This window comes from Mitsuaria sp. CC2 (assembly GCF_048957715.1).
GTDB lineage: Bacteria > Pseudomonadota > Gammaproteobacteria > Burkholderiales > Burkholderiaceae_C > Roseateles.
Window position 1 is genome coordinate 1 of record NZ_JARVXN010000025.1, and the last position, 43,781, is coordinate 43,781.

The window sequence follows — 43,781 nt, forward strand, 5'->3', positions numbered from 1 at the left end:
GAGCTTCGACGCGGACGGGGAGGGCTTCAAGCTCGCCGCCGAGGCCATCCGCATCAACTTGGCCCACCTGTTCGACCCGATGATGGCGGTGCACACCTCCAACGTCGAGCCGCTGCCGCACCAGATCACCGCTGTCTACGAATCGATGCTGCCCAGGCAGCCGCTGCGCTTCGTGCTGGCGGACGACCCTGGCGCGGGCAAGACGATCATGGCGGGCCTGCTGATCCGCGAGCTGCTCATGCGAGCCGACGCGGCGCGGATCCTGATCGTTTCACCCGGCAGCCTGGTGGAGCAGTGGCAGGACGAGCTCTACGAGAAATTCGGCCTCTCCTTCACGCTGTTCACCCGCGAGCTGGTGGACCAGAGCCGCACGGGCAACCCCTTCGAGGATCATGACCTGCTGGTGGCCCGGCTCGACCAGCTCTCGCGCAGCGAGGAGCTCCAAGAGAAGATCAAGCTCAGCCGCTTCGACCTGGTGGTGGTCGACGAAGCCCACAAGCTCTCGGCAACCTGGTTTGGCTCCAAGGTCAACGAGACCAAACGCTTCAAGCTGGGTCAGATTCTGGGTTCGGTCGCCCGCCACTTCCTGCTGATGACGGCCACGCCGCACAACGGCAAGGAAGAAGACTTCCAGCTTTTCCTCTCGCTGCTGGACTCGGACCGCTTCTACGGAAAGTTCCGTGGCGGCGCGAACAAGGTTGACGTGTCCGACCTAATGCGCCGGATGGTCAAGGAAGAGCTTTTGAAGTTCGACGGCACGCGGCTCTTTCCCGAGCGCCTGGCTTACACGGCCAACTACAAACTCTCGGATGCCGAGCGCGCCCTTTATGACGCCGTCACTTCCTACGTGAAGGAGGAGATGAACCGGGCCGATGCCCTGGAAGGCAAGCGCAAGGGCACGGTCGGCTTCGCCTTGACTGCCTTGCAGCGTCGGCTCGCGTCGAGCCCCGAGGCGATTTACCGTTCATTGAAACGCCGCCGCGAGAAGTTGCAACGCCGCATCGAGGAGGAAAAGCTTCGTCAGCGAGGCGAGCACATCGCAGCCTCCGAAATCTTCGCCGATGCGTCCGAGGACATCTGGGATTCAGAGGACGATCTGACTCCGGAAGCCTACGAAGTGTTCGAAGAGGAGGTGGTGGACCAAGCAACCGCCGCTCAAACGATCGAACAACTCGAAGCCGAAGTCTTCACGCTGGAGCAGTTGGAGAAGCGGGCCAAGTCGCTGCGCGATGGAGGCCAAGACCGCAAGTGGGAAGAGCTGCGCGAGATCCTTCAAAACACGCCCGAGATGAAGGGGCCGGATGGGCTGCAGCGCAAGCTCATCATCTTCACTGAGCATCGCGACACGCTGAACTACCTGGCCGACCGCATCCGCGGGCTGCTGGGCAAGCGCGAGGCCGTGACCATGATCCACGGCGGCGTCCACCGCGAGGAGCGCCGCAAGGTGCAGGAGCTCTTCCGCAACGACCGGGACACTCGCGTTTTGCTCGCGACCGATGCGGCCGGCGAAGGCGTGAACCTGCAAAACGCCAACCTGATGGTCAATTACGACCTGCCGTGGAACCCGAACCGCTTGGAGCAGCGCTTCGGCCGCATCCACCGCATCGGCCAGACTCAGGTTTGCCATCTTTGGAACATGGTCACAGCGGAGACCCGAGAAGGCGATGTTTTCAAGAAGCTCTTCGACAAGCTCGAAATCGAGCGCGTTGCCTTGGGCGGTCGGGTGTTCGACATCCTTGGCGAGGTCTTCGATGGCGTGAGCCTGCGTGAACTGCTGATCGAGGCCATCCGCTATGGCGAAGACCCTGCGCGCAGGCGTCATCTTCAAGAAGTCGTCGAAGGGGCGCTCGACACCGAGAAGCTCCGCGAGATCATCAACCGCAACGCTCTGGCTAACGAGGTCATGAGCGCGGGGCGGCTCTTCGCCCTCAAAGAGGAGATGGAGAAGGCCGAAGCCCGAAAGCTCCAGCCTTACTTCATCCGCTCGTTCTTCGCGCAGGCCTTCGCCCAGCTCGGCGGCGACTTGAAGCCGCGTGGATCCGGCCGCTTCGAGATCACTCATGTTCCGGCTCTCATCCGCGAGCGCGATCGACAGCTCCAAGGCCGTGAACGCCGCAGCATGACGCCCGTGGTCTCCAAATATGAGCGCGTGTGCTTCGAGAAGGGAAACATCCGCGTCGAGGACAAACCCACCGAGCCGCAAGCCAGCCTGATCCACCCCGCCCACCCGCTCATGCAGTCGGTGGTCGATATCGCGATCGAGCAGCACCGCGCCAAACTCAAACAAGGCGCCGTGCTGCTGGCCCCAAACGACGAAGGCGTCGAGCCCAAGCTCCTGCTGATGCTCGACCACTCCGTCAAGGAAGGTGGCGAGTCCGGCGCTGTGGTCTCCCGCCGCCTGCAATTCGTGACCATCGACAAGGCGGGCGTTGTCGAGAACGCCGGCTGGGCGCCTCACCTGGATCTGACCGCGCTCGACGAAACCCAGTTGAAGATGGTTGCCGACCAGGTGCAAGCCGATTGGATCAAGAAGGACTTGGAGCAGGCGGCTATGGCGCATGCCTCGGAGAAGCTCGTCCCTGAGCACTTCGAAGAGGTCCGCTTCCGCCGCGAAAGCCAGGTCGACAAGAACTTGGCTGCCATCCGCGAGCGCCTGGTGAAGGAGATCGACTACTGGTCGGACCGGCACGACAAGTTCAAGACCGACTTGGCGGCAGGCAAGGACGTGCGCCTGACCTTGGAGAACGTCCGCCGGACCATCGACGAGCTCTCGGCCCGCTTGGAGACGCGCACCAAGGAGTTGGAAGCCATGCGCAACGTCGTCTCGGCCATCCCCGTGGTGGTCGGCGGCGCATTGATCATTCCGGTGGGCCTGCTGGCCCAGCGCAACGGCGAGCCTCAGGGCCTGACTTGGACCGCGGACGCCGACGCCCGCGCGCGCGTTGAGCGCGTGGCCATGGAGGCTGTTCGCAAGGCCGAGGAGGCCATGGGGCACGAGGTCATCGATGTCTCGGCCGAAAAGTGCGGTTGGGATCTCACGGCTGTGGTGCCGGCCAAGGACGGCAGGCTGCCGCAAGCCCGCCACATCGAGGTCAAGGGCCGAGCTAAGGGGCAGTCCACCATCACCGTGACGAAGAACGAAATCTTGACCGCCTTCAATCAGGGCGACAAGTTCATCCTCTCCGTGGTTGTCGTTGATGGCGAAGCAAACGAGGAACCTCGATATGTTCGCGGCGCGTTCACCCAAGAGCCTGATTGGGCTGTCACCAGCATCAATCTTGATTTGGATTCGCTCTTCAGCCGCGCGACCACTGCCAAGGAATCGTTGTGAGCACGAAGCCTAGGGTCGCGGCCCGGCCACAAACGCTTTCGCACTGCAATCGTTGTGGCGGCGAGACGCAGCATTCCATCATCGGGACGGCAGACCGCCGACGCTCGTCGGAGAGCGATCGATATTCAGTCGACTGGGGAACCACTTGGCAGCTTCTTCAATGCTGTGGCTGCGAAGAGGCGTCGATGACACGGGTCAATTGGTGCTCGGAGGACGATCCCTGGGGGCAAAGCGACACCGATTACTTCCCTCCTCGTGTGTCACGTCAAAAGCCAGCCTGGTTGACCCAACATCCTGAGCTCAACGACTACATCCAGTTGTTCGAAGAGATCTACACCGCGCTGCACGCCGACAGCCGCAGGCTGGCCATGATGGGCGCACGCGCGGTGATCGACCTGGCAGTGGCGCGCATGCTCGGAAATGATCCTGGCAACTTCGCCGCCGGCATGAATGGGCTTGTCACGGCAAAGCGGTTGACCCAGGAGGAGCGTGAGCTGATCGACGCAGCCTTTGATGCCGGATCAGCCGCCATGCACCGGGGGCATCAGCCCGCCGTGGATGATGTGAACACTGCGATCGACATCGTGGAGCGTGTTATTCACGCCGAAGTTTTGAAGAAGAAAGCCAAGGCGCTGGCCGCTGCCACGCCCAAGCGTCCGCCTCGCGAGACAAAAACCAAAGAAAAGAAGGACGCTAAATGAACGTCATCAGGACGCCAAAGAAGCTCATCGAGGTGGCCCTGCCGCTCGATGACATCAACGCGGCATCGTCGAAAGAGAAGTCGATCCGGCACGGCCATCCCTCCACGCTCCATATGTGGTTTGCGCGGCGCCCTTTGGCGGCGGCTCGGGCGATTCTCTTTGCGCAGATGGTCAACGACCCTGGCTACGAGCGCCACTTGGGTCGCGGCGTGAACAAGGATCGGGCGAAGATCGAGCGCGAACGCCTGTTCAACATCATTCGAGACTTGGTGAAGTGGGAGAACACAGACAACCAAGAGGTGTTAAACCGAGCTCGCGAAGAGATCAAGAAGTCCTGGCGGGAGACTTGCGAGCTCAATGCCGGCTTGCCGGGGTTCGATCCGGAACGGCTGCCCGTGTTCCACGACCCGTTCGCGGGCGGCGGATCGTTGCCATTGGAAGCACAGCGCCTGGGCTTCGAGAGCTACGCCACCGACCTCAATCCGGTGCCGGTCGTCCTGAACAAAGCGATGCTCGAAATTCCGCCTCGCTTCAAAGACTGCCCTCCCGTTGGCCCGAAATCGCTGTCAGCCTTGCAAGAGCGCATTGACGAGCACTGGGAGGGCGCTCGAGGCCTGGCCGAGGATCTGCGGCGCTACGGCACTTGGGTCGGCCAGCGCGCGGCAGAGCGGTTGTCTGAGCAGTATGCGCAGATCACGCTGCCCAAGCGATTGGGCGGGGGTAAGGGCACGGTGCTGACCTGGCTCTGGTGCCGCACCGTCGCCAGTCCGAACCCTGCCGCGGGCGGCGCGCATATTCCGCTTTCGAAGTCTTTCCAGCTTTCCTCGAAGGAGGGCCGCAGGCTCCACGTCGTTCCGAAGGTCTCCGATGACAGGCGCAGCTACGAATTCGTGTTGGAAGAGGGCGGAGAGCCGAAGCTTGCCAGCACCGTCGGAGGTCGTGGCGGCTTCTGCATCTTCACCGAATCCGTGGTCCCGCTTCCATACATCCAGGCCGAGGGTCAGGCCGGACGGCTTGGCCACCGCCTCATGGCCGCGGTGGTCGAGACGCCGCAGGGCAAGGCCTATGTGGCAGCCAGCGAGATCGATGCGCCCGACTTTTCCGCGTTGTCTCCCAGCGCGCCGGACGCCGAGATCCTCCACTGGAAGAGCTGCACCAATGTCGTTGTGTATGGCATGACGACATTCGAGAGCCTCTTCAATCTGCGGCAACAGCACGCGCTTTCCACTTTCGCTGCGCTGGTCGTCGAGTCTCGTGAGGTCATCAGAGCCGACGCGGCTAAGGCGGGCATGCCGAACGATGGCCTGACCCTCGATCAAGGCGGCTCAGGCGCCACGGCCTATGCCGAGGCGGTGTCGGTGTATCTGACCTGCGCAATCGGCCGGGCGGCGGATTACTGGAACACATTGACCGCCTGGGAGTCGGGCGGCGAGTTTGTCGCGCACGCCTTCACCAAGCACGCGATGCCCATCGTTTGGGATTACACGGAGATCAACCCTCTGACCGATGGCGGCGGGACTTGGACCAGCGCGTTGGGCTGGATCGCCCGGGTCATCGACTTGCTTCCCGCCTATGCGCCTGGGCATGCCATGCAGCTTGACGCGGCGAAGGCCACCATACCGACCGATGCGTTGACGGTGGTCTCGACGGACCCGCCGTATTACGACAACGTGCCGTATTCGAACCTGTCGGACTTCTTCTATATCTGGATGCGGCTGTGCCTGCGCCAAGTGTTCCCGGATGTGTTCGCGACGCGGCAGACGCCCAAAAAGGATGAGCTGGTGGCCTCGCACAGCCTCTACGCGGACATCAACGACGCGATGCGCCACTTCACCGATGGCATGACGCTCGCGCTGCGGCAGATCCATGGCAAGTCCAACGAATCGGTGCCGATCACGATCTACTACGCGTTCAAGCAGAGCAAGACTGGCGCGACAGGCACGGCCTCCTCAGGCTGGGAAAGCTTCTTGGAATCGGTCATCCAGTCCGAGTTCGTGATCACGGGAACTTGGCCTGTCCGAACCGAGCGCAGCAGCCGCGGCATCGCCATCGGCGCGAACGCGCTGGCCTCGTCGATCGTGCTCGTCTGCCGCAAGCGGGACGAGAGCGCCGCCACCGTGTCCCGTCGCGAGTTCCTGCGCGAGCTCAAAGAGCAGATGTCGGAGGCGTTGGATGTGATGATAGGCGGCGGCGAAGGCGTCTCGCCCGTTGCTCCGGTCGACTTGGCGCAGGCCGTCATTGGCCCTGGCATGGCGATCTTCTCCAAATATGCCGCGGTGCTTGAGGCTGACGGCCGGCCCATGTCGGTCCACACGGCGCTGACCCTCATCAACAAGATGTTGACCGAGGGCGCCGACGGCCTCGATGCCGACACGCAGTTCTGTCTTGCTTGGTTCGACGAAAAGGGTTGGGCCCAAGGCGACTTCGGCCAGGCGGATGTCTTGGCGCGCGCGAAGGGCACAAGCGTGGATGGCGTGGCGCGCGCTGGCGTGATCGAGTCCGGCTCGGGGATCGTGCGTCTCTTGAAGCCAAGCGAATACCCAGCCGATTGGTCGCCGGAGAACGACAACAACACGCCTGTGTGGGAAGCGCTCCACCAAATGATCCGCGCGTTGCAAGCCGAAGGAGAGTCGGCTGCGGGCGCTCTGTTGGCGGGGATGCCTGCGTTGGCCGAACACATCCGGCCCTTGGCCTACCGCCTTTACACGCTGTGCGAGCGCAATGGATGGACCGATGAGGCCCGCGCATACAACGAACTGGGGACTTCTTGGACGGGCATCGAATCCGCTTCCCATGAGGTCGGCCACTTCGGCACGCAACGAGACATCGAAAGCATCAAGGGAGAGAACGTATGAAGCTGAAGCCGTGGCGCGAGCTCGCCATTCCGCATGAGGATGTCCTCAAAGGCACCTTCCAGCAGGCGGAGTTCGCCGCGGACATCTCCAAGGTCCACCAAGGGACGGCCACGCCTGAATATCAGGATGCGGAGCTGTTCTTCCAGCGGACCTACATCACCGAAGGCATGCGCCTGCTGCTCGACTCAGTGGTCAAGCGGCTGGCCGGCCTTGGCGGTGATCCCGTGGTGCAACTTCAAACGGCATTCGGTGGCGGCAAGACCCACACCCTGCTTGCGGTCTACCACTTGGCCCAGGGCAAGAAGGCGACATCGAAGCTCCAAGGCGTGAGCAAGATCCTGACCGATGCCGGCATCGTCGAAATGCCCAAGGCAAAGGTCGCCGTGCTCGATGGCGTGGAGCTGTTAGACCTGGCGAGCAAGCCACGCGTGTACGGCTCGACGACGGTCAAGACCATCTGGGGCGAATTGGCCTGGCAGCTGGGGGGCGCGGAGGCATTCGCCAAGCTCAAAGAAGCCGACGCCGACGGGACGGCGCCTGGCAAAGGCATTCTGGCCGACATCCTGTCGAGCGCAGCGCCTTGCATTGTGCTCATGGACGAGTTGGTCCGCCATGTCTCGCAATTCGAGGAAGGGAAGGTGCTCTCGGGCGGCACCTATGACACCCAGATTTCTTTCATCCAGTCGCTGACCGAGGCGATGAAGGCCGTGCCCAACGCGATCCTGTTGGCCTCTTTGCCGTTCTCAGATCGCGAGGCGGGAAGCCAACAGGGCGTGAAGGCCCTGAAGGCGTTGGAGCACTACTTCGGCCGCGTCCAAGCACTATGGAAGCCTGTCGCCACCGAAGAGGCTTTCGAGATCGTGCGCAGACGGCTCTTCGCGGATGTGAACGATCGGCTCGCTGCAGACGATATCTGCCGAGCCTATGCTGATTTCTACGCCGCCAACTCGGGCGATTTTCCCGCCGAGACGTTGGAAGCCGCCTATCTTGAGCGGCTGCGGCACGCCTATCCAATCCATCCCGAGGTGTTCGACCGCCTCTACGACGACTGGTCATCCCTCGACAACTTCCAGCGCACGCGCGGCGTCTTGAAGTTCATGGCAAAAGTGATCCATCGGCTCTGGACCTCGGGCAATAACGACCTGATGATCCAGCCGGGCTCGCTGCCGCTGTTCGATTCCGATACTCGAAACGAGGCCATCAACTACCTCCAACAGGGGTGGGATCCGGTCCTTGAGCGCGACATCGATGGCGAGCGAGCGGCGACAACCGAGCTCGACAACGCCAAACCACTGTTCGGCTCGATCCACGCATGCCGCCGCATCGCGCGCTCGATCTTCCTCGGGTCGGCGCCGGACGCGGGCATCGTGGGTGGCTCCAAGCACCATCGAGGTTTGGAGCTGGGCCGCCTTCTGCTGGGCTGCGCGCAGCCTGGCCAAGTGTTAGGCCACTACAAGGACGGCGTGCGGGCCCTAGTGGACCGTCTGCAATACATCAACAGCGCGAACAATCGCTATTGGTTCGACACCCGGCCAAACCTGCGTCGCGAGATGGAGGAGCGCAAGCGCCGCTACGACCTGCGCGAGGACGTCTACCCATTCATCAAGGACAAGCTGCGCTTCGCTCCGGGTGACTTCGGCGGCGTCCACATCTTCACGCCATCAGCCGATGTGCCGGACGACCATCAACTGCGTTTGGTTGTCCTGCCGCCGGAGGCATCATTCAGCCGCTCGGGGCAGTCGACCGCGATCGAGGCGGCCCAAGCGATCGTGAAGCATCGGGGCGAGCAGCTTCGACAGCGGCAGAACCGCTTGATTTTCTTGGCGTCGGACGCCGACTCGATTTCTCGTTTGAAAGACCAGATCACTTCGGTCCTGGCCTGGAAGTCCATCGTGGACGATGTGAAGGAGGGCCGTCTCAATCTCGACGTGCACCAAAGCAAGCTCGCTTCAAACAGCCACGACGTTGCTGCGGAAGCGATCGGCCGCATGATTCGCGAGACCTACAAGTGGCTGCTCGCGCCGTCCCAAGAAGTGTCTCCCGGGACAGGCATCGGCGAAATTCAGTGGGACCACCACCTGCTCAGCCCCGCAGCGGTGAACCGCACCGAAGAGATCCAGAAGGTCTTGAAGGAGCATGAGCTGCTGATCACCGAGTGGGCGCCTGTCCACTTGGAGAAAATGCTGCGCGCATGGTTCTGGAAAGACGACGCGCAGGCTATCTCGGCTCTCGATGTCTGGCAAAAGACGTGCTGCTATCTCTATCTGCCACGACTCAAGGAAGAGCACACGATGCGGGCGGCGATCAATGTCGGCGTTAACGCTCGGGACTTTTTCGGCATTGCGTATGGCCAGGAGGAAGGCCGCTACAAGGGATTCCATTTCGATGAGGCCACCACCACCATCTTCGATGAAGCCCTGCTGTTGATTGAACCCAAGGCGGCGGCCGACTTCTCAGCGAAGCTCGCGCAGGAAAAGGCGGAACGCGACGCCAAGGCAAAAGGGGAAATCAAGGACAAGCAGACATCAGAAGGCTCCGGCGGTGGTGGTGCTGGCGGCTCGTCCGAAGATGGCGGTGAATCGCAAGGCAGCGATGGCGGTGGAACCCCTCCGCCACCAAAGCCGCCGGCTTCCAAGAAGAAGACGTTCTTCGGCTCTGTCGAGCTCGACCCCGTCAAGGCCAAGCTTCATTTTTCAGATGTCGCTGAGGATGTGCTGATGCTCTTCACGTCCAAGCCCGGGGTGAAGGTCACTGTCACTATCGAAATCCAGGCTGAGTCTTCTGGCGGCTTTGAAGAGTCCACCCAGAGGGCTGTCCTTGAAAACACCCTGGCCCTGAAGTTCAAGAACCGGGCCTTTGACGACTGAGGCGCAGGACATGGCCAAGATCATCGTTCCAGCGCTGGCGACAGCGAGCCAAATGCTGAGCCACCTCCAATCGTTGGTGGATGACGAGGGGTTTGTTCGAGGCGTGCGAACCGAGGACGGGTGGGCGTTTGAAGAGTTCGTGCCGCCGCCCAAGCGCAGCACGGTGGACGAGTTCTAGCCGGAGAGCCAATGCCCAATATTCGATCCCTCGATCTTAAGCTTGTCGACGACTTGTTCGACATGGGCGGCGGCTACGTGCTCGACTTCTCGGATCGGACGATGTCTTCGTTCTTCGCCGACGAGCTCAACGTCGACATCGACGATCCCGCCTATCGGGAGCAAGGCACCTCGAAGGCCAAACGGCTGCGCTGCTACCTGAACAAGGTGGACTTGGCCACCTCGATCAAGCCGCTCAAAGCCCTCTGGGACTACCGCGAGTCCACGCGCAAGGACAGCCGTCGCGAGGAGTGGGTCGACAACGCCGAGGGACGCTTCCTCTCGCTGCTCAATCGTATGCAGTGCAAGCCCAACCAGGCGGCCCCGCAGGGCGAGCCGCCCAAGCTCGCGTTTGATCGGCCGAAGATCATCCTCTTAAAGCAGAAGCTCATCGAGCTCTCGGTTTTGGAGCCGCAGCCGCGGGGCTATGCGTTCGAGGCCTGGCTCACCAATGCCTTCAACACGTTCGGCCTGCAAGCCCGGGAGCCGTTCCGCCTGCGCGGCGAGCAGATCGACGGGAGCTTCCAGTTGCAGGGCGAGACCTACTTGGTCGAGGCCAAGTGGCACTCGGCGCAGACTCCGGCGGCTGACCTGCACGCCTTCCAAGGCAAGGTCGAGCAGAAGGCGGCATGGGCGCGAGGCTTGTTCATCAGCAACAGCGGTTTCACACTCAATGGCCTGGTCGCATTCGGCAAGGCCAAGCGCGTCATCTGCATGGACGGCCTCGACTTGTTCGAGACTCTCGATCGGGAGCTGCCGCTCGACCACGTGATCACCCGAAAGGCGCGCCGGGCCGCGGAGACTGGCCTGCCCTTCGAACGTGTGCGAGACATCTTCGGGCACTGAGGCCGAAGTCCAAACGAGAAAAGGGGAGACGATGGCTAGGCCAAAGACAAAACCAAAGGCGGATGATTCGACCGGATCGCTGTTCGAGGAGAACTACCTCGTCCGCACACTCGGGCGCATCGCCCAAGATCCCGAGGTCGCGCTCACTGAGCTCGTGGCCAACGCTTGGGACGCCGGCGCATCCCTTGTGGATTTGACGATCCCTCCGACCAATGAGCTGGCGCTGACGGTTGAGGACGATGGGCACGGCATGAATGCCGGCCAGTTCAAAGCCCGTTGGATGAAACTGGGCTACAACCGCCTCAAGCACCAAAGCGCCTTGGTCGAGTTCCCGCCGGAGCGCCAAGGCTGGCGGCGCAAGGCCTATGGGCGCAACGGCGTCGGCCGCCACGGGCTGCTGTGCTTCGCCGACCAGTATTCGGTGGAGACTTGGCGCGAAGACAAGGGCGCGAGCTTCGACATCGGCACCCAGAGCGAGGAGAACCCCTTCAAGATCGAGAAGGAGGGCTCCTCCATACGCAAGGGACACGGGACCAAGCTCTCCGTCATCGTCCAGCGGCACTTGCCCGACGCCGACGCCATCCGCGAGATCTTGGCGGGGCGCTTCGTCCACGATCCCCAGTTTGTCGTCCGGGTCAATGGGGTGTCGGTTGCGCTGGCCGACCAAACTGGGCTCATCGAGAAGCAGGACTTGCAGATCCCCGGCTGCCCGCCGGCCGAGGCCTTCGTCGTCGACACGACGCGGACGGCCAAATACACCCTCTACCAAGGCATCGCCTTCTGGGTGAATGGGCGCTTGGTCGGCGTGCCGAGCTGGGTGGTCGGCTCGGAGGCTGTGATCGATGGCCGCGCGCGCTTCGCCAAGCGCTTCTCGATCGTCATCAAGGCCGACGACGGTTGGCTGCCTGAGGTCGAGCAGGACTGGGTCCGTTTCAAGAGCGGCAAGAAGGTCGATGCCCTTTTTGAGGCCGCCCGCGACTATGCCAAGAAGGTCTTCGCGCAGCTCTCTGCGACGCTGGTGGAGGAGAGCTCCGAAGAGGCCCTGGTCAAGAATCGCGAGGACTTCAAGGAGCTCTCGCCCCTGGGACGAGCCGAGGTCGCCAGCTTCGCACGCGATCTGGTGAAGGCCACGCCGACCGTCTCGCAGGACGTGCTGTCGGCCGCGGTGCAGGCGCTGATAACCATCGAGAAGGCCCGCGGCGGCGCCGCGTTGCTCGACAAGCTCACGAAGCTCGACGAGTCGGACATCGAGGGGCTTGACCGGCTACTGAGCGAATGGACAGTGAAGGACGCGCTATCGGTGCTCGACGAGATCGATCAGCGCCTGACGGTGATCGCGGCAATCGAAAAACTCTCTGGCGATGAATCGGCCGACGAATTGCACACGCTGCATCCGCTAGTGACTCAGGCGCGATGGCTTTTCGGCCCGGAGTTCGACAGCAGCGAATACGCCTCCAACGTCAGCCTGAAGACTGCGGCAGCGAAGGTGTTCGGCAAGAAGCTTTCAGCAGAGGCGTTCGCCAACGCGAAGAAGCGCCCGGACATCCTCGTGCTTAAGGACTCGACCTGCTCTATCGTGGGGACCGAAGGATTTGACCAGACGGACTCAACGCTCACTCGCATACAAAGCGTGCTGATCATCGAGTTGAAGAAGGGGCGCTCGGCGATCGGCCGCGATGAGATGACGCAGGCCGACGGCTACATCCAGGACTTTCTTGAAAGCGGTGCCCTTGAGGGGACGCCGATGTTCCGGGCCTTCGTCGTAGGGCACGAAATTGCAGCCAAGACGGCGGCGGAGAAGGTGATCAAGGAGGATGACGTGGTGCGCGGGCGTGTCCAGGCCACCACCTACCACCAGCTCACTCGCACAGCCAACAAGCGGCTGTTCCGATTGAAAGAGCGCATCCCAGCCCGTTATGAGGACGTGACAGGAGCGGATTTGTCCGCCAAGGTGATGCAGACCGCATCGCAGGCCAATCTCGGGCTCCAAGCTCCTGGAAAGGACTAAGGAGAGGGTAGCGTTTTGACGAAGATCGCCAAAACCCAGGCAATCAAAGTCGCCGCGACGGCAGTCGTCATATGAGAATTTTGGTAGGCCGTACAGGACTTGAACCTGTGACCAAAGGATTATGAGTCCTCTGCTCTAACCAACTGAGCTAACGGCCCCCGGGGGTAATCGCATATACGAACCCTGGCGGGTTCGTTGGTTCCGGCGTTGCACCGGAGGGGCGGATTGTAAGCATGCTTGCGGCCTCCGCCGCCCGGCTCACTTCTGCGACAACGCGTTGCTCACCATCCTCGACGTGATGTCGACGATCTCGATCATGCGGTCGTAGGCCATCCGGGTCGGTCCGATGACGCCCAGCGTCCCGACCACCTCCCCGTCCACCTCGTACGGCGCGGACACGATGGAGAGCTCCTCCACCGGCACGACCTGGCTCTCCCCGCCGATGTAGATCCGCACACCCTCCGCCCGGCTCGACACATCCAGCAGCCGCATCAGCTGCGTCTTCTGCTCGAACATGTCGAACATCCGCCGCAGGCTCCCCATGTCGTGGCTGAAGTCCTGCACCGTCAGCAGGTTCCTCTCCCCCGAGAGGATCATCGGCTCGTGCTCCGTCACCCCCTGCTGCCCGACGTCCACCGCCGCGCTCATGAGCTTGGCGATCTCCCCGCGCAGCTGATCCACCTCCGACCTCAAGCGGTCCCGCACCACATCCAGGCTCAGCCCCGAGTAGTGCGCGTTCAGCCGGTTGCTGGCCTCCGTCAGGTCCGACTGGGTCAGGTCTTGCGCGGTGAACACCAGCCGGTTCTGCACATCCCCCGCCGGCGACACCATGATCACCAGCACCCGCCGGTCCCCCAGCTTCAGGAACTCGATGTGGTGGAACACCGCCGTCTTGCGCGGCGACGTGACCACCCCCACGAAACTCGACAGGCTGCTCAGCAGCTGCGCCGCGTTGGCAATCACCTTCTGCGGCTGGTCAGGCAACAACTGGCTCTCGAAGCTGCCCGCCCCCTCCCGCACCCCGCCCGGCTTGGCCGTCAGCAAGGTGTCCACGAACAGCCGGTAGCCCCGCGCCGTCGGAATCCGCCCCGCGCTGGTGTGCGGGCTGGCGATCAGACCCAGCTCCTCCAGGTCCGCCATCACGTTGCGGATGGTCGCCGGACTCAGCTCCAGCCCCGACGCCTTGGACAGCGTGCGCGACCCCACCGGCGAACCGTCGGCGATGTACCGCTCCACCAGAGCCTTCAGCAGTGTCTTCGCGCGATCGTCGAGCATGTTTTTCATTCTAAAGAACCCGGCGCCGGCACCCCCTCCGCACCCCCGGTCCCAGCACATCGCTGTGGTGTAATTCCCGCCATGTCCAAGCGCTTCCGCCACGTGGCCATCGTCGGGAAACCCCAGTCCAGGGGCATCCGGCCCATCCTGGAAGAGATTGCCGATTTTGTCGCCTCCCAGGGATTGGATGTTTCCCTCGAACAGGAAACCGCCGACAGCACCGGCATCACCGCCCTCCCCGGCCTCTCCCACGCCGAACTCGGCGCCCAGTGCGACCTCGCCATCGTCGTCGGCGGCGACGGCACCATGCTCGGCTTCGCCCGCCAGGTGGCCCGGTACAACCTCCCCCTCGTGGGCATCAACCAGGGACGCCTCGGCTTCATCACCGACATCTCCGCCGACCAGTTCAAGGACGCCCTCGCCCCCATCCTCGCCGGCGACTTCGAGATCGAACACCGCTCCCTCCTCGAAGGCGCCGTGATCCGCGACGGGGAACAGATCTTCTCCGGCGTCGCCCTGAACGACGTCGTCGTCTCCCGCGGCGCCACCGCCGCCATGGTCGAGCTGCGCGTCGACGTCGGCGACGAGTTCGTCGCCAACATGCGCGCCGACGGCGTCATCGTCGGCACCCCCACCGGCTCCACCGCCTACGCCCTTTCCGCCGGCGGCCCCATCCTCCACCCCGGCATCGGCGGATGGGTCCTCCTGCCCATCGCCTCCCACGCCCTCTCCAACCGCCCCATCGTGCTGCCCGACAACGGCGAGGTCCGCCTCACCATCGTCGCCGGCCGCGACGCGTCGGTGAACTTCGACATGCAATCCCTCGCCTCCCTCCTCCACGGCGACTGCATCACCGTGCGCCGCTCCCAGCACCGCGCCCCCTTCCTCCACCCCAGCGGCTGGTCCTACTACGCCACCCTGCGCCGCAAGCTCCGCTGGAACGAGGGCAACACCTGATGCTGCGCCGCCTCGAACTCAAGGACTTCGTCATCGTCCCGGCGCTCGAACTCGACTTCGCCGCCGGGTTCTCCGCCCTCACCGGTGAAACCGGCGCCGGCAAGTCCATCCTCATCGACGCCCTCCAGCTCGCCCTCGGCTCCCGCGGCGACGCCGCCGTCGTCCGCGAAGGCGCCTCCCGCGCCGAAATCTCCGCCGAGTTCGACCGCCCCCCCGCCCTCGCCTCCTGGCTCGAAGAAGCCGGCTTCGAATCGGGCGAGGAATCCCTCCTGCTCCGCCGCGTCATCGACGCCCAAGGCAAGAGCCGCGCTTGGATCAACGGCGGCACCGCCACCGTCGCCCAGCTGCGCGAGCTGGCCGAGCACCTGCTCGACATCCACGGCCAGCACGCCTGGCAAGGCCTGACCCGCCCCGTCAGCGTGCGCGCACTGCTCGACGACTTCGCCCAGATCGACGGCAAGCCAATGGCCGCCGCCTTCTCCGACTGGCGTCAGGCCACCGAAGCACTCGCCGCCGCGCAGTCGAAACAGGCCGACCTCGCCCGCGAGCATGAACGCCTGAGCTGGCAGATCGGCGAGCTCGGCCGCCTCGCGCCCGGCGCCGATGAGTGGGACGAGTTGAACGCCGAGCACCAGCGCCTGTCGCACGCGCAGTCGCTGATGGACGCTGCCCGCGGCGCGCTCGAACGCATCGCCGAAGCCGAGATCAACGCAGAGTCGCTGACCGACGAGGCGCTGTCCGCGCTCCAGGACGTGCTGGGCTACGACGCCGGCCTGCAGGACACCGTCACCGCGCTGCTCGGCGCGCAGGCGCAGCTGCAGGACGCGGCGCACAGCCTCAGCTCTTACCTGAACGCCGCCGACCTCGACCCCGACCGGCTCCAGCAGCTCGACGAACGCGTGTCCGCCTGGGTCACGCTCGCGCGCCGCTACCGCCGTCAGCCGGCCGAGATGGCCGCGCTGCTGGTCGAATGGAAGGCGGAGCTCGCGCAGCTGGACGCCGCCACCGACCTCGACGCGTTGCAGGCCAAGGTAGCCGCCGCGCTGAAGCGTTATCAGAAGGAAGCGAAGTCCGTCAGCACCGCGCGCGCCAAGGCGGCGCCCACGCTGTCCGACGCCGTCTCGCAGGCGATGCAGCAGCTGGGCATGTCCGGCGGCCGCTTCGAGGTCGCGCTGCTGCCGCAGGACGAGCCGCAGAGCTTCGGGCTGGAATCCGCCGAGTTCCTCGTCGCTGGCCACGCCGGTTCCACCCCGCGCCCGCTGGCCAAGGTCGCCTCCGGCGGCGAGCTGTCCCGCATCGCGCTGGCCATCGCCGTCACGACCAGCCAGCAGAACAGCGGCGCCGGCACCCTGATCTTCGACGAGATCGACGCCGGTGTCGGCGGCGCCGTCGCGGAGACTGTGGGGCGGCTGATGAAGCAGCTCGGCCAGCGCGCGCAGGTCCTCGCCGTCACCCACCTGCCGCAGGTCGCCGCCTGCGCGGACCACCACTTCCTCGTCGCCAAGGCGCTCAAGGACGGCAAGACCAACTCCGACGTCCGCCCCATCGCCGGCGAGGCCCGCACCGCCGAGATCGCCCGCATGCTCGGCGGCGAACGGCTGTCGTCGACCTCCCTCGCCCACGCGCAGGAAATGCTGGAACTCTCCGCCAAGGGCGCGCCGGTCGAGCCGTCGTCCAAGGCCTCGTCAAGCGCCTCCTCCAACACAACGTCCAACAGAAAGGTGAAGCCGTGAGCGCTCCCCACACCGCTCCGGTTCCCCCGCCCCAGGCCACGCCCACCGTCTCCTCCCCGCGCGGCGAGGTCGTCCTCGTCACCGGCATGTCCGGCGGCGGCAAATCGATCGCGATGCACGCGCTCGAGGACGCCGGCTTCTTCTGCGTCGACAACCTGCCCCCCGAGCTGCTGCCGCAGTTCCTGGACCTCGAACGCGAGCGCGGCTGGCGCCGGGTCGCGATCGCGGTGGACGTGCGCAGCGCGGGCTCGCTGCCGCAGCTGCTGCTGCACATCAAGGAAATGCGCCAGGAAGGTGTCACGCTGCGCGCCATTTTCCTGGACGCCGATGACGACACGCTGCTGCGCCGCTTCTCCGAAACCCGCCGCCCGCACCCGCTGCGGGTCGGCAACAGCGACGCGGACACCCACCGCGCGCTGCAGGAAGCCATCGCGCTGGAGCGCGAGCTGCTGACGCCGCTGCGCATGGAGTCCACCGTCATCGACAGCAGCCAGCTGCGCCCGGCGCAGCTGCGCGCCTGGCTGCGCGACCTGGTGCATGTCAGCGGATCCTCGCTGACCCTGGTGTTCGAATCCTTCGCCTTCAAGCACGGCGTGCCCAGCGACGCGGATTTCGTCTTCGACGTGCGCGTGCTGCCCAACCCGTATTACGACCGCGAACTGCGTCCGCTCACCGGCCGCGACGAGCCGGTCGCGTCCTATCTCGAAGGCCAGCCCGAGGTCCGGCTGATGCTCAGCCAGATCGGCGCCTTCATCGCGCAGTGGCTGCCGAACTTCGCCCAGGACCAGCGCAGCTACCTGACCGTCGCCATCGGCTGCACCGGCGGGCAGCATCGCTCGGTCTACCTCGTCGAAACGCTGGCCAAGCAGTTCGCCTTCCACGGCCAGGTGTTGAAGCGGCATCGGGAGCTGGACGCGCGCTGAACGTCGGACATGGCGCGCCGCACGTCGGCCCCCGCTCGTGGAAACCGGTGCCGTTCCTCCGGATCATCGACGCACCGACCGCCACCCGCGCGGGACATAGCGGCTTTCACTCGACACGATCGATCCGCATGTCCTGCCTCCTTTTCTCCGCTTCCCGCTGGTTGCCGTGCGTCCACGCCGACCTGGAACCCTCATCCGACGCGCAGGCCTCGCCCCGGTCCGAGCGCCCCGCAGCCGACCGCCCGTTGGAGGCCATCGGCCTGCTGGTCAAGCGGGCCATTCAGTTGAAGGCGATGAGCGAACCTTATCCGTCGCATTTCCGGGACCTGCGTCAACAGCTGGACGCCGTCATCGGAGAACTCGACCGCATCAGCCGCGATGCCCATCAGCGTCGGGCCAGACCGGCCACCATCGCCGGGCTCGAAGCGCAGATCGCGACACTGGAAGAGCGCTTCGAACGACGCGAGGCGCGGGTGCGCGGCTGGGCAGCCCGTGCCCACGAACTGCGAGTCAGCAGCAGCGCGATGTTCAGCTTTGCTCGACCGCCTGGTGCTCGATCTCCTGCACCTGGTTGAACAGCAGGATGCCCAGCACCACCGATGCGAAGGGCATCAGCACCAGCATCAGGATCATCCACAGCGTGGGGCTGCGCTCCGCGCGCCTGGCCGCGATGGCCATGTAGACCAGGTGCGCGCACAGCGCCGCGCCCAGTCCGATCGAGAACATCGTCAGCCTGGCCGGGTCGCCGTCGTCGGACGCCTGGGTCTCGCTGATCAGGAACCACAGGCACGCCCCGCTGGCCAGCAGCGCGATGAAGGCCGATTCCAGTGCGCTCTTGATGGCCGCGGCGCGACCCGGCTTGACGGCGTTCGACATGGTGTCCTCGAGGGTCTCGACAAGCCGCTGTGCGGCGACCGCGCGAGCATAGCGCGAGCCGCGGACACCTTGCCTGGAATTCGCCAACCCGCCACCCCGGATGAGGGCGCCCGCCTCCGCGCCCCACGCATCCGTGCGGCCGGCTCACGCGGCTCGACCGCAAGCCTCGCTCGACTGACGGCAGCCGGCACCCGCCGGTTCCCGTCCTGTCTTCCGATCGTCCATGCGCATCTTCTCCTCCAGCTTCCGCTCCGCATCTTCTTCTCCCATTCCCGACGCATCAGACGCGCCGCCCGCGTCGCGCCTGGGCCGAGGCTGCGATCCCGGTCACTCCCTCAAGAACGCCGGGGGTGGCCGACCCCACGTCCTGCTGCGCAAGCCGGCGCAGCTGCTGGGGCTGCTTCGCAGGCAGGCCGGCAAGCTGGTGCACCGGCCCCATGCCCGGGGTCTTCTGACCCCCTGCCAGGCGCTTCAAGCCCTCCGGGCCCGCCGACTCGATGACGACGAGGCGGCCATCGCCGAAGCGCACAGGGAAGGCCTGATTTCCCCCATAGGCATCGTTCGACTGCGGCGGGTCAACGACCTTCTGGCGGAAGTCAGGCGCGACCTGCCGATGCTGTCGCAGCACAGCCCGCTGAGGCTGCAGTTGAACGAGCTGTCCGATGCGTGCAGGCGCCTGGCGGATCGACCCAAGCTCGACCCGCTCAACCCCTTCGAGGACATCATCGGCATGGAGTTCCGCGTCAAGGCGCTGGTGCGCGCCCATGAGCGCCTGAAAACGGCCGAGCAACGCATCCGCGTCGCCATCGCGTTGATCCCGGAACTGCCGTTGGGCGACTCTTCGCGCGCGACGATCCGCGACAGCGCTCAAGCCCTGGTGGATCATGGTCAAGCCATGATGAACAAATGCCATTCCCTGCTGAAGGCAGGTGATGTCGAGCCACTGAATGCAGGGCTGGAGACCTTGGACCACGGTCTGCACGAGGTCGATCAGCTGTTGACGCGTCAATTCCGGTTGCCGTTCGGTGCACCGCTCGCGGTGCCGGAGGACTGGACGCTGTGATGTCAGCCGCTGGCGAACTTGCCGCTGCGGCGGGCAACTCATCCTGTCCGCCGCCATCGCCCAGGACTCTCCACATGCCCTCCGTTCTTCGATCCACGACCCCCCGGCACGATCCGCGCATCGATGCAGTCACCGATCACGCTCCGGCCGAACTCGATGCCCAGGAACTCGTTGCCAGTCACCGTTCCGCCCTCTGCGCGGACCAACAGGAACTCGACCGGCTCACCACGGCGCTCGCCAGCCTCGGACCATCCGCCCGCTTCTCCAACCCTGAGGTCGCCGCCGCCCATGACTATGCCGAGGGGGCACAGCTGCGCATCAACGCGGCCCACGGCGATCTCGACGACGGTCGCCTCGATCGGATGGGCGAGCATGTGAATGAGATCCAGAAGCGGACCGCCTATGTCCGCCAGTTCCTGGCGCGCCAGGGGATCATCCCGCCCGTCGACCGGCCAACCGCGGCCTTGCATCCCGCGACGACGTCGCCCCTGCACAGGCGGTCCGCGCCCGGCAAGGTCTCCCCGTCCACCGTGCTGCACAGTGCGCTCTCGCATCTGGCGCGAACCGCGAAGTCCGCGCGCAAGGCGCTGGTCCGCCACATCCCGTTCCCCGGGTCCCAGCAGGCCAAGGCCGCCGCCAGGCAGGATCGCGCGACCGTCCGGTCGCCGATGCGCGTCGAGTTGTCGCAGCTGTCTGACGACATCAAGTCCGCCGAGAAATGCAGGGACGAGCTGTTCGACAAGCCGGCGCCCGACGCCGTCGGGGGAGCGGGCGGGCACGCGCGCTATGTCCGTCACACGTTGGGAATCCTGCTGGCCGAGGCACGGAAGGCCGAGGCCCGCGCGCTTCGGGCGGCGGGCGGGGGCGCCAAGGCTGACGCCGTCGTCAGCCAGGCAATCACGACAATCCGTTCGAAGCTGGAGCGCTTCAATCGGTCCCTCCGTATCGCCGAGCTGGACACGGTGAACTTCAAGTTCCTGCAGCGCGATTGGCCCGCCGGCACCGGCGCGCCGGGCTGATCAGTCCAGCAGCTTCTTCAACGGCGCCGGCAGCGCGTACGCCGCCAGCCGCTCCCGCGCGACCCACACGCCGTCTCCGGCCGGACGGGTCTCGCGCGGGAGCAGCGCGCGGCGCGGGTGCAACAGCCAGTCGAAGTGCGTCAGCACGTGCTTCACCCGCGGCAGCGTCTCCGGCGCCGCCACGCCCAGCGCCGCGCTCTGGGCCGTCAGCGCGGCCTCGTCGTCGAACAGCGGCAGCGTCCACAGCCCGCCCCACACGCCCTCCGCCGGCCGCTGCTGCAGCCAGATCCGGCCCTCGTGCTCCAGCCACAGCCACCAGCTCTCCCGCTGGCCGCGCTTGAGCTTCTTCGTCTTGATGGGATACCGCGTCGGGTCGCCCTCCGCCAGCCCCGCGCACAGCGAGGCCACCGGGCACAGCAGGCACTGCGGGCTGCGCGTCGAACACAGGCTCGCGCCCAGATCCATCATCCCCTGCGTGTAGGCCGGCATGTCCGCGGGCGACACCGGCAGCAGCGTCTCCGCGCGGCGCCACAGCCGCTTCTCCTGCGCCGTCGAGGCGAGGTCGCCATCGAAGGCCAGCAGCCGGCCCAGCACGCGCTTGACGTTGCCGTCGAGGATGGCGACCCGCTCGTCGAAGCAGAACGACGAGATCGCCGCCGCCGTCGAGCGGCCGATGCCGGGCAGCTCCGCCAGCACCGCCGCGCTGCGCGGGAAGGCGCCGCCGTGGCGCTCGACGACCGCCTGCGCGCACTTGTGCAGGTTGCGCGCGCGGCTGTAGTAGCCGAGTCCGGCCCACGCGGCCATGACCTCGTCGTTGGGCGCGGCGGCCAGCGCGGCCACGTCGGGGAAACGCTCCAGGAAGCGCCGGTAGTAGCCCAGCACCGTCGTCACCTGCGTCTGCTGCAGCATGATCTCCGACAGCCACACGCGGTAGGGATCGCGCGTGTTCTGCCACGGCAGGTCATGCCGGCCGTCGCGGCGCTGCCAGGCCAGCAGCCGCGACGCGAAATCGCCGCGCACGCCCTCGACGCGGGCGTCCAGTTCGTCGTCGGTCATCGGGGCCTTCGGCGGGGGGTCTTGCGCAGGGGTCAGGTCTTTCAAGGCTGGCAACTCGGCTCGCGGATCGGGCGTCATCGTTTCTGGCAGCTCGGGCAGAAGAAGGTCGACCGCTGCCCCTGCACGATGCGCCGGATCGGCGTGCCGCAGGTCCGGCAGGGCTCGCCCTCGCGGCCGTACACCCGCGCCTGCATCTGGAAGCTCCCCGCCACGCCGTGCGCGTCCTTGAAGTCGCGCAGCGTGCTGCCGCCGGCTTCCAGCGCCTCGCCCAGGACCTGCCGCAGCGCGCCCGCCAGCTTCGCCGCGCGCGGCCTGCTGAGCTTGCCCGCCGGCGCGCGCGGGTCGACGCCCGCCATGAACAGCGCCTCGCACGCATAGATGTTGCCCGCGCCCACGACCACGTCGCCGGCCAGGATCGCCTGCTTCACCGCGACGCGCCGGCCGCGGAAGCCGTCATGCAGGTAGGGCCCATGGAACTCGATGTCGAAAGGCTCCCGCCCGATGCGCCCCAGCAGCTTGGCGGCCGGTTCGACATCCAGTCCGTCCGACCACACCACCGCGCCGAAGCGACGCGGATCGGTCAGCCGCAGCACGCCCCGGTCGGTCACCAGTTCGAAATGATCGTGCGGCCCCGCCGGCGGCTGCTGCTCGCGGAAGGCCAGCGACCCCGACATGCCCAGGTGCAGCAGCAGGCCGCCCTCTTCCTCGTCGGCATGGCCGGGCTGTTCGGCCGTCGCCCGCAGCGGCAGCCAGATGTACTTGCCGCGCCGCACGGCCTCGCCGACGCGCCGGCCGACCAGCCGGTCGGCCGCGACGCCCAGCGGCCAGCGCAGCGGCTTTCCCAGCCGCACGTCCAGCACGCGCGCCCCGGCAATGGCCGGCGCAAAACTTCGTCGTGTAACTTCAACTTCCGGTAACTCGGGCATCCCGGAATCATAGGCGCGCCCTCCTTCCCGGGTCCCTAGAATGGTCCGCGGCCCACGGTTTGCCCCGGGGAGCCTTCCCGCCCAGTTCAGGAGTCACGACATGTCCGCCCTTGTGCGCCACCGCTGGTGGCTCTCCGCCGCCCTCGCCCTGAGCTGCGCCGCCCACGCCCAGATCGCTCCCTCCCAGCCCCCGTCCGCGCCGGCCGCCGCCGACGCCCCCGCTGCACCCGCCTCGGCCGCCTCCGCCCCCGTGGTCAATTCCGACCTCGACGCGCCGATGTTCTATCAGCTGCTGATCGGCGAGATGGAGCTCCAGGGCGGCGAACCCGGCGTCGCCTTCCAGGTGCTGCTCGACGCCGCCCGCCGCAGCGGCGACGAGGAACTCTTCCGCCGTGTCGTCCAGATCGCGCTGCAGTCGCGCGCCGGCGATCAGGCCGTCATCGCCGCCCGCGCCTGGCGCGAGGCCATCCCGACCTCCGTCGAAGCGCACCGCACGCAGATCCAGCTGCTGGCGCTGCTGAACCGCCCCGCCGAGATCCCGCCGGTGCTGCGTTCGCTGCTCGCCATGACGCCGGCCGACGGCCGCGGCGCGCTGATCGCCGCGCTGCCCGCGCTGTTCCAGCGCGCGCCGGAACCGGTCCGCGTCCTGGAAGCCTTCGAGCCCCTGCTGCGCGAGACCGCCGCGAAGCCCGAGACCCGCTTCGCCTCGCTGCTGGTGCTGGCCGAGTTCGCCAAGAAGGCCGACCGCTACGAGACCGCGCTGATCCACGTCCGCGCGGCCGCCAAGGACTTCCCCGACCGCGAGGAACCGCTGCTGATGGCGCTGGAGCTGCTGCCGCGCCGTCCCGAGGCCGAAGCGCTGATCACCGCCGAGCTGCAGGCCAAGCCCGACAAGCAGTCGCTGCGACTGGCCTACGCCCGCGCGCTCGCCCGCGCCCAGCGTCCCGGCGACGCGGCGCGCGAGTTCCGCACGCTGACGCAGCAGTCGCCCGACGAGGCCGGCCACTGGCTGGCGCTGGGCTCGCTGGAACTGGACCTGCAGCATCCCGACGTCGCCGAGGAGGCGCTGCAGCGCTACATGAAGCTGGTCGAGAAGCCGGCCGTCTCGCCGCTGGCCGAGCGCGCGATCGCCGCCGCCGGCCTGGACAAGGGGGAGCGGGAAGCCAACCAGCAGGGGCAGTTGCTGCTGGCGCAGGCCGCCGAGATGCGCGGCGACTTCAAGACCGCCGAGAAGCGCCTGGCCGCCATCGAGGCGGCCCCGGGCAACCTGGACATCGCCTACCGGCGCGCCTCGCTGCTGGCGCGCCAGGGCAAGCTCGAGGAAGGCCGCAAGCTGCTGCACCAGCTGCCCGCCGATCGCGAGCAGGACCGCCGCGCCCGCACGCTCGCCGAGTCGCAGCTGCTGCGCGACAACAAGCAGTGGCAGGCCGCCTACGACCTGCTCGGCGCCGCGGCCAAGCAGGCGCCCGAGGACGCCGACCTGCTCTACGAGCAGTCGATGATGGCCGAGAAGCTGGGCCGCGCGCAGGAGATGGAAGCGCTGCTGCAGAAGGTGATCCAGCTCAAGCCGCAGCACTACCACGCGTACAACGCGCTGGGCTACGCGCTGGCCGATCGCAACGAACGGCTGCAGGAGGCGCGCGACCTGATCTCGAAAGCGCTGAGCTTCGCGCCGGGCGAGCCCTTCATCGTCGACAGCATGGGCTGGGTGGAGTTCAGACTGGGCCGCCTCGGCGAGGCCGAGCGGCTGCTGCGCCAGGCCTACGGCTCGCGCCCGGATCCGGAGATCGCCGCCCACCTGGGCGAGGTGCTCTGGGCCGCCGGCCAGCAGGATGAGGCGCGCCGCGTCTTCGCCGACGCCAAGCGCCGCGATCCGGGCAATGAGGCGCTGCAATCGGCGATGCAACGTCTGCAGGTCCGTCCTTGATGCGTCGGCGGCGGTTCAGCGCGGGCGCGCTCGCACTCCTCGGCGTCACCGCGCTCGCCGGCTGCAGTTCGCTGTCGAAGGCGACCGGGGCGGATGGCGCCGCGCTCGCCGACGCGCCGCGGCTGACCGGCAAGTTCGGGCTCATCGTGCCGCCGGGCGCGGGCGGCCAGCGCGGACAGAACGTCAACGCCAACTTCGAGCTGCTCGGCGATCCGCGCCGCGGCCAGCTGGAGATGAGCACCCCCATGGGCAGCCTGGTGGCGCGCGTGTCGTGGCAGCCCGGTTCGGCCTGGGTGAAGACGCCCGACGGCGACCGCGCCTACGACGACATCGACGCGTTGACGCAGGAACTGCTCGGCGAGACGCTGCCGCTGCAGGCGCTGTTCGACTGGCTGCGCGGACGGCCCTGGCCGCAGGCGCCGTCGCGGCCCGCAGGCGAGTCGGGCTTCCAGCAGCTTGGCTGGCAGGTCGACCTGCGCCGCTTCGACGTGCAGTTGATCTCCGCCCAGCGGATGAATCCGAACGGCTCCGAACCGCTGGCCACGCTGCGCCTGAAACTCGACGCACCGGCGTCGCCCTGATGTCCCTGTCATGACTCCCTCCTCTTCCGCGACTCCCTTGAAGGCGCTCTACGACGTCCCGGCGCCGGCCAAGCTCAACCTCTTCCTGCACGTGGTGGGCAAGCGGCCCGACGGCTATCACCTGCTGCAGTCGCTGTTCGTTCTGATCGACTGGGCCGACACGCTGCACTTCGAGCGCCGCGACGACGGCGCCCTGCATCGTCACGACCGTGGCGACGCACTGCCCGAGGACGACCTGTGCCTGCGCGCCGCGCGCGCGTTGCGACAGGCCAGCGGCTGCGCCTTCGGGGCGGACATCCACATCGAGAAGCGGCTGCCGTCCGGCGCGGGCATGGGTGGCGGGTCGTCGGACGCGGCCAGCACGCTGCTGGCGCTGAACCGGCTGTGGGGTTTGAACTGGTCGCGCGAGCGGCTGCTGCCGATCGCGCTCAAGCTGGGCGCCGACGTGCCCTTCTTCGTCGGCGGCCGCAATGCCTTCGTCGAAGGCATCGGCGAGGTGCTGACCCCGATCGAGGTCCCGGCGCTGCGGCTCGCGGTCGTCAAACCGGCGGCGAGCATCGGCACCAAGGAAATTTTTTCCAGCCCGCTGTTGCAAAGATCAGAAAGCGTGGCTATAGTAGCGGGCTTTCCTGCAGCGAATGACGGACGCAGCAAAGAGCTTCTGGAAACAGAATCTCAGAGTAACGAAGTCAATAGCTGCGGTGGACGGACCGATACGCTGAAAAGCAGTATTCGCCGCGACCACCAGACGCTGGAAATACCCGTGCAGCAGTTGTACGAAGGATGGGGCAGAAATGATCTGCAACCTCCCGCGGAATCTGTGAGCCACGAAGTATCGAAGGCGCTTGAATGGTTGCAGGCCCGCTACGAAAATTCTCGTATGACGGGCTCAGGCAGTGCAGTTTTTGCTATAGTTCGACCCTCGCTGAATGCATTGCAGATCGCAGCGGAAAAGAGAGATGCAGTTTCCGGCCTGGAGAGTAATCTCAAGGCGACACCGGAAGGCGAGTTCGAAAAACTCCCCGAAGGTTGGGTCGGAAGAATGTGTCGCAGTCTGTCGGTTCACCCTTTGCGGGGCTGGGCCGAAGATTGAAGGTTGTAGGGTGCTGTTCCACGAACAGTGTCCGGTGTAGGGGAGTCGCCAAGTTGGTCAAGGCATCGGATTTTGATTCCGACATGCGAGGGTTCGAGTCCTTCCTCCCCTGCCAAATTTTCAGTTTCAATCCGGGACCCGCTGGGTTGGCCACCGGGCCATAAGTCTAAGGATGGCCCGCTGTGCTGCTCAATACCGTCCTCTTCACGGGTAACGCAAACCCGACCCTCTCCAAAGAAATCGCCACGCACCTGGGCCTCGAGCTCGGCAAGGCCGTGGTCGGTCGTTTTTCCGACGGTGAGGTGGCTGTAGAGATCCAGCAGAACGTCCGCGCCCGCGACGTGTTCATCGTCCAGCCCACCTGCGCGCCGACGAACGAGAACCTGATGGAACTGCTGATCATGGTCGATGCGATGAAGCGCGCCAGCGCGCGCCGCATCACCGCCGTGATCCCCTACTTCGGTTATGCGCGCCAGGATCGCCGTCCGCGTTCGACGCGCGTGCCGATCTCGGCCAAGGTCGTGGCCAACCTGCTGGAGACCGTCGGCGTCGAGCGCGTCCTGACGATGGACCTGCACGCGGACCAGATCCAGGGCTTCTTCGACATCCCGGTCGACAACATCTACGCCTCCCCGGTGCTGCTGTCGGACCTGAAGGCCCGCAACTACAGCGACCTGGTCGTGGTCAGCCCCGACGTCGGCGGCGTCGTGCGCGCCCGCGCGCTGGCCAAGCAGCTCGGTTGCGACCTGGCGATCATCGACAAGCGCCGTCCGTCGGCCAACGTCTCCGAAGTCATGCACGTCATCGGCGAGATCGACGGCCGCAACTGCGTGATCATGGACGACATGATCGACACGGCCGGCACGCTGGTGAAGGCGGCGGAAGTGCTGAAGGAACGCGGCGCCAGAAGCGTCTTCGCCTACTGCACCCACCCCATCCTGTCGGGCCCGGCGATCGAGCGCATCGCCGGTTCCATGCTGGACGAGGTCGTCATCACCAACACGATCCCGCTGTCGGAAACCGCCAAGGCCTGCGGCAAGATCCGCCAGCTGTCGGTCGCCTTCCTGTTCGCCGAGACCATCCGCCGCATTTCGGACGGTGAGTCGGTGACCTCCCTCTTCAGCGAGCAGAACAACAACTTCTGATCGCTTCCTGTACCGGCCGCTGTTCGCGAGGACAGCGGCCGTTTCGCGAAGGTACCTGGTCGCGGGGCCTTCACCCGGAGCGTCAATCCTGGCGCTCCGTCCATCTTGGAGATTGATATGAAATTCGTCGCTTTTGAGCGCAAGCTGCAGGGGACCGGAGCGAGCCGCCGCCTGCGTCACGCTGGCAAGGTTCCTGGCATCGTCTACGGTGCCGGCGAGCCGGCCGTCATCGAGGTCGATCACAACGCCCTGTACCACGCCATGAAGAAGGAAGCTTTCCACAGCTCCATCCTCGACATGGAAGTGGAAGGCAAGACCACGCAAGTGCTGCTGCGTGACTTCCAGATGCACCCGTACAAGCAGCAAGTGCTGCACGTGGACTTCCAGCGCGTCGACGCCACGACCCGCATCACCAAGAAGGTGCCGCTGCACTTCGTCGGTGAAGCCGAGTCGCCGGCCGTCAAGACCGACAAGGGCACCGTGAACCACGTGCTGACCCAGCTGGAAATCTCCTGCCTGGCGCAACAGCTGCCCGAGTTCATCGAAGTCGACCTGAGCGGTCTGACGATGGGTCACTCGATCCACGTGAACGACCTGAAGCTGGCCGATCACATCAAGATCGTCACGCACGGCAAGCCGAACCCGGTCGTCGCCACCCCGGTCCCGGCCGCGGCGGAAGAAGTCATCGTCGTGGCCGCCGCTCCGGCCGCCGACGACAAGAAAAAGAAGAAGAAGTAATTTCTTCCTCTCCGGACGTGCGCCTGACGAGGCGCGTGTCCGCAGTGTGGAATGCCCCCTTCCGGGGTGGCATCCCCCTGGAAGGATGCCCCGCTTGCGGGGCAATCCCTCTGAAGAAGGCCCCGCTCGCGGGGCCTTCTGCTTTTGCGCTCGACACTGATAATCGCGCTCCATGATTCGTCTCTTTGTCGGCCTGGGCAATCCCGGCCCTGAATACGAGGACACCCGGCACAACGCGGGTTTCTGGTGGATAGACGCGCTGGCGCGCGGTCTGAAGGCCTCGCCGCAGCTGGACACGAAGTACTCGGGCCTAGTGGCCCGCGTCAACGACGCGCCGGGCGCACCGGGTCCGATCTGGCTGCTGCAGCCGATGACCTACATGAACCTCTCCGGCAAGTCGGTGGCGGCGCTCGCGCGCTTCTTCAAGATCGCGCCGGAGGAGATCCTCGCGATCCACGACGAGCTCGAGATCGCCCCCGGCGAATTCAAGCTCAAGCAGGGCGGCGGCAACGCCGGCCACAACGGACTGAAGGACATGCAGGCCCAGCTCGGCAGCGGCAACTTCTGGCGTCTGCGCCTGGGCATCGGCCATCCGGGCCACCGGGACGAGGTCGCCGGCTACGTGCTGCGCAAGCCGCCTCTTGCGGAGCGCCAGGCGGTCGAGGACAGCATCGGCAAGTCGCTCGAGGCCTTCAAGCTGATGACCGGCGGCGACATGGCCAAGGCCGTGGCCCTGCTGCATGCCAAGCCGCCGCGGCCCAAGCCTCCCAGACCGTCCAATCTGCCGCCGAAACCCGGTGCCGACGGCGCCGCGCCGACCGCTGGCGCCCCAGTTGCCGGCACGGCAACACCTGCCCCCGCAAGTTCCGCTTCCATTCCCCCTGCCCCACCCCCGACCTCCGGAGACTGACATGTCCGCGCGCGCCGCACTGATGCTGATGACTGCTGTTCTGGTCCTCATGTCTGGCGCGGCGCACGCGCAGGACGTGCCGAAAGCGCCCCCGCAGCAGGAGAAGACTTTCGGCTTCTACCGTTGCGGCCCGGAGGGTCACGACTTGCGGGAGACGCCGTGTCCCGACGGCCAGGGTTGGCGCGCGGAACTGCCGAAGGACAAGGTCGATCCCAAGGAGACCGACGCCGCGCGCAAGCGCACGGTCGAGGAGACGCGCGAGCTCGCCGCGCGCGAGCGTGAGCGCGATCGCCAGGCGGCGAAGACGCCGCCCAAGGCCGCCGGCATCGACGGTCGCCTGCCTGGTCAGCGCGCGACGAAACCGGCCAAACCCGCGGATCCCAAGAAGCCCAAGCCCAAGGATCCGAAGAAGCCGCCGAAGAAGAAGCCCAAGGTGCCGAAGTCGCCGGACGGCGCGCTGCAGCCCAGGCCCACGACGGGTGGCGACACCACGGCGTCCGCACCTCGCTAGAATGCGCGCCGTTGGTGCTCGCGCGGACATTGCGTCCGTGCAGTTAAACGGGAATCAGGAAGCGGTCGCATCCCCGATGCGCGAACCAACCTGAGCTGTCCCCGCAACGGTAAGTGGCCGCCGGTCGCGCGCCCGGGATCCTGACGAAGGAACTCCGGGCGGCAGCCGGCACTGCCTGTCCCCATGTCCACTGGCGCGAGCGCGCTGGGAAGGACACAGGCAGCGGCCACCAGCCCGGATACCGGCCAACAGGTGGCGTCTCCTGCCGATCGCGACGCGTCCTCCGTGAGCTTCCAGCTGTCACGAGGACGATCCCGACGACGAGCCGGCGACGCCGTTTCTCAGAAGCCCTGCGGGTGAGCAGGCGTCTGAATTCCGTCGTTGGTCCGTCCCTCATGCTTCCGTTCGTTTCGCGCGCGCGCACTGGTGCCCGCTCGCTGCCCGTCTTCACCCCGTTGGCGCTCTCGTTGTCGACGCTCGTGGCGCTCTCGTCCTTCTCCCCGGTCGCGTACGCGCAATCCGCATCCCCCGCTTCGCCTTCCACCTCCCCCCCGGGCGCCCCCGCCAGCCGGCTCGACGACGTCACCGTGACCGGCACGCGCAGCCCGATGAAGCTGTCCGACGTCGCCGCCGACCTCACCGTCATCAACCGCGACACCATCGAGCGCCAGGGCTTCGGCAACATCGCCACCCTGCTGCGCAACGTCGCCGGACTGCAGATGACCAGCAACGGCGGTCCTGGCAACTCGACCTCGCTTTACCTGCGCGGCGCCGAGACGCGTCACACCGTGGTGCTGATCGACGGCGTGCGCGTGGACGGCCAGTCCACGGGCGGCGCGAGCTGGCAGAACCTGCCCGTCTCGCAGATCGAGCGCATCGAGGTGCTCAAGGGTCCCGCCAGTGCCTTGTACGGCTCCGACGCCATCGGCGGCGTGGTGCAGATCTTCACGCGCAAGGGCCAGGGCCGGCCGCAGATCGACCTCGGCCTGGGCGGCGGCAACCTGGGCCAGGTCAGGGCCGATGTCGGCGTCAACGGCGGCTCCAGCGCCTTCGATTACGCGGGCGCGCTCTCCATGGACCGCGGCACCGGCTTCAACGTCTACTCGCGCACGACGAACGCCAGCTACAACCCCGACCGCGACGGCTGGCGCAACTACAGCGGCAGCCTGCGCCTGGGCGGCCGCGTCGCCGACGGCCAGCGCCTGGAGTTCGTCGGCCTGAAGAGCCGCGGCGACGCCGGCTATGACGCCGGCAAGAACGCCGACGACCGCGGCATCACCGAGACCCTGGCGGCGCAGCTCAACCTGAAGTCGACGTGGTCCGACGCCCTGTCGACGCAGCTGTCGGCTGGCCAGTCCGAAGAGAACTACGAGACCAAGCCCAGTGCGCCCTACCTGACGAAGACGCGCATCCGCAACGCCTCGCTGCAGGGCTTCTACCGCTTCAACGAACGGCATCAGCTCAATGGCGTGCTGGAGCGTCGCGAGGATCGCCTGGTCAACACCGCGCTGGTCAGCGGCGGCGAAAGCACACGCAGCCAGAACGCCCTCGGCCTGAGCTACCTCGGCAACTTCGGCGCGCTCAGCGTGCAGGCCCACGGCCGGCATGACGACGACAGCGACTTCGGCGACGTCGACACCGGCAATCTGGCGGCCGGCTTCAAGCTCGGCGGCGGCTGGCGCGTCACAGCCTCCGCGGGCAGCGCCTTCCGCGCCCCCACGCTGTACCAGCGCGGCAGCGTCTACGGCCCCACCACCTCGCTGCCCGGCGTGCAGGAACTCCGCCCCGAGCGCGCGCACAACCGCGAGGCGGGACTCGCCTGGGCGCAAGGCGATCTCGACTTCGCCGTCACCACCTTCCACAACCGCGTCACCGACCTGATCGCCTTCGGCGCGGCGGGCACCTGTCCGTCCAAGACCGGCTGCTACGGCAACGTCGCGCGCGCCCTGCTCAAGGGCACCAGCCTGAAGGGCGGCGCGGCGCTGGGACCGGTGAACCTCAGCGCCACCGTCGACTTCCTCGACCCGACCGACGCCAACACCGGTCGCGTGCTCCAGCGTCGGGCCAAGCGTTTCGGCACCCTGCGTGCCGAGACCTCGCTGCAGGCCTGGACGCTGGGCGCGACCCTCGTCGGCTCGGGCAAGCGTTTCGACGACGCCGCCAACACGACGCGCCTGGGCGGCTATGGCCTGCTCAACGTGGACGCGCAGTACGCGTTCGCGAAGGCGTGGCGCGTGCAGCTCAACGTGGACAACGTCTTCGACCGTGCCTACCAGACGGCGAACTACTACAACCAGGCGCCGCGCACCTGGTTCGTGATGCTGCGCTACTCCCCGTCGCTGTAAGGTCGGACCTTCAGTCACACGGAGACCGGGATGTCCCTTCATCACCTCATCGTCGGCGGCCAGCGCAGCGGCAAGTCTCGCCACGCGGAGCGCCTCGCGCTGCGCTGGGCGCGGAAGCCGGGGCACCGGGTCACCGTCGTCGCGACCGCCGAGGCCCATGACGACGAGATGCGCGACCGCATCGCCCGTCACCAGGCCGACCGGCCCGAGGGGTTCGACACCGTCGAGGCGCCGCTGCGCCTGTGCGAGGCGCTCCGCGCGGCCTCCTCGCCCACGCGGCTCGTGGTCGTCGACTGCCTGACCCTGTGGCTGACGAACTGGCTGATGCCGATGGACGGCACGCCGCGGCTCGAAAACTGGCGCGGCGAATGCGCCGACCTCCAGCGTCTCCTGCCGCAGTTGGCCTCGCCGGTCGTCTTCGTTTCCAACGAGGTCGGTTGGGGCGTCATGCCGATGGGGCGCGAGGTGCGCGCGTATGTGGACGAACTTGGATGGCTCAACCAGCTCGTCGCGCGGCAATGCGGCGAGTTGACCCTGATGGTGGCGGGGCAACCGTGGACACGGCCGGTCGAGACGCTGGACGACGAGGAGAACAACGGATGAGGTCGATGAAACGCCGGATGCAGGGTGCCATCAGGTTCGCGGTGGGCAGCGCGCTGCTGGGAGTGCTCGCGACGGCGTCCCTCGCCGCGCCCATCACGTTGAAGGACGACCGCGGCCACACGGTGACGCTCCCCGAAGTCCCGCGGCGCATCGTCAGCCTGCTGCCTTCGCTGACCGAGACCATCTGCGAGCTCGGCGACTGCGCCAAGGTGGTCGGCGTGGACCGCTTCTCCAACTTCCCGGCGAGCGTGCAGAAGCTGCCGCGCCTGGGGGGCCTCGACGACACCAGCATCGAGGCGCTGGTGGCGCTGAAGCCGGACGTCGTCGTGCTGGGCGTTTCCGCGCGCGTCATCGATCGCCTTGAAGGATTGGGGCTGAAGGTCGTCGCGCTCGAACCCAAGAGCATGAACGACGTCCAGCGCGTGCTGGGCAAGGTGGGGCAGATCCTCGGCAAGGAGGACGACGCGCGCCGCCTGTGGAACCGCATCGACGGCCACATCGCGCAGAGCGCCGCCACACTGCCGCCCGGCGCGCGCGGCCTGAGCGTCTATTACGAAGTCGACGCCGGCCCCTACGGCGCGGGCACCGCCTCCTTCATGGGCGAGATCCTGACACGGCTCGGCGCGAAGAACATCATCCCGTCCGAGCTCGGTCCCTTCCCCAAGCTCAACCCGGAATTCATCGTCCGTGCCGACCCGCAGGTCATCATGGTCGGCCAGCGCAACGCCGCCGGACTGCCGCAGCGCCCCGGCTGGCCCGCGATCCGCGCGGTCAAGCACCAGCGCCTGTGCGTCTGGATCCCGTCCGAGTCCGACGTCCTCGTACGACCCGGGCCTCGCATGTCCGAAGCGGCGGCGCTGATGGCGCGTTGCCTGCGCGAAGCGGCGGCCGGTCCCGTGCCGCTGCCCACAGTTCCCTTCAACGCGCCGCCGGGGGGCATGCGCTGATGCGCGCTTCTTCCCTGCGCTCCGCCAAGACCGCGGCGCAACTGACGGCGCTGCTGCTGCTCGGCGCCGTGCTGCTCGCCCTGGGGCTGGCCATCGGCAGCATGGGCTGGAGCCCGTGGACCGAAGGCGGCGACACCATGCGCATGATCCTCTGGGACATCCGCGCGCCGCGCTCCCTCGGTGCCTGGCTCGCCGGCGCGCTGCTCGCGCTGGCCGGCGCGATCGCGCAGGGCCTGTTCCGCAACCCGCTCGCCGATCCCTACCTGCTGGGCTGCTCGGCGGGCGCCTCGCTGGGCGTCGCGACCCTGCTCTTCGTCATGGGCGTCTCGCCCGCGGCCGCCGCCCTCGCGCTGCGCGTCGGCATGACCGGCGCGGCCTTCGCCGGCGCCATCGGCGCCGTCCTGCTCACCCTCGTGCTCGCGCGCGGCGTCACCCAGAGCCTGCGCCTGCTGCTCGCCGGCGTCGTCGTCGGCGTCGTGCTGGGCTCCGGCTCCGCGCTGCTCACGCTGATGAACCCCGACATCCTGCGGGCGATGCAGGCCTTCATGCTCGGCAGCACCGGCTACGTCGGCTGGAGCGCGGTGCAGGTCATGGTCGTCGCCATGGCCGCCTGCCTGCTCGTCGCACTCGGCTGCAGCCGCACCTTGGACGCGCTGACGCTGGGCGAGGACACGGCCCGCTCGCTCGGACAACGCCTCACGCTCATCCGGCTCGTGCTCATCGCCACGCTCTCGCTGGCCACCGGCGCAGCGGTCGCGCAGTGCGGGCTCATCGCCTTCGTCGGACTGGTCGCGCCCCACCTCGTGCGCAGCTGGGGACCCACCACGCACGGCGCGCTGCTGCTGCTCTCCGCGCTCACGGGCGGCGCCCTGCTGCTCGCCGCCGACATCGCCGCGCGCTGGGTCATCGCACCGCAGGAGCTGCCCGTCGGCATCATCACCGCGCTGCTCGGCGGCAGTTATCTGCTCTGGCTGATGCACCGGCGCAAGGCGCACTTCGGCGGCATGGGAGGCTCGCGATGAACGCGGACGCCGTCGATCTCGGGCACGTGCCGACTCTGCGCATCGACCTGAAGTCGCTGTCCCTGAGCCATCGGCCGGTGCTTCACGCGTTGACGCTCGCGGTGGCGCCACGTGCGTGGACCGCGATTGTCGGTCCGAACGGTGCGGGCAAATCCACGCTGCTGCGCGCGATCTCGGGATTGCTGCCCTTCGACGGCAGCTTGATCCTCGACGACAAGCCATGGACTGCATGGCCGGCGAAGCAACGTGCCCGGCAGATCGCGTGGCTCGGCCAGAACGAAGCGGCCTCCGAAGACCTCACCGCCTACGACATCACCATGCTCGGCCGTCTCCCGCATCAGCCGTGGCTGGCGCCGGCAAGCGCCGCCGATCACGAAGCGGTCGAGCACGCGATGCGACAGACGCAGAGCTGGGATTGGAAGGACCGCGCGTTGGGCAGCCTGTCCGGCGGCGAGCGGCAGCGCGTGCTGCTGGCGCGCGCGTTGGCGGTGCGTGCCGGCGTGCTCTTGATGGATGAGCCGCTCGCCCACCTGGATCCGCCGCATCAGAGCGACTGGGCCCGCATCGTGCGCGAGCGCGTCGCGTCGGGCGGCGCGGTCGTGAGCGTGCTGCATGAACTCAATGTCGCCTTGCAGGCCGACACGCTGGTCGTGATGGACGGCGGCCGCATCGTCCATGAGGGCTCGCCGCACGATCCGGCCACGCACGACGCGTTGCAGCGGGTCTTCCACAACCGCCTGCTCATCCTGAAGGTGCAAGGGCGCTGGATTGCGCTCAACGAATGAGCGCCACCGGCGCCACCGGCTCCATCACCCAACGCCTGATCCTCCTTCTCTCGCGATGACTGCCTGTCCTGCCTGTCTGATCAGCGCTCCGGCTTCCGGCCAGGGCAAGACGAGCGTGACCGCGGCGATTGCGCGTGCGGCGCGCCGGCGCGGGCTGCGCGTGCGCGTTTTCAAGACCGGTCCCGACTATCTGGATCCGATGGTGCTGGCGCGTGCGAGCGGCCATACCGTTTATCAGCTCGACCTGTTCATGGGTGGCGAGGCGCATTGCAGGGAACTGCTCGCCCGGGCGGCGGAGGGTGCCGACCTCATTCTTGTCGAGGGTGTCATGGGTCTTTTCGATGGCAAGCCCAGCAGTGCGGATCTGGCGGCGACCTTCGGGTTGCCGGTGATGGTGGTGCTGGATGCCGCTGCGATGGCGCAGACCTTTGCGGCGTTGGCGACGGGACTGGCGCGTTTCCGCGATGACATTCATGTGGCTGGCGTGATTGCCAACCGTGTGGGCAGCGATGTGCATGCGCGCATGGTCGGCGAGGGATTGCCGGAGGAATTGCCGTTGATTGCGGCGCTGAAACGTGATGCGGCGCTCTCATTGCCTGAGCGGCATCTGGGGTTGGTGCAGGCGTTGGAGCTTCCGGACATCGACAAGCAACTCGATGCGTGGGCGGATGTTTGGGAGGCCGGCGCGCGCGGTGACTTCTTCCAGAGTGGATCGGAGGCGGGAGGCCGGGGGCCCCTTTTCGTAACTCAAGGAGGGAATTTGCTTGCCGGTAGGCAAGCAAAGGAGGGAGATGGAGAAAAGGGGCCCCCGGCCGACCGGCTCTTGCTCGACCGCCCGCTGGAGGGAAAGCGCATTGCTGTTGCGAACGACGCGTGTTTCTCCTTCATCTACCCGGCGAATCTTGACCTGCTGCGTGAGCAGGGTGCGGAGGTGTGCGAGTTCAGTCCGATTGCGGGCGAGGACCTACCCGCCTGCGACGCGTTGTGGCTGCCTGGGGGTTATCCGGAGCTGCATGCTCAAGCGCTGCGGGAGCATCCGCGTTTCTTCGGTGCGTTGAAGGCGCATCTGGAGGTGGCGAAGCCGTTGCTCGCCGAGTGCGGCGGGATGCTGGTGCTGCTTGATGAGTTGAGCGATGTCGACGGCAACGTCCATGCGATGGCTGCCTTGATGCCGGGCCGTGCGGCGATGCAGAAGCGGATGGCGGCGCTTGGCTTGCAGAGCGTGGCCTGGCCGGAGGGCGAGTTGCGCGGGCACACCTTCCATTACTCCGCGATGGAGACGCCGCTGTCCCCCATTGCCACCGCGACCAACCCCAACGCCGGCCGTGCCGCCGAGCGTTTGTACGACTTCGGCTCGCTGCGCGCGAGCTACGTCCACCACTACTTCCCGTCGAACCCGGGCGCCGTCGCCGCGTTCTTCGGCGGCGCCGATTCTTCTTCCCAGCACTGAGCCCAACGACCATGTTCCTCGAATCCGGATTCGCCCACATCGCGCAGGCCCTGTTGTGGCCGGTGCTGATCCTTGTTGCTCTCGGCTTCGTCTACGCGTTGTGGACGGCCGGCGCCACGGTGATGGAGGCCGTGCAGCGGCGCCGGCCGGGTTATCGCCAGTTGAAGGTGCATGCGACCAGCAACCTGGAGACGCTGGAGCTGCAGATTGTGCGCAGCCTGGAAGCGCCGCGTCTGCTGGGTCGCGTTGCGCCGCTGCTGGGCCTGATCGCCACGATGGTGCCGCTCGGCCCGGCGCTGCAGAGCGTCGCCGCCGGTCAGGGCCAGGCGGCGCTGGCGGTGTTCAGTTCGGCGTTCTCCGGCGTCGTGCTCGCGCTGGCTGCGGCGGCGATCGCGCTGGTCGTGTATTCGATCCGTCGTCGCTGGCTGCTGGCCGAGCTGCTCGCCATCAAGACCGAACAGGGCTGGGCATGAGCGCCGGCCGTCGCATTTCCATCCTCGCCGAAGAGGATGATGATCCGATGCTGTCCGCCGTGAACCTGGTGGACGTGTTCCTCGTGCTCGTCGTGGCGCTGCTCACCGCGGTCGCGCTGCAGCAGCAGTCGCATGCGGACGAGACGGTGATCCGCAATCCGGGCCAGCCCGGGATGGAGATCATCGTGCGCAAGGACGGCCAGGAGATCAAGTATCGCGGCAACGGCGGCAACGCCGAAGGCCAGGGTGAGCGTGCCGGCGTCGCGTACAAGATGAAGGACGGCTCCATCATCTACGTGCCTGAAGCCGGGGAAGCGCCCAAGCCATGAGGATCGTGTCCTTGCTGGCCCGCGGCTTCGCGGTCGCGGTCCTGGGGCTGTGCGCGTTCACGCCTTTTCGGGCGAGCGCCGCGGGCATCGCGCACACTGCGAAGGCGGCCGGCGTCTCCTCGCGCGTGCTGTTCCTCAGCGTCGACATCACGCCCGCCGCCAAGCATGCGCTGCTGGAGCGCGAGGGCAAGGCCCTCGGCTTCGACGTGAAGCAGATCGAGTATCCGCTGCGCGGTGCGCCGGTCGACAGGGATCCGGCGCTCGACCGCGCGTTGCGTGACGCGGACCTCGTCTGGATCGACGTCCCGCACCCGACGGCGGAAGCGCGGCTGCATCAGATCGTCGATGCCGCGCTGCAACGCACCGCCCTGCCCGCCCAGCGCGTGCTGTGGATTCCCGCCGGCGAGCCCGCGGCGAGTGATCGCAGCCTGCGCGGCTATCTGCAGGCCGGCGGTCCCGTGAACACGCGCGCGGCGTTCGCCGTCGCACGAGCGCAGCTCGATGGCAAGTCGGCGCCCGATCTCGGTCCGCCGCAGTTGATCCCGCAGCGCGGCATCCACTACCCCGGCGCGCCCAAGCTCTTCGTCGACGCGGCGGAGTTCCGCGCCTGGGCCGCGCAGCAGGGACTGCGCGGCGAACCCGTCGCCATCCTGCTGCACCGCTACCACTTCGTCCAAGGCAACACCGCGTGGCTGGACCGCTGGCTCGCGATGTTCCGCCAGCAGGGGCTGCTCGCCTACGCCGCGTTCAGCGGCCAGCTCAGCGACAAGCCGCTGTCGGAACTGCTCGAACGCGATGCTCAGGTGCAGGCCCGCGTGATCGTCAACCACAGCCTGCTGCCGCAAGGCGCGACCCTGCAGCCGACCTTCGAGCGCTGGGGCGTCCCCGTACTGCAGACGCAGCCCTACCGGCAGGATGAAGCGTCCGTGTGGGAAGGCAGCGAGACCGGCCTCGCACAGGCCGACATTCCGTTCTACTTCGCGCAGCCGGAAGCGGCCGGGCTCATCGATCCGGTCGTCGTCGTCGCGCATCCGAAGCGCGGCGAGCCCGAGCTCATCGAGCGCCAGGCCGCCAGCGTCGCCGGCAAGGCCGCGCGCTGGGTCGCGCTCCAGACCAAGGCAAACGCCGACAAGCGACTGGTCGCCTTCGTCTACAACTATCCGCCCGGCGGCAGCAACTTCGGCGCGTCCTTCCTCAACGTGCCGCGCAGCCTTGCGCGCGTGAGCACCGGACTGAAGGATGCAGGCTACGGCGTCACGCCGATCGCAGAAGCCGACTGGATCTCCGGCCTGAAGCCGATGTTGTCCGCGTATTACCCGGGCACCGACCTGCAGGCGCTGCTCGATGCCGACGAGGCCGAGGCACTCCCGCTTGCACGCTACACCGCGTGGTTCGACGCGCTGCCCAGGGCCGTGCGCGATCCCATCGTCGCCCGCTGGGGGTCGCCCGCCAGCAGCCGCTATGTGCTGCGCGTGCGCGGCGAGCCGGTCTTCGTCATTCCGCGCCTCAAGCGGGGCGCGCTCACCGTGCTGCCGCAGCCGCCGCGCGAAGAGACGCTGCGCAACGGGCAGGACCCGTTCATGCATCGCAGCAAGACCCCGCTGTCGCATCATTACCTCGCCACCTACCTGTGGGCGCGGCAGGCCGACGCCATCATCCACTTCGGCACGCACGGCACGCAAGAGTGGGCGCCGGGCAAGCTCCGCGGGCCCGACGTGATGGACCCCGTGTGACTGCCGCTCGGCGACACGCCGGTGATCTATCCCTACATCGTCGACAACCTCGGCGAGGCGCTCACCGCCAAGCGACGCGGCCGCGCGCTGATGGTGAGCCATCGCACGCCGAGCTTCGCGCCGGCCGGATTCAACGCGCAGATGGCCCACATGCACGAGCTGATGCATGAGTGGGAGACCGTCGATCCGGGGCCGACCCGGCAGGGGATGGAGCGGCAGATGGTCCAGCAGTTCGTCGAGCACAACCTGCATCGCGACCTGGGGTGGAGCGCCGAGCAGATCGCCGCGAACTTCAGCGGGTATCTGGAGCTGCTGCATCCCTATCTCGACCGGCTGGCGCAGAGCTCGCAGCCCAAGGGGCTGGCGGTGTTCGGCGTCGTTCCGGACGAGGAGCAGCGCCGCGGATCCCTCCTGCAGCTGCTGCGCGTGCCGCTGATCGAGGCGCTCGGCGAGGACATCGACGAAGCTTTCCTCATCAATCATGAAGGCGTCGCGAAGGCTAGACCGGCACGCTGGCTCGATGTCGCGCTGAAGGATCCCGAGGCCGCGAGCAAGCTCGATCTGCGCCCCTCGTCCGACATCGAGGCCTTCGTCCCCAACCGCGCCGCCCGCAAGCCGATCGACCAGGCCGCGCTGTACCAGCTCGCGCTGCGCGCACAGGAGATGTCGACGCGGCTCTCCACCGAGGGAGAGATGCCCGGGCTGCTGCGTGCGCTCGATGGGCGCTTCATTCCGGCGGCGTACGGCGGCGATCTGCTGCGCAATCCGGAGAGCCTGCCGACGGGGCGCAACCTCACGGGCCTCGACCCCAACCGGCTTCCGACGAAGCAGGCCTTCGAGGCCGCGCAGGCGCTGTTCAAGCGCTGGTACGAGGAGCAGGCCCAAGCCGGTACCGCGCCGCAGCGGCTCGCGCTGTCGCTGTGGGCCGGCGAGACGCTGCGCCATCAAGGGATCATGGAAGCTCAGGCGCTGGTGGCGCTCGGCGCCACGCCGGTGTGGGACACGACCGGGCGGCCGACGTCGATCAAGCTGCTGAGTCCGAAGGAACTCGGCCGTCCGCGCGTGGACGTACTGTTGTCGATCACCGGCTCCTATCGCGACCAGTTTCCGGCGCTGATGAAGCTGATCGATCAGGCCGTCGCTGCGGCCGGCGAGGCCGAGTCCGACAACGCCATCGCCAGCAACAACCGCGCGATCGCGGGCGAGCTCCGCAAGGCCGGGCTGAAGCCCGCGCAGGCGCAAGCACTGGCGCAGGCCCGCGTGTTCGGCAATCCGGCCGGCGACTACGGCACCGGCATCGCCGATGCGGTCCAGGACAACGGCCTGAAAGGCAAGGACGGGCAGACCGATCCGCGCCTGGGCCAGCTCTTCCTGTCGACGATGAGCCAGCCCTACGTCGACGGCGAACCGCTCAGCGTGCCGACCGCGCAGGCGCAGCAGGCGCTCGGCGCGCACCTGCGCCACACCGACGCTGCGCTGATGTCGCGCAGCAGCCATCTCTACGCGATGGTCAGCAGCGACGACCCGTTCCAGTACCTCGGCGGCTTGGCCGCGGCGGCGAAGGTCGCGGGCAGCACGAAGAGCATCGCCCTGCACGTGAGCCAGTTGCAGGACGCCACCGAGCAGCACACCGAGACCGCCGCGCAGGCCATCGCGCTGGAGATGCAGGGCCGCTACCTGCACCCCGGCTGGCTGAAGGCGCAGCAGGCGGAAGGCTGGTCCGGCGCGCTGCAGGTGCTCAAGGCGGTGCAGTACAGCTTCGGCTGGCAGAGCATCGCGCCGGGCACCGTGCGCGCAGACCATTGGCAGAGCTTCTACGACGTGCTGGTCAAGGACAAGCACAAGCTGGGCGTGCCGGACTGGCTCAAGCAGAACCCGCAGGCCTATGCGCAGGCGCTGGAGCGCATGGTGCAGGCCGAACGCATGGGCTACTGGAAGCCGGATGCGCAGACGAAGCAGGAGATCGCCTCGCTGTACCGCGATCTGACGACGGCGGCGCCGTTGAACAACGAACTGGCCGCGGTGCGTCGGTGGACGGCGGACCAGTTGCCGCAGGACGTGCCGGCCGTTCAACCAACGGCGCCTGCCGCGCCCCCCGTCGCGAAGACCGCGAAGCCGCCTGAAAAGCGCGCGACGCCCGCCGTTCCGCCGGTGCCGACCGTGCGCGGGCTCGCGCTGCAGCGCGTGCCGGAGCCGCGGAAGCCGACGCCCGCCGCGCCCGCCGCGCAGCGGCTTGAACAGGCGCTCGCCTGGATCGCGATGGCGCTGCTGATGTGGGGCGGCGCGATGTGGCAATCGCGTCGATCGAACGCCTCGCGCTCTGCCGACGACCCGCGCGATGGTTCGGCTCTCTTTCAGAACGACAACAACTGGATCCCTCAGGGAAGCGCATGAACTGGAACAACAAGATCACCGCGGTCGCCAGTGCGATCGCTCTGCTCGCAGGCGTTGCGCAGGCGCAGGGCGCAGCGACGTCCGATGCCGCCGAGCCCGCAGCATCGCGCACGCTCGACACCGTCCGCATCAGCAGCCGCGCGCAGCTGGGCGAGGCGGAGAGCGCCTCCGAGGGCGAGCTCGGCGTCGAGCGCCTTGCGCTGCGCCCGCTGCTGCGTCCGGCCGAGCTGCTGGAAGCGATGCCCGGCATGACCGTCACGCAGCACAGCGGCGACGGCAAGGCCAACCAGTATTTCCTCCGCGGCTACAACCTCGACCACGGCAGCGACTTCGCGACCTTCGTGCTGGGCATGCCGGTGAACATGGCCAGCCATGCGCACGGCCAGGGCTACATGGATCTGAACTTCCTGATCCCGGAACTGGTCGACAGCCTGCGCTACCGCAAAGGCGCGTTCAACGCGGAGGACGGCGACTTCGCGACGACCGGCGCTTCGCGCATCGGCTACATGAGCGACATCGACCGCCCCTTCGCGCAGGTCACGGCGGGACCGTACGGCTATCGGCGCGCGCTGGCGGCGGGCAGCACGAAGGTCGGCGGCGGCTGGTCGATGCTGGGCGCGGTCGAGGGCAGCGTCTATGACGGTCCGTGGGATCAGGCCGAGGATCTGCATCGCCGCAACGCGGTGCTGCGTCTGACGCGCGGCGACGAACGCAACGGCGCGCACGTCGACCTGCTGAGCTACAGCGCCGCGTGGCGCGCCAGCGAGCACGTGCCCGAGCGCGCCATGGCCAGCGGCGAGATCGGCCGCTACGGCACGTTGATCGCCAACGACGGCGGGCGCACGCATCGCCACAGCCTGAGCGGCGGCTTCGCCTACAACCAGGGCAGCGGGCAGTGGACGGCCGATGCGTGGGTGGTGGACTACGCGTTGAACCTGTTCTCCGCGCCGTCGGGGTTCATCAACGGTCCCGATGGGGACCAGCATGAGCAGGCCGATCACCGCAAGCTGTGGGGCGGTTCGCTGAAGCATCAACTGCCGGCCGCCTGGCTGCCGGCGAATCAGCAGGTGACCTGGGGCCTGCAGTGGCGGCACGACAAGATCGGCACGCTGGGGCTGTACGACACCGTCGACCGCGTGCGCACGCACACCGTGCGCGAGGACCGCGTCAGCCAGGACAGCGTCGGCGGCTTCGTCGAGCTCGGCAGCCGGTGGACGGACTGGCTGCGCAGCACCGTCGGCGCGCGCTGGGACACGATGCGGGCCACCGTCACGCCGACGGACGGCGAGTTCAACATGGACAACGGCGGCAAGGCGAGCCAGTCGCAGTTCAGCCCGAAGCTGGGGCTGATCGCACGCGTCGCGGCGGACACCGAGGTCTACCTGCACTGGGCACGGGCGTTCCGCTCGAACGATGCGCGCGGCGCGACGTCGACGATGAATCCCGCCGACGGCAGCGAGGTGGACCGTCTGCCGCTGCTGGCGCGAACGAAGAGTACCGAGCTGGGTGCGCGCACCAGGCCCGTAAGGGGATGGACCACCAGCCTGGCGTTGTGGCAGGCCAACCTGGCGTCGGAGCTGGTGTTCGTCGGCGACGAGGGCGTGACCGAGGCGCGCGGCGCGTCCAAGCGTCTGGGGCTGGAATGGTCCAACGACGTGCAGGTCGGCCGCGACTGGCTGATCGATGCGGACGTGGCGTGGTCCAGGGCGCGGTTCGTCGAGGCGACGGACACTGAGTTCGGCAGCGGCAGACGCGTCCCCAACGCAGTGCCGTGGTCGGCGTCGATGTCGGCCAACTGGGCACCGCCGGGGCCGTGGTCGAGCGGGTTCAAGCTGCGCTACCTCGGCGCGTATGCGCTGGAGGAGACCGGCACGCAGAAGTCCAAGGCGGTGTTCACCGCCAACTGGCGTCTGGGTTATCAGCTCAGCGACCGCTGGCAGCTCGGGCTGGATGTGCTGAACCTCTTCGACACCAAGGCCAACGACATCGAGTACTGGGGCGCCGCCTGCACGCGCGCTGAAGGCGCGGGCTGCAACAACGGCGACGGCATCAACGGACGGCTCGTGCATCCGATGGAGCCGCGCACCTTCCGGCTCAGCCTGCGCGCGCGGATCTGAAGAGGCTTCCGTACGGCCACCGCCGC

33 protein-coding genes, 2 tRNA genes, 1 pseudogene and 1 riboswitch are annotated in these 43,781 nt (G+C 67.2%); of the genes and pseudogenes, 31 read left to right on the forward strand and 5 right to left on the reverse strand.

The window, feature by feature from the left end:
• From PV762_RS17555 to PV762_RS17585, 7 genes are all read left to right on the forward strand, one after another.
• The coding region (locus PV762_RS17555) for a helicase-related protein (RefSeq protein WP_421036292.1) at positions 1-3,331 on the forward strand (3,331 nt) is incomplete at its 5' end.
• Positions 3,332-3,516: 185 nt separating this feature from the next.
• Positions 3,517-4,032, forward strand: a complete 516-nt coding sequence (locus PV762_RS17560; RefSeq protein WP_421036293.1) for a DUF4145 domain-containing protein — start codon at positions 3,517-3,519, stop codon at positions 4,030-4,032.
• Positions 4,029-6,887 carry a DUF1156 domain-containing protein gene (locus PV762_RS17565; protein WP_421036294.1) on the forward strand — a complete coding sequence of 953 codons (2,859 nt, stop codon included), beginning with the start codon at positions 4,029-4,031 and terminating at the stop codon, positions 6,885-6,887. Before PV762_RS17560 ends, PV762_RS17565 begins: the two co-directional genes overlap by 4 nt.
• Complete coding sequence (locus PV762_RS17570; protein ID WP_421036295.1) at positions 6,884-9,754, forward strand: ATP-binding protein; 2,871 nt, start codon at positions 6,884-6,886, stop codon at positions 9,752-9,754. Before PV762_RS17565 ends, PV762_RS17570 begins: the two co-directional genes overlap by 4 nt.
• A 10-nt stretch (positions 9,755-9,764) precedes the next feature.
• On the forward strand, positions 9,765-9,932 hold the full coding sequence (locus PV762_RS17575; protein WP_421036296.1) for a hypothetical protein: 168 nt from the start codon (positions 9,765-9,767) through the stop codon (positions 9,930-9,932).
• An 11-nt stretch (positions 9,933-9,943) separates the two neighbouring features.
• A complete protein-coding gene (locus PV762_RS17580) occupies positions 9,944-10,816 on the forward strand; it encodes a restriction endonuclease (RefSeq protein WP_421036297.1) in 873 nt (290 codons plus the stop codon).
• Between the two features lie 31 nt (positions 10,817-10,847).
• Positions 10,848-12,824, forward strand: coding sequence for an ATP-binding protein (locus tag PV762_RS17585; RefSeq protein WP_421036299.1), 1,977 nt, complete (start codon positions 10,848-10,850; stop codon positions 12,822-12,824).
• Positions 12,825-12,905: 81 nt separating this feature from the next.
• Here PV762_RS17585 and PV762_RS17590 read toward each other — a convergent pair.
• Together PV762_RS17590 and hrcA are read right to left on the reverse strand one after the other, a co-directional pair.
• Positions 12,906-12,982, reverse strand: a tRNA-Ile gene (locus PV762_RS17590).
• 100 nt (positions 12,983-13,082) lie between these two features.
• Positions 13,083-14,099, reverse strand: coding sequence for a heat-inducible transcriptional repressor HrcA (hrcA, locus tag PV762_RS17595; protein ID WP_421036300.1), 1,017 nt, complete (start codon positions 14,097-14,099; stop codon positions 13,083-13,085).
• 81 nt (positions 14,100-14,180) lie between these two features.
• Between hrcA and PV762_RS17600 the strand changes: the two genes are divergently transcribed.
• The 4 genes from PV762_RS17600 to PV762_RS17615 are packed head-to-tail and all read left to right on the forward strand — an operon-like array spanning position 14,181 to position 18,287.
• Complete coding sequence (locus tag PV762_RS17600; protein WP_421036301.1) at positions 14,181-15,056, forward strand: NAD kinase; 876 nt, start codon at positions 14,181-14,183, stop codon at positions 15,054-15,056.
• Positions 15,056-16,789: a DNA repair protein RecN gene (gene recN, locus PV762_RS17605; protein WP_421036302.1), complete on the forward strand. Its 1,734-nt coding sequence runs from the start codon at positions 15,056-15,058 to the stop codon at positions 16,787-16,789. The genes PV762_RS17600 and recN overlap by 1 nt, the downstream gene beginning before the upstream one ends.
• Entirely contained in the window at positions 16,786-17,712 is a 927-nt protein-coding gene (gene rapZ, locus PV762_RS17610; RefSeq protein ID WP_421036303.1) for an RNase adapter RapZ, read from the forward strand. The genes recN and rapZ overlap by 4 nt, the downstream gene beginning before the upstream one ends.
• A gap of 47 nt (positions 17,713-17,759) precedes the next feature.
• Positions 17,760-18,287, forward strand: coding sequence for a hypothetical protein (locus tag PV762_RS17615; RefSeq protein WP_421036304.1), 528 nt, complete (start codon positions 17,760-17,762; stop codon positions 18,285-18,287).
• Here PV762_RS17615 and PV762_RS17620 read toward each other — a convergent pair.
• A complete protein-coding gene (locus tag PV762_RS17620; RefSeq protein WP_421036305.1) occupies positions 18,241-18,588 on the reverse strand; it encodes a hypothetical protein in 348 nt (115 codons plus the stop codon). The two genes, PV762_RS17615 and PV762_RS17620, sit on opposite strands and share 47 nt — an antisense overlap.
• Before the next feature lie 223 nt (positions 18,589-18,811).
• On the opposite strand from PV762_RS17620, the gene PV762_RS17625 reads away from it, so the two are divergent.
• Entirely contained in the window at positions 18,812-19,651 is an 840-nt protein-coding gene (locus tag PV762_RS17625) for a hypothetical protein (RefSeq protein ID WP_421036306.1), read from the forward strand.
• 74 nt (positions 19,652-19,725) lie between these two features.
• Complete coding sequence (locus tag PV762_RS17630; RefSeq protein WP_421036307.1) at positions 19,726-20,670, forward strand: hypothetical protein; 945 nt, start codon at positions 19,726-19,728, stop codon at positions 20,668-20,670.
• Here PV762_RS17630 and mutY read toward each other — a convergent pair whose 3' ends face one another.
• Positions 20,671-21,762: an A/G-specific adenine glycosylase gene (gene mutY / locus PV762_RS17635; RefSeq protein WP_421036326.1), complete on the reverse strand. Its 1,092-nt coding sequence runs from the start codon at positions 21,760-21,762 to the stop codon at positions 20,671-20,673. It lies immediately after the preceding gene.
• 38 nt (positions 21,763-21,800) lie between these two features.
• Positions 21,801-22,652, reverse strand: a complete 852-nt coding sequence (gene mutM, locus PV762_RS17640; RefSeq protein ID WP_421036309.1) for a bifunctional DNA-formamidopyrimidine glycosylase/DNA-(apurinic or apyrimidinic site) lyase — start codon at positions 22,650-22,652, stop codon at positions 21,801-21,803.
• A 100-nt stretch (positions 22,653-22,752) separates the two neighbouring features.
• On the opposite strand from mutM, the gene PV762_RS17645 reads away from it, so the two are divergent.
• The 18 genes and pseudogenes from PV762_RS17645 to PV762_RS17730 all read left to right on the forward strand — a co-directional run bounded on the left by PV762_RS17645 (position 22,753) and on the right by PV762_RS17730 (position 43,755).
• The gene (locus tag PV762_RS17645; RefSeq protein ID WP_421036310.1) at positions 22,753-24,579 is read left to right on the forward strand and encodes a tetratricopeptide repeat protein; all 1,827 of its coding nucleotides are present in this window, start codon (positions 22,753-22,755) and stop codon (positions 24,577-24,579) included.
• Entirely contained in the window at positions 24,579-25,160 is a 582-nt protein-coding gene (locus PV762_RS17650) for a lipoprotein insertase outer membrane protein LolB (protein ID WP_421036311.1), read from the forward strand. Before PV762_RS17645 ends, PV762_RS17650 begins: the two co-directional genes overlap by 1 nt.
• Positions 25,161-25,170: 10 nt before the next feature.
• Entirely contained in the window at positions 25,171-26,253 is a 1,083-nt protein-coding gene (gene ispE / locus PV762_RS17655) for a 4-(cytidine 5'-diphospho)-2-C-methyl-D-erythritol kinase (RefSeq protein WP_421036312.1), read from the forward strand.
• A gap of 38 nt (positions 26,254-26,291) precedes the next feature.
• Positions 26,292-26,368 (forward strand) — tRNA-Gln (locus PV762_RS17660).
• Between the two features lie 67 nt (positions 26,369-26,435).
• Entirely contained in the window at positions 26,436-27,398 is a 963-nt protein-coding gene (locus PV762_RS17665; protein WP_088408386.1) for a ribose-phosphate pyrophosphokinase, read from the forward strand.
• 117 nt (positions 27,399-27,515) lie between these two features.
• Positions 27,516-28,136, forward strand: coding sequence for a 50S ribosomal protein L25/general stress protein Ctc (locus tag PV762_RS17670; protein ID WP_421036313.1), 621 nt, complete (start codon positions 27,516-27,518; stop codon positions 28,134-28,136).
• 172 nt (positions 28,137-28,308) lie between these two features.
• Complete coding sequence (gene pth / locus PV762_RS17675; RefSeq protein WP_421036315.1) at positions 28,309-29,046, forward strand: aminoacyl-tRNA hydrolase; 738 nt, start codon at positions 28,309-28,311, stop codon at positions 29,044-29,046.
• 1 nt (position 29,047) lies between these two features.
• Positions 29,048-29,557 (forward strand): hypothetical protein, encoded by a 510-nt coding sequence (locus tag PV762_RS17680; protein WP_421036316.1) that lies wholly within the window; start codon positions 29,048-29,050, stop codon positions 29,555-29,557.
• A riboswitch (cobalamin riboswitch) is annotated at positions 29,553-29,822 on the forward strand. (Overlaps the previous gene by 5 nt.)
• 130 nt (positions 29,823-29,952) lie before the next feature.
• Positions 29,953-31,902 carry a TonB-dependent receptor domain-containing protein gene (locus PV762_RS17685; RefSeq protein ID WP_421036317.1) on the forward strand — a complete coding sequence of 650 codons (1,950 nt, stop codon included), beginning with the start codon at positions 29,953-29,955 and terminating at the stop codon, positions 31,900-31,902.
• Positions 31,903-31,932: 30 nt separating this feature from the next.
• The gene (cobU, locus tag PV762_RS17690) at positions 31,933-32,505 is read left to right on the forward strand and encodes a bifunctional adenosylcobinamide kinase/adenosylcobinamide-phosphate guanylyltransferase (protein ID WP_421036318.1); all 573 of its coding nucleotides are present in this window, start codon (positions 31,933-31,935) and stop codon (positions 32,503-32,505) included.
• The gene (locus PV762_RS17695) at positions 32,502-33,452 is read left to right on the forward strand and encodes an ABC transporter substrate-binding protein (RefSeq protein ID WP_421036319.1); all 951 of its coding nucleotides are present in this window, start codon (positions 32,502-32,504) and stop codon (positions 33,450-33,452) included. Before cobU ends, PV762_RS17695 begins: the two co-directional genes overlap by 4 nt.
• Positions 33,452-34,474 (forward strand): FecCD family ABC transporter permease, encoded by a 1,023-nt coding sequence (locus PV762_RS17700; protein ID WP_421036320.1) that lies wholly within the window; start codon positions 33,452-33,454, stop codon positions 34,472-34,474. Before PV762_RS17695 ends, PV762_RS17700 begins: the two co-directional genes overlap by 1 nt.
• Positions 34,471-35,259, forward strand: a complete 789-nt coding sequence (locus PV762_RS17705) for an ABC transporter ATP-binding protein (RefSeq protein WP_421036321.1) — start codon at positions 34,471-34,473, stop codon at positions 35,257-35,259. The genes PV762_RS17700 and PV762_RS17705 overlap by 4 nt, the downstream gene beginning before the upstream one ends.
• A 55-nt stretch (positions 35,260-35,314) precedes the next feature.
• The gene (locus tag PV762_RS17710) at positions 35,315-36,709 is read left to right on the forward strand and encodes a cobyrinate a,c-diamide synthase (RefSeq protein ID WP_421036322.1); all 1,395 of its coding nucleotides are present in this window, start codon (positions 35,315-35,317) and stop codon (positions 36,707-36,709) included.
• A gap of 11 nt (positions 36,710-36,720) precedes the next feature.
• Positions 36,721-37,182, forward strand: coding sequence for a hypothetical protein (locus tag PV762_RS17715; protein WP_421036323.1), 462 nt, complete (start codon positions 36,721-36,723; stop codon positions 37,180-37,182).
• Between the two features lie 47 nt (positions 37,183-37,229).
• Complete coding sequence (locus PV762_RS17720) at positions 37,230-37,511, forward strand: DUF2149 domain-containing protein (RefSeq protein WP_421036324.1); 282 nt, start codon at positions 37,230-37,232, stop codon at positions 37,509-37,511.
• A pseudogene (gene cobN / locus PV762_RS17725) lies at positions 37,508-41,638 on the forward strand (cobaltochelatase subunit CobN). The gene PV762_RS17720 and the pseudogene cobN overlap by 4 nt, the downstream one beginning before the upstream one ends.
• Entirely contained in the window at positions 41,635-43,755 is a 2,121-nt protein-coding gene (locus tag PV762_RS17730; protein ID WP_421036325.1) for a TonB-dependent receptor, read from the forward strand. Before cobN ends, PV762_RS17730 begins: the two are co-directional and overlap by 4 nt.
• The last annotated feature ends 26 nt before the right edge of the window (positions 43,756-43,781 follow it).

Coding starts and splice junctions, on each gene's coding strand:
- PV762_RS17560 (WP_421036293.1), top strand. CDS start 3,517: ATGACACGGGTCAATTGGTGCTCGGAGGACGATCCCTGGGGGCAAAGC.
- PV762_RS17565 (WP_421036294.1), top strand. CDS start 4,029: ATGAACGTCATCAGGACGCCAAAGAAGCTCATCGAGGTGGCCCTGCCG.
- PV762_RS17570 (WP_421036295.1), top strand. CDS start 6,884: ATGAAGCTGAAGCCGTGGCGCGAGCTCGCCATTCCGCATGAGGATGTC.
- PV762_RS17575 (WP_421036296.1), top strand. CDS start 9,765: ATGGCCAAGATCATCGTTCCAGCGCTGGCGACAGCGAGCCAAATGCTG.
- PV762_RS17580 (WP_421036297.1), top strand. CDS start 9,944: ATGCCCAATATTCGATCCCTCGATCTTAAGCTTGTCGACGACTTGTTC.
- PV762_RS17585 (WP_421036299.1), top strand. CDS start 10,848: ATGGCTAGGCCAAAGACAAAACCAAAGGCGGATGATTCGACCGGATCG.
- hrcA (WP_421036300.1), bottom strand. CDS start 14,099: ATGCTCGACGATCGCGCGAAGACACTGCTGAAGGCTCTGGTGGAGCGG.
- PV762_RS17600 (WP_421036301.1), top strand. CDS start 14,181: ATGTCCAAGCGCTTCCGCCACGTGGCCATCGTCGGGAAACCCCAGTCC.
- recN (WP_421036302.1), top strand. CDS start 15,056: ATGCTGCGCCGCCTCGAACTCAAGGACTTCGTCATCGTCCCGGCGCTC.
- PV762_RS17620 (WP_421036305.1), bottom strand. CDS start 18,588: ATGTCGAACGCCGTCAAGCCGGGTCGCGCCGCGGCCATCAAGAGCGCA.
- PV762_RS17625 (WP_421036306.1), top strand. CDS start 18,812: ATGCGCATCTTCTCCTCCAGCTTCCGCTCCGCATCTTCTTCTCCCATT.
- PV762_RS17630 (WP_421036307.1), top strand. CDS start 19,726: ATGCCCTCCGTTCTTCGATCCACGACCCCCCGGCACGATCCGCGCATC.
- mutM (WP_421036309.1), bottom strand. CDS start 22,652: ATGCCCGAGTTACCGGAAGTTGAAGTTACACGACGAAGTTTTGCGCCG.
- PV762_RS17645 (WP_421036310.1), top strand. CDS start 22,753: ATGTCCGCCCTTGTGCGCCACCGCTGGTGGCTCTCCGCCGCCCTCGCC.
- PV762_RS17650 (WP_421036311.1), top strand. CDS start 24,579: ATGCGTCGGCGGCGGTTCAGCGCGGGCGCGCTCGCACTCCTCGGCGTC.
- ispE (WP_421036312.1), top strand. CDS start 25,171: ATGACTCCCTCCTCTTCCGCGACTCCCTTGAAGGCGCTCTACGACGTC.
- PV762_RS17670 (WP_421036313.1), top strand. CDS start 27,516: ATGAAATTCGTCGCTTTTGAGCGCAAGCTGCAGGGGACCGGAGCGAGC.
- pth (WP_421036315.1), top strand. CDS start 28,309: ATGATTCGTCTCTTTGTCGGCCTGGGCAATCCCGGCCCTGAATACGAG.
- PV762_RS17680 (WP_421036316.1), top strand. CDS start 29,048: ATGTCCGCGCGCGCCGCACTGATGCTGATGACTGCTGTTCTGGTCCTC.
- PV762_RS17685 (WP_421036317.1), top strand. CDS start 29,953: ATGCTTCCGTTCGTTTCGCGCGCGCGCACTGGTGCCCGCTCGCTGCCC.
- cobU (WP_421036318.1), top strand. CDS start 31,933: ATGTCCCTTCATCACCTCATCGTCGGCGGCCAGCGCAGCGGCAAGTCT.
- PV762_RS17695 (WP_421036319.1), top strand. CDS start 32,502: ATGAGGTCGATGAAACGCCGGATGCAGGGTGCCATCAGGTTCGCGGTG.
- PV762_RS17700 (WP_421036320.1), top strand. CDS start 33,452: ATGCGCGCTTCTTCCCTGCGCTCCGCCAAGACCGCGGCGCAACTGACG.
- PV762_RS17705 (WP_421036321.1), top strand. CDS start 34,471: ATGAACGCGGACGCCGTCGATCTCGGGCACGTGCCGACTCTGCGCATC.
- PV762_RS17710 (WP_421036322.1), top strand. CDS start 35,315: ATGACTGCCTGTCCTGCCTGTCTGATCAGCGCTCCGGCTTCCGGCCAG.
- PV762_RS17715 (WP_421036323.1), top strand. CDS start 36,721: ATGTTCCTCGAATCCGGATTCGCCCACATCGCGCAGGCCCTGTTGTGG.
- PV762_RS17720 (WP_421036324.1), top strand. CDS start 37,230: ATGCTGTCCGCCGTGAACCTGGTGGACGTGTTCCTCGTGCTCGTCGTG.
- PV762_RS17730 (WP_421036325.1), top strand. CDS start 41,635: ATGAACTGGAACAACAAGATCACCGCGGTCGCCAGTGCGATCGCTCTG.